This is a genomic window from Neobacillus sp. S1115 (genome assembly GCF_055385565.1).
This window is the reverse complement of the sequence record NZ_AP038275.1, coordinates 4,274,661-4,331,243: the sequence shown is the minus strand read 5'-3', so window position 1 is coordinate 4,331,243 and position 56,583 is coordinate 4,274,661. Positions and strand designations below refer to the sequence as shown.

Sequence of the window (56,583 nt, the reverse complement as noted above, 5' to 3'; positions counted from 1 at the left end):
CCGGTGAAGAGACAACGGCCGAAGAAAGACAACTGACCTTTAATGATATGATAGAAGTCGCATTGGAAGCATCTATTAAGGAATAATGGACATAACCCCCTTCCGGAGTGAAGGGGGTTACTATTTTTAATTAATATTTAATAATTTTTTCATTAACTTTTCTTTGTTAAATTTATTAAAAAGATGTTATTCTAAACACTAAGGGTAAATTTTTTAGATTTAAAGGTGCTTCAAAAATTATAGCGAGTCTTGACTTTGCTAGTCACGAAAGCAAGTCCGCTTCTTATTTTGATGGTTAATGAAAGTGGTGAAGGCTTTGGAAGAAGAGAAAATGGATCAGGAAAAAGTTGAGCAGGAGCAAATGTCGGATCACAATAAGCCGGGATATATTCGTTTAAAAAGATTTCACTTTATTATGCTGCTTTTTTTGATTGTTTTTTTATCAGCAGGAATCACTACAGTTGCCCTTTCATTTGGTGATGAAAAAGTAGTGACAGTTAACAACGACCGAAAAGAATTTGCAAAACTGTATGAAGCATTTGACACCTTAAATAAGGATTATTACAAAAAGGTAAATGATCAAAAACTGATTAATGGAGCCATTAACGGAATGGTGGAATCCTTGGACGATCCTTATTCTGATTATATGAGCAAAGATGAGGCCAAGAATTTTAATAACAGCATTTCTTCATCGTTTGAAGGAATTGGCGCTGAGATTCAAGAAAAAGACGGTCATATTATGATTGTCTCGCCGATAAAAGGGTCCCCGGCGGAAAAAGCCGGTTTACAACCTAATGACATTATTCTTTCAGTTGATGGAAAAACCCTTCAGGGCATGACATCTACTCAGGCTGTAACCATTATCAGGGGTAAGAAGGGATCGAAGGTCGAATTGTCCATTAAGAGAACAGGACAAGATACCCCGATTTCTGTACCGATTATCCGCGATCAAATCCCAATTGAAACGGTATATGGGGAAATGGTTGATGACAAAATCGCAAAAGTGCAAATTACAAGCTTTTCAACTAATACCGCAAAAGAATTGACAAGCACATTAAATGACTTGCAGAAGAAAGGGATGAAAGGTCTTGTATTAGACCTTAGACAGAACCCAGGCGGTCTTTTGGACCAGGCTGTAAGTATATCGAGTATGTTTGTTCCGAAAGGAAAAGTAATTGTTAAGGAAGAGGACCGTAATGGCAAGATAAAAGAAATTGCATCACAAAATGCCGGTAGTCCAAATCTTCCTTTAGTTGTTCTGATTGATAAAGGCAGCGCCAGTGCATCTGAGATCCTAGCTTCTGCGGTTAAAGAATCAGCTGGTGTTACATTGGTTGGCGAAAAATCGTTCGGGAAAGGAACTGTGCAGACTGCTTCCAATTTCACAGACGGCTCCAACCTGAAATTTACGATTGCCAAGTGGCTGACACCTAATGGTAATTGGATTCATAAAAAAGGGATTAAGCCTGATGTGGAAGTAGCATTACCGGATTATGCATCCTTGTCAATCATTAATCCTGATAAAGAGCTGTCATTATCTTCATCTTCAGCTGAAGTGCAAACCGCTCAGAAAATGTTAAAAGCCATTGGTTTTGACCCGGGCCGTGAAGATGGATTTTTTGATGAAAAGACAAAAGAGGCTGTAACTGCATTACAGACAGCCAATAACCTGCCGGCTGATGGAATCCTAAAAGGTGACTCTACCATGAAACTGATGGAACTATTAAGGGAAAAAATCAAATCTGACGATACCCAAGTTCAAAAAGCGGTCGAAGTCTTAAGAGAAAAAATGCAATAAACGAAGGGCCTGCCCCCGCTGCTTAAGTTAAGCAGCGGGGGCAGGCTTATTAAATTTAATGAATGAACATGACTTCTTCAGGTAACTCTTTAAATAGTATATTTTTTGTATTTAAAGGGGGATTTAATGAAGAAGATATCCGTCATTTGGCTATTGATCGGCATCCTCCTCGTTGGGCAAAGGGTTCAGGCCGATAGCGATATCAGTTATAGAATCGAAATGCTTGATTGGAAACAGGTCGATGAAATATTGCCGCGGTATTCTAAATTTACCGTCATCGATCTGGAAACGGGGAAACGATTTAAGGTGCAGCGGCGTGCTGGCAGCAATCATGCTGATGTCCAACCATTAACCGTAAAAGATACGAAAATCATGAAAAAAATTTATGGCGGAAAATGGAGCTGGAAACGCAGGGCGATAATTGTCATGGATCAAAAAGACAATTGGATTGCTGCTTCCATGCATGGAATGCCCCACGGTGCCGGTGCTTTAAAAAATAATTTTCCGGGCCATTTTTGCATTCATTTTTATGGGAGTACAACGCATCGGACAAATTCCATGGATTTATCCCATAAGCTGATGATTCTCAAATCAGCCGGAAAATTGGACAATTATCTAGGTGAAGCCAATCCTTACGAGGTAATCAATGCTTACATAACTGGCTTTAAACAACAGGATGCAAGCATTATTTCAGAGGCTTCGGTGCAAAATATCCGTTTGAAGCCAATTCTAAAGAATATTGAAAATGTTAGAATTTCACGCATGGAGTTATTGCCACCAGAGGATTTATTAGAAGAAATTAGCTTGGAGGTTCCCGTTGAACTTGATTGGGTGATAAAAAATCGCGGCCGACAAATCTATAAAGGGGCTATTCATTTGGTGCGATTTTCTCCTGCAGATGCTTGGAAGATTGATTCGAAGCAATTTATTAAAGCAAATAACCTATAAACAAAAAACACCTTAATGAGAGGAGATTTCCTCCATAAGGTGTTTTTTTGTGAAATACTAGATTGGCTGTTCGCCATGTTTGATGAATGTTCGTTCATCTTCAATTAATCCGCAGGCCCCGCATTGAACTCGATAATCAGGTCCGTTGTACGGAAGATGAAACGGTTCTAACTCATTACTGGCGTATTCTCGAATGACAGAGCCCGACTGGGGATCCATTTTTACGGAATGAGATACTTGTTGAATAATATTAAAACGGCTTCGATTGGTTTTACAATTTGGACATCTGTATGGTGTTGTCATAGGTTTCTCCTTTCATTGACTTGTTAAAATCTATTTTTTGCAATAATATTGGTAAGTATGTACAATTCAAGTGAAGAGACAGGAGGGGAAAATAAATGAAAAAATATCTTTGGTGTGTGCTGTCTATTCTTTTTTTAATTTTAGCAGCCTCTTGCGGTAAACAGGAAAATCATAACGCAACCAATGAGCCTCCGCAAATAATAGAGGTAGCTCTCACTATTAAACCGGAAAAAGCAGAATTAAATAAGCCGGTTATATTTGAGGCAAAGGTAACTCAAGGAAAAGAAGCAGTTGAGGACGCAGATGAAGTGACGTTTGAGATTTGGCGGTCAAAGGACGAAAAACATGAAAAAATCAATGTTAAACATGCGGAAAATGGAATTTACCGATTAGAAAAGTCCTTTCCAACAGAAGGTACCTACTATGTAATTTCCCATGTGACTGCAAGAGACATGCACAGCATGCCCAAAAAGGATTTTGTTGTCGGTACACCAAGTGAACCCGAAGACCCAAATGCAAGCCACTCAAATATGGATATGAAAGGTCACGACAATTCTACTAATGGACATTAAAAAAGACAGCCTTTGGCTGTCTTTTTTAGGCTAATAGGAAAGAATAAATTCAACTGCGCCTCTGTCTTCGTCCTAGCGGACTCGCCAATCGGCAAGTTTTCATTTAACCTTAGCATCTTTTATACCTTTCTTTTCAAGCTTTTCTTTTATCTTAGCTCTTATTTCTTCAGAAAAATCCCCTTCATAAGACGTTCCTACTGTTAAATGTCCTGATAGTTCATTAATATCTAACTGACCAAAATTAATGGTGCTATCCTGCTTTCCCACTGTCAATTTTTCAATCAAAGATTTATTTAGATTATGCCAATTTAAATTGACATTTTTTACATTCGGTTTTGTCGACTCTGTTTCTTGTTTAAATTCCTGTATGGCCGCCTTAAGAACAGCAATTCTTTTCTCTAACTCGGAAATTTTTTTATGCCCTTGCTGCTTGGTGAATTTTCCTGAGAAAATTTGCATCATTGTACTTTATTCAGGCTCGGTAGAATTAAAGGTAATAGGAATGTCTTCAACTTCTTCTAGATTAATGGGCATAAAAATCATTAAAATCCCGTTTTTAATATCTGTCTTTATTTGTTGGCTGACCGTTGGATACGGAAGTATTAATTCCTTCTTAAACTTCCGATTAGCCCGTTCTTTAATATGATACTTGCGATTAGTCTGCAGTGATTTAAATTCCCCTTTGATGGTAAGCACCTGCTGCTGGATGGATATATTGAGATGATCCCGTTCCAATCCGGGGACCTCGGCTTCAAGGATCAGCATATTATCCTCCTCGAATAAATCACATTTTGGAAAAAAATCGCTGATGGTTTGTGGATTGAAAGAGGCTGCAGAAGTTTGCTTGGAATCGAAAATATTGTTCCAAAAATCCTCAGATTGGAAGCTATGCGCTGCATCCATCCATTTTTTTAATTTATCAATCTCCATCATATCACCCCTTGAAAATGGCCAGTTATTTCATCTTATTAATTTGATAAAAAAACATGCAAGAAATGTAGTATTACAAAATTTCCGTTACATCAATCTGTGAAAACTGCATATCGATATTTTTCGGGATTTTCACTTCAAGGGTGCCATCTTTATAGTTTGCTGCTGCACCTTTCTTTTTGACAATGGCTGGGAGGGTGATGGTGTGTTTATCTCCGGGTTCGGGGATGTGTTCGAGAATAAGCTGATTTGACGTATGATACAGGCGAAGTTTTTTGATCCATTCTTCATCTTTAATGGGGATCCTTACAAATACGTAATCGTGTGTCTCAAAGGCTGAGGAGTTTAATGCCCCGGTTCCAGGCTGAGAAGTGGAGGATTGCTGCCCAAAGCCACTGAACATTTCCTGCGGGTTCATCATTCCTTTCATATTTCCTGGTAAAACCTTGCCAATGATATCCTGAACGTATTTGTCAATCTCATCTGGTTTCATTTTTTGAAGAGATTCCCTCACGTCTTTGTTAAAAGGGAACATATTCCATGGGAACATAACATTACATCCTTTCGATTGCTAAAAATTATATTTGATTCAAAATCGGGGCTGAAGGGTTAGCAATTTGGTCCTGATCGGTAATATCAATATCGGTATAAACATTGACATGACCGGAGGATGAAGGAGATAAATCACCAAAAGCCATATTGGTACCGATTAATTTTTGGTTGGAGGTATGGCTGTTTTGGACAATCGGGCCAAAATCAATGTTGGCATTATTATTCATGGCATTTGTTTTAATGTTAAATATATTAATTTGAAAAGGCATGATAATTTTTCAGTCCTTTATATGGGATTTGAAAAGACGTTAGATGGATTCGCGATATCTCCCATATCATTGATGTCCGGATCAATAAAGACATTCTCCATAGCAGCAGTCGGCGGTGCGAAATCTCCATAGGATGCATTTTGTCCCTGGGATTTAGTATTGGCCGTGTGAGCATTATGAAGTGCGTCACCGATGTTGACAGACCCATTGTTTGAGACACTGTTGATTTTAAAACTGAAAATGTTGATAACAGTCTGCATGCTGTCACATCCTTTACACATTGTTACGGTATAGTATGCAGATGAATGCCCATAGGTTATTAAATCTTGGGATTACCATCCAAGGATATTGTCCAGTGCAAAGTAAATATTTGCATAAATAGAGGATTCTTTTTAACATATAGTATAAGGTGAAAATATATTTAGAGAGGTAATTGTTTGTGGGAAAACGAACAGCTTTGATTACAGGAGGGGTATCTGGAATAGGAAAGGCAACAGCCTTCCACCTTGCAGATAAAGGGTATCAGCTTGTAATCAACTATCGTAATAGTGAAGCGGAAGCAAATTCTTTAGCAAAGCAATTAGACAGGCGATTTGGAACAAAAAACCTTGCCATTCAAGGTGATGTCGCCAATGAAGGGGATTGTCACCGCATTGTAAAGGAAGCCGTATCAGCATATGGGACCATCGACGTGTTTATACATAATGCAGGGCCTTATGTACATGAGCGAAAAAAGCTTGCGGAATACACCTTTGACGAATGGAATTATATCCTTCAAGGAAATTTAAGTTCTTTTTTTTATTTATCAAAAGAGATTATCCCTTTAATGCGAAAACAAAAATGGGGAAGAATTATTACATTAGGCTTTGACAGGGCAGAAACTGCTCCTGGCTGGATTTACCGTTCTGCCTTTGCATCTGCAAAAACTGGCCTAGCCTCCTTAACCCGGACCATTGCGTTAGAGGAAAGAGAATTCGGCATTACAGCAAATATGGTCTGTCCAGGGGATATCACAAATGAATGGAAAGAAAAGAATATTATCGAAGCCACAGAAGCAAAAATCAGTGCAGCAGCATTCGAAAGACAGGGAACTGGCGAAGATATCGCTCGTGTGATCGGTTTTATCGTAGAGGAAAATTCTGATTTTATTACGGGTAGCATTATTCCTGTTACCGGGGGTTGTGATGTTTTAGGAAAGGTTTTTAAAAGTTAATATAGACACTGAAAAATGATTTATAATTTTTTGAACTATTTGATAGTCAAGTATGATAGCAGCTCCTTTTGTTAATAATAGTAAGTAATCATCGATGAAAGGAGCAAAGAGTATGAGTTTTAACCTCAATCGAATTAATCCTAATCAAACCCAAGTGTTTTTTCATGATGGCCGCTTTGAAACGCTGACAAATGAGGAACTAGAAGAATTTTTGCTCCATATGGGTCTTAGTGATATAAATGAATCAATGGAACAAAACGTAACGGAATAATTTGTTATCTTACTAAAAAAGGCAATCGGGGTTTTATTAACCACGACTGCCTTTTCTTTTGCAATCAGCTTTATGCTTCGAGACGCTGAGATTCTCCTGAATTTGAGCCGTTTCGCAGCAAATTTAAGGTATAAAGGTCTTTAGGAATTTCATATAAATCAAAAATGTCACCATTTGCATTTAATTGTTCATACAACGATTTTCTAGATTCATTTGCTTTCATAACATAGGGGAGTTTTTCCGCAGCTTTTATGGAGCGAATATTAACTTTACGGATTCTCATAAAAACTGTTTCGATGCCTAATTCATAAAATAACTCTTGAAAAAATGCGTCTTTAGCTAAACTATTGTAGCCTTTACCATGATATGGTTTTCCGAGCCATGTTCCCAGAAATCCGGCGTTGCCCTCAACATCAAATAAGCTGATGGTCCCGATTGGTGATCCCCATTCATCAAGGATCGTCCGGGATATGATCTCCCCGCGCTCTTCTGCTTCAATGGTTTGTTTTGTCATAAATAAAAATTCCTCATAGGAAGCGGCTTTTTGGCGCACAAAAGGGAAGACATCTGGATGCGTAATTAGATTGTATAATTCGTGGCTGTCATGTACATCGCGTTTTTTTAACATGATTATCCCTCCATTTAGGGCATACCGATCCCATGTCAAAAGAAGCGGCCCACCCTCGAAATTTTTTTAAGTTGAAAAAAAATTTCGGGGTGGGAATCGAACCCACTAGAACCAGTCATGACTGGTGGCGCACCATTTGCCTTCCCTATTTTGTTTGTGTAAAGCAGATTATGATTGTAAACCCCCAATGGAATTACGCTAATAAAATTAGTTTCACCTAGAAAATCATACAAGAAAAGTTTTAAAAAATAAATAGTTATTTGTAGGATTTTTGGTGAAATTTTTTGCCATTTTTCAACAATATTCTATGAATCCCGATAGATGAACTCGCCGCCAATCATTGTCCATAATGGTTTCGCCAAATAATGAAATGGGTGCTGGCTCCAAAGGACCAAATCCGCTTCTTTTCCTGCTTCAATACTTCCTACTTTGTGATCGATTTTCAGATTTTTGGCCGGCAGGATTGTGATGCCTTCAAGCGCCTTCTGTTCCGGCAAGCCTTCCCTGATGGCAAGACTTGCGCAAATATTTAAATATTGAATGGGTACATATGGATGGTCAGTCGTAATCGATACATCAATACCATGCTTGGTAAGCTCCTGATAGGTTTTCCATGTTTTGTTTTTTAGTTCGATTTTCGATCTTCGCGTTAAAGTCGGGCCAACCGATACCTGTAAACCAAGACCAGAAAGCTCATTCGCTATTAAATGCCCTTCCGTACAGTGTTCAATTCGCAAATCAAGATTAAACTCTTCAGCGAGCCGTAATGCAGTAATAATATCATCTGCACGATGGGCATGGATTCTTATAGGTATTTCTCTTTTCAGTGCCATAACGAGGGGTTTAATCCGAAAATCATCAGGATTCTCCGTGTTAATGGCTTGATAGAAAGCTTCTCTAAGCATCCCCATAATTCCCATTCTTGTTATGGAATTACTGTTTCCATGACTGTGAATTCGCTTCGGGTTTTCCCCTAGGGCAATCTTTAGCCCTGCCGTCTCCTCGACAATCATTTTTTTGATATTTTTTCCGGTAGTTTTGATGATGGCGGTGGTACCGCCAATTACATTGGCACTTCCCGGCATAATATGGACTGTGGTGATGCCACTTTTTACCGCATCTGTAAAAGCAGGATCTAGTGGATGAACCCCATCAATGGCCCTGATGTGCGGCGTCATCGGCTCATGCGTTTCGTTGGCATCGTTGCCGGCCCAGCCTGTACCTTCGTCATACAAACCCAAATGGGTGTGAACGTCGATAAATCCAGGAAAGAGGCAGTGCCCTTCGCAATCGATTATTTGGATGTCTGCGTCATAGGTGATGTTTTCTTCTACTTTTATTATTTTTCCATTTTCAATTAATACATCACCGCAGCGAATCGGTGCAGATGTAACCGGGTAAATGGCCGCGTTTTTTAAAAGTAATTTTTTCATAAATAAAAACCTTTCTGAATGGGTTTATAGTATTTTATCCATTTTAACAAGGGAAAAGTGGTTATTAAAGGCTTTTTCATTATTTTTCCGGTGTTTTTTGGTACTAATGACACATTTAAATATGTTTTGCGTAATAGTATATAGGAGTATTTATTAGGGGGGAGCGCGTTTGGTTAGTAATGAGGAAAGAACAATGGCTGCTGTCATGTATGTGCTAAACTTCTTTGTGCCTGTAATTGGACCGCTGATTATTTGGCTGTTAAAAAAGGATGAGTCAGCATTTATTGATTATCATGGGAAGGAATATTTTAATTTCACAATTTCTTATATTGTTTACTTTGTCATTAGCAGTATCCTTATTGTTCTACTTGTCGGGCTGTTCCTAATTTGGGTGGTCGGTATCGCGGCCGCAGTATTTAATATTATTGCCGCGGTGAAAGCTTATGAAGGAAAGGAATACCGTTTCCCGTGGATTTTCCGGTTAATAAAATAAGTGAGGGATGACAGGCTGTCTTTGACAGTCTTTTTTTATAGCTAAAAAAGTCTTTTCATTTTGCAAATGGGCAGAGATAATCTATAATTTCTATTGTTTAATTGGCAAAGAAGGGACGGATCTGCATGAATCATCGAGTCGGTTTGGTTTTGGAAGGCGGAGGGATGCGCGGTGTTTATACTGCGGGTGTCCTCGAATACTTTTTAGAGCAGGAAATGTTCTTCCCCTATGTTATTGGCGTATCTGCAGGGGCATGCAATGCAGCCTCCTATTTATCGAAACAAAAAGGCAGAAATAAAACCGTCACGATTGAATATGCTTCTGACCCACGCTATATTTCGTGGAAAAACTATTTTAAGAATCGGCAAATTTTTGGAATGGATTTTATTTTTGATGAAATTCCTAACAAACATATTCCTTACGACTTTGACAGGTTTTATCAAAATCCTTCAGAATTTGTCATCGGGACGACTGATTGCATGACTGGGGAACCCGTTTATTATAGTAAAAAGGATTATGGGAAAGATCTTCTGACTGTTTTAAGGGCCTCCAGTTCATTGCCGTTTATTGCACCTGAAATCCGTTTTAAGGAAAAAATTCTGCTCGATGGTGGAATCAGCGACCCCATTCCAATCAAAAAGGCAAAACAGGATGGCTATGAAAAAAATATTGTCATCTTAACCCGTAATGCCGGTTATCAAAAAAAACCATCTAAATTTCATTTTCTGGCTGACAGAAGGTACCCTGAATATAGTGGTTTGTTAACAGCACTTCGGAATCGCTATCAACAATATAATGATACGCTCAATTACTTGGATGAAGAAGAGAAAAATGGGAGCAGCTTTGTCATCCGCCCTACAGTTAAGCTTCAAGTAGGAAGAATTGAACGTAATCCGCGTAAACTAGAAATACTTTATAATCAAGGCTATGAGGATGCAAAAGCATTAAAAGACTCTATCATAAAATATATAAACGAGTAAAAGAAGAGGTCAACAGCAACTCTTCTTAGATTGTTGAGAAAGGTACTTTCTCGGCAATTTTTTTGTCTAAACTAGCGATTTTTTTAAATGTTTTTTCTGCTAATGGGCCTGTTGATTTCCACTCCGGGCACTCGCTTTCCGCGGGGAGGTCCTGGAGCCTCCTCGGCGCAATGGCGCCTGTGGGGTCTCCAGTGACCTCTCAATCCCGCAGGAGTCGAGTGCCCTCCGCTCCAATCAACAGGGGGCAAATCAACTTAAAGAATTGCAACACAATACATTCGGTCGCATATGGAGGTTATATCTTCCCAACCAAGCAATCCTTTGAAGTGTTCGGTCGCATATAGAAGTAATAACCTCCGAGGCTGGTAAATTTTTCGAGCATAACCAGGCTATATGGGAGGGGAAATTCAATTCTGTTTGGCATAAATATTAAAATTCCCACTTATTTTTATTATTTATTGAGAGTTTAAGTTCTTTATTGAATACACCTGTTGATTGGAGCGGAAGGCGCGAAGACTCCTGCGGGAGTACGGGGCAGGGGAGACCCCGCAGGAGCTTTAGCGACGAGGAGGCTCCCCGTACCGCCCGCGGAAAGCGAAGCGCCTGGAGCGCAAATCAACAGACCTGTTGCAAAGCTAATAGTTTCAACAACTTAACACTGTGAATAATAAAGTGTAATGAAGTGAAATAAAAGAGACTATTTAAAGCTCCTCGACAGCCTGAGAAGATTGACTCTTCTTTTTCTATTTTTTGATTGATAGAAAAACTTCTATCATTTTTTAGCGGAAGCAAAAATAGATTAATATAGAAAGGAAATGATAAGGAGTTTTCTTAATGAGAATAGACCAACATTATCGGGCTTCCGCCAATCTTAGTTTAAACGGCAGCATTGCTGCCATACTGCCGGCCATGCTGATTGTTTCAGGGAATTTTTCCTTTTTTAAAACAAATGAAATTATGTTTTTAACCATTCCGTTTATCCTCTATAGTTTCTTTGCGTTTCAACTCTATCTTTTTAGAATGAAGCAATCGCAGTCGATTCAGCGAAATTTGATCTTGATTAAAGAAGAAAAACCTGCCCGGTCTTTTTTTGAGGCCCGCCACTTGTTACTTCTTCATGTCCAAACCTTTTCTCCCAGATTACAGCTTTTTTTTCCAAACGGACATTTAGCGGCCTCGATAGTGAAAAAGTCTGGCAGAGGTTATTTCAACTATAACCGCAACAAAACCTTTACTCTCTGCAACTCAAATGATGAGATGATTGGTTTTTATAAGGTAAACGAAAGCAAAATTCTTAAAATTGAAGTGTTTGATAGGAATTGGAATTACTTGGGGTGCATGGAGAAAAGGAAAATTTCCTGGAACAAATACAAGAAAGAATTGATGGATGAAAATGGTAAATATATTGGCGCCGTGGAGGGCTCCGCGTTGTATATGGATGAGCAGGTTTTAAACAAAGGAGAAAGAATGGTGGGGAGGCTTAGAAGAGGCTGGATGCCGATGGAATGGAGCGGCCTGTTTCCGAATCCCAATACCCCGGTACTCACCTTCACAGATAGCTTATCAGAGGAGGACAAGCTGTTAAGGCTGTCATTTTTAATAAATGAATACTTTATTGAAAGATAAAATCAACTTGTTTCCCCTCTTTCTTATTGTTTGGTATGATATATAATAAATTTACCAAACAGCTAGACGGGGGTTTTTTTGTGGACATAACATTAATTAAAGGACATGGCTCTGGTAACGATTTTCTAATCATTGATGAAATAACGAATGGCTATTCTTTTTCCGAAAGTGAAAGGGCTGAACTTGCTAAGCTGCTTTGCAGCCGGGAAGGCGAGCTAGGTGCCGATGGAATTTTGTATGTGATAAATAGTGAAAACTCGGATGGCAGAATGCGGGTTTTCAATGCAGACGGCTCTGAGGCTTCGATGTGCGGAAACGGGCTTCGCTTGGTTGCCCGCTATGTCTGCGAGCTAAAAGGGCTGGATGAAGCCGTAATCGAAACCATGAAAGCGAATCTAAAAGTAAGCCGGAAACCGGAAATTTATGACGGTGTCCCCACCTATCAGGTAGAAATTTCACCAGTATTATTTGAATTAAGTGCTTTGCCGCTGAATTTAGATCAGCCAACGCTTCTGAATGAAAAAATTGAAGAGCTGTCGGATGATTTAATGTTTACAGCCCTGGCGGTTCCAAATCCTCATTTAGTGGCGATTGTTACTGCTGGACAGCTTGAAGGTAACCTTCAAAAAGAATTAAGTGAAAAAGTCAACGAACCAAATGAATTATTCCCTGATGGGGTGAATGTGAGTTTTGTAAAGCCGCTTGAATCTGGCGCCATTTATGTGCGGACATTTGAGCGCGGAGTTGGCTTTACAAATGCCTGCGGAACGGCGATGTCTGCTTCTTCCTTAGTAACCTGCCTGCAGGGGTTAAATGAACTTGAAACAAGTATTCAGGTTTATAACAATGGCGGAAAAGTTCACTGCATTGTTCACCACCAGGATGGCAAGTACCGGATTGATCTAATCGGCAATGCCACATATCTATATAATGCCGCTATAAGTGTTGACCTAAGCGGCGCAACCTTCACAGTTTCACGCAAAGAGGAGCTCTCGGAGCAGCAAACCTACGAAAAGCTGCAAGGAGAGGTGCAGGAGTATTTAAGTACAACGCTAAAAGGATAAGGAATCCCCTTATCCTCAAATTGTCGAGAAAGGTTAATTTTCTTGGCAATTTTTTATTTTGTCTAAGTCTATATTGATTGTCTATGCAACTGGGCCAGTTGATTTCCGCTCCGGGCACTCGCTTTCCGCGGGGAGGTCCTGAAGCCTCCTCGGCGCTATGGCGCCTGCGGGGTCTCCAGTGACCTCTCTATCCCGCAGGAGTCGAGTGCCCTCCGCTCCAATCAGCTGGGAGGCAAATCAACCTGAAGTATTGCACACACATTTTCCAGCCTTGCTAAGTGTATTGAAATCTTTTCTATTCTGACGGGCTGAAGTAAGAATAGCCTGTTCTCTTACATTATTTAATCCACTTCACCGACAGTAGTGAGTTCATGCGGCTTTTCTTTTGAATCTGCGAAGCTTCGCTCAAATTTTTTCCTTTCTAAATTTATAAAGCATTCTTCTCGATTTAGATAAGCGATTTAAGCTTATTCTTTTCCTTGCTCCTCCCATAATAGAAACAAATCCATAATCAAATTGGTTACACTGTTTTGGCTTACCACTTATTTTTATTTGAGTTGAAGTTCTTTATTTAACACCTGTTGATTGGCGCGGAAGGCACGAAGACTCCTGCGGGAGTACGGGGCAGGGGAGACCCCGCAGGAGCTTTAGCGACGAGGAGGCTCCCCGGCACGCCCGCGGAAAGCGAAGTGCCTGGAGCGCCAATCAACAGACCTGTTGAAAAGCCTTTAGATTAATATCATTTTCCTCGTGAATTTTGTTTTAATACTTCCAGTACAGGCGCGAAGGGCTGAATTGATTTCGTTTGGAAATAGTTTTTAAATGGGTCCCCAAACTGCTTAATTCGTTCTAAAGCATAGTCCAATGTAAACATCCTAGGGTTAAGCTTTTCGTCTACTTCCTCCCAAAAAAGCGGTGTAGCAACCCCGCCATGCTCGTTCCCTCGCATCGAATATGGCGCAACAATCGTTTTTCCTTCCCCATGCTGGACATAATCCACATATAACCTGTTTCCTCGTTTCTTTTTCATTCTTTCGATCGTAAAGGAATCGGGATCTTTTGATATCAAATATTCGGCGATGAAGCTCGTAAACAATCTTGTGTCATCATAGCTGAATTCATCTTCTGGCAATGGAAGATAAATTTGCAGTCCCTTATTACCAGAGGTTTTGATAAATCCGATCAAGTTTAACTGATCAAGAACCTCTTTTATTAATAAAGCGGCCTTTATTGCCAAATGGAATTCATCCTGTGATGGAGGATCTAAGTCAAACACAATTTCACTTGGCCCCTTGCTTATGGTAGTTTGAAATGGCACATGAAACTCAATGGCAAGCTGGTTTCCAAGCCATATCAAGGTTTTTAAGTTATTGCAGAGAATATAATCAATGTCATCAGCTGTATGGGTATGGACAAAATCCGGAGCATAATCTGGACAATTCTTTTGATAAAATGCTTCCCCAAACATCCCGTGCGGAAAGCGAATGACGGTAAGTAAGCGATTTTTTAAAAATGGCAGCATATATGGGGAAATTTCCCTTAAATACAAAATATAATCAGCTTTCCTGATATTGAACTTGTCCCACAGCGGCTTATCAGGATGAGTGATTTCAAGGTCTTCAGGTAGATTTTTTTGCTGAAAAATAAATTTATCATAGGTGCAGTCCTCTGGTACCAAATCAAATCTGAAATGGTCAAAATGAGGCTCGCGAAGCTGGTTTTCATAAAGCTCCAAATATTTCACTTCCAGGCAGATGGCCGGCTCTACAAAAATAAATTGGGTATCCTCTTTGACCATATTTTGTTTTAAGATTTGCCCAAGGGCCTGTTTTTCATCCGGTTTAAAGCCGAACAAAACTTGTCCTACCCCGAAAATGGAGTCATCCTTATATACCCCCACATAAAAATAGCCATTTGTTTTATCATAGGAGGTGACAAAGCAGCTGACATATTTCCAATTCTTATACTTTAGCCATTGTAAAGACCGCTTTCCTTCCTCCCAAATACTTGAGGCGTGTTTAGCTACAATCCCTTCACCGTCGTATAGCACCACTTTTTCCCATATTTCATAAAAATCCTCATAGGCCAAAACAGGCTGCAGAAGCTGCTTATTATATGGGTCAGCATTTAATTCCAGTCCTGTTTTTTTAAATAATCTGTTCAGTTCTTCTTTTCTTTTTAAAAATTCAAGGCCATACATCGGCTTCCCATTTTGGACTAATAAATCAAAAATCATCAAGCGGCAGGGGGAATTTTTGGCTTGCTCACCTATTTTTTTCGCTGCTTTTAAGCGGCCGCGTATTTGAATGGCTGAAAAATTAGCTTTATAGGGATTTTCAAGGAAAACAAGTTCACTATCGAGTCGAAGCGGCAGAAATGGTTTAAATTCATTTTCATGCTGTAATAAAAAATCCTCTATTTCCGGAAATTGTGGTAATAGGGATTTCCCATTTCGGCTTGTCAATTGGATCCCGTTTGAATCCCAATCCAGTATGGCTCGAAATCCATCATATTTTACTTCGAAGAGCCAGTCTTTCTGAACAGGCTGATCAAAAGTCAGCGTGGGGAGCATCGGTTTCATGGAAAATGCCCTTTCTTTTTTCATTATATTGGCTGAAAAACAAGCCTTTCATCCATTTCCATTTGTTTTTAGGAATGTTAGCTCAAAGAGATCAAAAACTAATAACAAAAAGATTGGAGAAACGTTTATGCATACAATGTGGAAAGGCAGTATCAGCTTCGGGCTTGTTAACATTCCCATCAAGCTTCATACGGCAACTGAAGATAAGGATATCAAGCTGCGTACACTGCATAAGAAATGTCACGCCCCGATTAAATATGAAAAAGTTTGTACTGTTTGTGAAGAAGAGGTTAAACCAGAAGAGATTGTAAGGGCTTATGAATATACGAAAGGAAAATTTGTTGTTCTTGATGAGGAAGATCTAGAAAAACTGCGGAAGGAAAATGAAGAAAAGGCTGTTGAAATTATTGACTTTGTCAAAATTGAAGAAATTGACCCAATTTACTTTGAGAGAAGTTATTATATGTCACCAAATGAGGGAGGAGGTAAGGCCTATTCACTTTTGCGAAAGGCATTAGAGGAATCCCAAAAGGTAGGGATAGCTAAAATTGTGATAAGATCGAAGGAACAGCTTGCGGTTATTCGCGTCTATGAGAACACCTTAGTCATGGAAACCATTCATTTTCCAGATGAAGTTCGTAAGGCTGCGGATGTTCCGAATGTGCCTTCAGAAGATAAGGTAACGAAAAAGGAATTGGATACAGCTATTTTGCTTATTGACCAATTAACATCCGTATTTGAGCCGGAAAAATACACAGATGAATATCGAACTGCCTTGCTGGAATTAATTGAATCAAAACGACAAGGAAAAGACACAGTAACCGCCGCAACGAAGGAAGTTGCGACGAATGTAACTGATTTAATGGCGGCCCTTCAGGCCTCAATTGATCGCACCAAGCCGAAAAAGACTGCTGCAGCTCCTCCAAGAAAGAAGACAGCGACAAAAATCAAAAAAGAAGCGTAGCAAGAACAAAAGCGCAAGCGCCCTGGTCAGCGGCGTATGGCCTGGAGCTGGACATGTCTATTCTGATAAAAAGTTATCGCAAAGACTTAATTTATAATTTCCTAGAACAAAAGGAAAAGCAGGGGAAGTCCCCTGCTTTTAATCTTCTCTAATTATGCTCTGGCAGTAGTCAAAAACTAATTGCTCTTCATCCTCTTCAAGAGCAAAATCAAATACTTTATCGCTCCCTTTTTCAAAAAAGTGATAATTGGAGATTTTTGATCCGTTCTCGTCCACTACAAAAAGGACCCTTAACCCAACACCGTTATCAGAAAAAAGTTCATCCTCTTCATCTATATCAAGGTCAAGAAAAATCTCGTAACGGTCCCCCGATAATAAACCAAATGGATCTTCCAATTTTTCTAATGTATGACCCGTAATATTCAACTATATCATCCTTTGCATAAATTATTGACTTTATTATTATGACATATTTTGTTTCAATAAGAAAACGCCAGAAATCTCTGGCGTTTTTAGTCCTATGTATGGCGGAGAAGGTGAGATTCGAACTCACGCAACGGTTGCCCGTCCTAACGCATTTCGAGTGCGCCCCCTTATAACCACTTGGGTACTCCTCCAACTCATTTGGAGCGGGTGAGGGGAATCGAACCCCCGCCGTCAGCTTGGGAAGCTGAAATTCTACCATTAAACCACACCCGCATAATTAAAGACAAGATCATTATAGCATAATACTAATAAGAGTGGTAGAAAAAAATTTAATGAATGCAAAAATATGAACGGTTTTGGAAGGGTTTTTTATTTTTTACTAAAAATCAGTCAAAAACTTGGATGTTTTTGACTGAAAACGATTGATTTTTGCAATCGGTTACAGTATTATATAAACATAACAATAAAAAATAGGTGGTGATGACTTGTTAACTCCTGAACGTCATCGGCTTATTCTACAATTATTAAAGGAAAAGGGTATTATTAAAATCCAGGAAATTATGGAGCTAACGTGTTCCTCCGAATCAACGATCCGCAGGGACTTGTCTCAACTTGAGGAACAAAAGTTTTTAAAAAGAATCCATGGTGGTGCATCAAGGCTGCAGGGAAAACTCCAGGAGCCTAGCATGATAGAGAAATCCTCCAAAAACCTTCATGAAAAACAGTTGATTGCAAAATATGCGGCTGGTTTAGTGGAAGAAGGGGATTGCATTTATTTAGATGCAGGGTCAACTATTTTTGAAATGATTGATAGCCTGCCAAACGATATTGTCGTGGTAACAAATGGTTTTATGCATTTACCGGGGTTATTAAATAAAGGTATTTCTACTTTCTTAATTGGCGGATTTGCAAAACAAAAAACAAATGCATTAATTGGCCGGGGGGCCCTGGAAAGCCTTGAGTTTTACCGTTTTGACAAATGCTTTATGGGTGTAAATGGCATTCATCCTCAATTCGGCTTTACCACCCCAGACCAAGAAGAAGCAATGGTAAAGCAAAAAGCGGTTTTCTTATCAAGGGAGGCTTTTGTACTGGCAGACAGTACTAAGTTTTCGGAAATATCATTTGCCAAAATTGCCGATATTCATGAAGCCTCGATTATTACAAATGAACTAGAAGAAGAAATTGGACATCAATATTTAAATAGAACCACAATAAAGGTCGTGACAGCATGATTTACACATTAACGTTAAACCCTTCGGTTGACTATATTGTGAAACTTGATAGCTTTCAGTTGGGAGAATTACATCGAACTGAGAGCGAAGCAAAATTTCCCGGAGGAAAGGGAATTAATGTTTCCAGAGTTTTAAAGCAAATGGAAACGAACAGTAAAGCGCTTGGTTTTATCGGAGGCTTTACTGGAGCATATATTGAGCAATTTCTTGAAAAAGAAAATATAGAAACAGATTTTGTGAAGGTCGTAGAGGACTCTAGGATTAATATAAAGCTTAAAACAGGCCAGGAAACAGAAATTAATGCAAAAGGACCGGATATATCAGAGACTGCTTTCGGCTTGCTGAAGGATAAAATTTGCCAACTAAATGCGAACGATTTATTAGTCTTGGCGGGAAGTATACCAGGCTCATTGCCAAAAACTACTTATGAAGAGCTAGTTAAAATTAGTAAAGAAACTGGAGCGCAATTTGTTGTTGATGCGGAAAGGGACTTATTGAAAAATGTCCTAAAATTTAAGCCGTTTTTAATTAAACCAAACCATCATGAGCTAGGAGAACTGTTTGATACCGTAATATCAAGCCCTGAGGAAGTCATCCCGTTTGGGAAAAAGCTTGTCTCGATGGGAGCTGAAAATGTCATTGTTTCACTGGCTGATCAAGGAGCGGTATTCATTAATAAGGATAGTACGCTGCTCGCTAATGTTCCAAAAGGTAAGGTTAAAAACTCGGTTGGGGCCGGGGATTCTATGGTGGCAGGGTTTTTGGCCGCTTACGAAAGAACAGGAGATTTAATCGAAGCATTCCGATATAGTGTTGCCTCAGGAAGTGCCACCGCTTTCTCGTTAGGACTTTGTACTAAGGATCAAGTGGCTGAGCTTATTCCACAAGTTCAGATTAAGGAAATCAGGTAGAGGAGACAACCAAAATGAAAATTACTGAATTGCTTACAATAGATACAATCCTTTTAAATATTGATGGTAAACAAAAAGAAGAAGCAATTGATCAACTTGTAGATGTACTGCTGAAGGCGGGAAAAATAACAAACCAAAATGATTTTAAATCCGCCATTTTAAGAAGAGAAGGCCAAAGTACGACAGGAATCGGCGACGGAATTGCGATTCCACACGCAAAAACGGCGGCAGTTAAAGAAGCGGCTATTGCCTTTGGTAAATCCGTTACCGGTGTTAACTATGAATCGTTGGACGGAAAGCCTGCCCATTTATTTTTCATGATTGCTGCACCAGAAGGGGCTAATAACACTCATTTGGAAGCCTTGGCACGTCTGTCCGGATTGTTAATGAAAGCTGAAGTACGGTATGAGTTATTAAAGGCCGCATCTGCGGATGAAATAATAGGTATCATCAACCGTTTTGATAAAGAGGAGAAAGCGGAGGCAGTATCTGAGACGAAAAAGAATTCAATTGTAGCAGTGACTGGATGCCCAACCGGTATCGCCCATACTTATATGGCGGCAGATTCCTTAAAGGCCAAGGCTGCTGAATTGGGTGTCAATATCAAGGTTGAAACAAACGGTTCTGGCGGAGCCAAAAATGTTTTGACAAAAGAGGAAATTGAAAATGCAACAGCAGTTATTGTAGCTGCCGATATCAATGTCGAAATGGAACGGTTTAAAGGAAAACATGTCATACAGACGGCGGTCGCTGATGGCATCCGGCGCCCAGAGCAATTAATCGAACGGGCTATAAAAAAGGACGCTCCAGTCTACAATGGCAGCGGCACTGAAGGTACTCAAAAATCAGAGCAAAAAGGTTCAAAAACGGGATTTTACAAGCACTTAATGAACGGTGTGTCAAACATGCTTCCATTTGTTGTTGGGGGCGGAATCCTAATTGCAATCTGCTTTATGTTTGGCTATAACTCCTTTAAGCCGGACGATCCATCCTATAATCCGATTGCTGCAGCATTAATGACCATTGGCGGCGACAACGCATTTAAACTGATTGTACCCGTTCTAGCTGGATTTATTGCCCTCAGTATTGCAGACCGCCCTGGTTTTGCAGCCGGTATGGTTGGCGGTATGATGGCGGCAAACGGCGGCGCAGGTTTCCTAGGCGGGTTAATTGCCGGATTCTTGGCTGGTTATATTGTTCTGCTTTTAAAGAAAGTATTTGCCGGACTTCCAAAGTCGCTGGAAGGAATCAAAGCAATCTTAATTTATCCACTTTTAGGGATCGCCATTACTGGATTTATTATGCATTATGTTGTTAACAAACCGGTAGCATGGTTAAATACAGAGATTACTCATTGGCTTACCGGTCTCGGGACTGGAAACGCTGTTCTTTTAGGAATTGTATTAGGTTTAATGATGTCGTTTGATATGGGCGGCCCTATTAATAAAGCGGCCTATGTATTCGGTACAGGCTTGCTGGCGAGTGGCGTTTACGAACCAATGGCAGCGGTTATGGCGGCAGGCATGGTGCCGCCATTAGGAATTGCTATTGCTACGAGCGTTTTTAAGAATAAGTTTACGACTGAGGAACGAGATGCGGGTAAGGCTTGCTATGTAATGGGATTATCGTTTATTACAGAAGGTGCGATTCCATTTGCGGCAGCAGACCCTTTCCGGGTGATACCATCCGTTATGGCAGGTTCTGCGGTAGCCGGTGCTCTATCCATGGCATTTCATATTGGCTTAAGGGCACCTCATGGCGGAATTTTCGTCGTACCATTAGTAGAAAACGGAGCTCTTATGTACGCCCTGGCAATTCTTGCTGGCGCGGTTGTTTCAGCGTTATTAATCGGATTCTTGAAAAAACCAGTAAAATAATAGAAAAAGCCGGCATCTTTGGCCGGCTTTTAACTTTTTTCCGGAGGCGGTTTAATGGCGAAAAGAGCCACAATGGCTGCCAAGACGCTTAAACTGCTCATTAAAATAAAAATCCAGTGGTTCGGAAACTTCATCAATAAAGCGATAATCGGAGGTCCGGCAGCAACGCCAATAAACCTCATCGAACTGTAAAGTGAGGTAATGGTACCCCGCTCTTTCTTTTCGACTCCCTCTGTAATAAGCGCATCAAGAGAGGGGAGTCCTAGACCAATGCCAATCCCCGCAATCAGAAACATGCAAATCATAAACCAAAGCTTAATGGAAATCCATAAGGCCGCAATAGAAAGCCCTGCAGCCAGAATTCCGCCAAATGTTAACCACTTCATTAACACTTTATTTTTTTTAATCACCTTTCCGCCGATAAAGGAGGATAAGCAAAGTGCTCCAAGAGGTAATGCCAAAAAGAACCCTTTCTTAAGATCTTTAATGCCATATTCTTTTTCAAACACTTCTGATAGGTAAAATAAGATGCCAAACAGAACAAGCATAAGAATACCGCCAATAAAAAAGATGGCATATAGCCAACGACCGCTTTCAGCAAAAGTCTTTTTAACATTCATAAAGAAATCCCTAAATGGGATTGTTTTTTGCTTTTTTTGTGGTGATTTAACAAGAAATACCATCATAAGTACTGAAATAAGACAAAATACAGGGATCGAGAAAAACGGCAAAAACCAGATAAACCCAGCTAAAATTGCTCCGAAAATCGGACTTAGAACCTTGCCAAATGTATTGGAGGTTTCGATGATTCCTAAGCAGGTGCTCACATCATCCTCATTTTTAAACATATCACCGACTAGCGGCAGGACAATCGGAAATGCCCCAGCTGCACCAACCCCCTGAAGCGCACGGCCGACTAAAACCAGCCAATAAGCGTCCAATTTCCAAGAAGCCCATCCTGAAAGCAATCCCCCGAGCGCGGCGATAATTAAACTTGGGATAATTACTTTTTTCCTGCCGATGTGATCAGATAAGTAGCCGGCAACTGGTATTAAGATAATGGCTACGATTGAATAAACAGTTATAATTAAACTCGACTGAAAGGAAGAAATGGATAATTCCTTCTCCAATGCCGGTAATACCGGAATTAACATGGAATTTCCTAAAGTCATGACCAATGGAATGGAAGATATAGATAGAATTGCCCACTTCTTGTTAGATATCTCACTTGATCGATTTTGGCCAGCCTTTGATTGCTTTTTTTTAGCGGTCCGTGGATTATTCCACAATTGTTCAATGTGTTCCATTTATCCTCTATCCCGCCTTTTTTCTTTGTACTGTTAATATTCACTATTTCGATTTAAAAAAACTTAAGGAAGTAATCCTTTTAATGGTAAGGGAAATTAGATTGCTTTTGTGAAAAATTCGATAATTCTAAAATTAATCCCTTGACAATATACTGGTTATTGTAATAATATAAAAAACAACAAAATGAACTTGCGGCAGTGATGAAGAGTAGTAGCTTTTACGGATTCAAAAGAGAGCTGATGGTTGGTGAAAATCAGTGATGACGTTTAAGTGAATGGACTTCGGAGCCTCCAAACCGAACCTTCCATATAATGGACTAGTAGGCTTTGGCGAAATCTCATCGTTACATGAGACAGATATTAAAGCATTTTTCTTTGATATCGGTAAAGTGAGCTAATTAGTTAGCTAATGAAGGTGGCACCACGGGTCTCCCGTCCTTTTTATGGACGGGAGGCCCTTTTTTATTGTCAAAAAAATAATGAAATCGATGAGCAAGAGGAGTAAGCATATTTGTTTCTTTCCAGAGAGTCGGGGAATGGTGTGAGCCCGATAAGAAAGGATTTGCCGAATGGACTTGCGAGAGACATCTTGAACTAGAGTAGGGATGTACGGAGTTCCACCGTTAAAAGGATAGGATATCGAGTTATTTGCTCTGTATCTGAAACGAGGAAGCAAACTAATTGCTTCAAAATGAGGTGGCACCACGATCCGAGATTCGTCCTCTATATTCATAACCATGTTATGGATATAGGGGACTTTTTTATTTTCTGAAGGGAGTCTGAACGATGAACATTAAAATGGCTATTTTTATGAAAGAAATAAGCGGTGATACTCTAACGCCCATTTCCATTTTGCAAAAGATCAGCGGAAAGAAGAAATTTTTACTGGAAAGTTCCCATAAATACAATGATTCCGGCCGCTATTCCTTTATTGGCGCAGACCCAGCCATTGAGCTTGTTTCCATAGGAAAGGAAAATCGCTTGATTAAAAGAAATGGGCAAACGCAGGAAATAAGCGGAAATCCATTAGATGTTATCGATAATCTTCTGCCTTCGATAAAACTTGATGAGCTGCCATTTCCGTTTATCGGCGGGGCGATTGGCTATGTCGGCTACGATATCATCAGACAGTATGAAGTAATTGGTAAGGAGTATCCGAACAGTTTGAATATGCCGGATGTCCACCTAATGGTGTATGAGGAAGTGATTGTCTTTGATCATCTTGAGGAGAGGGTATTTATCGTCGGTATTCCACTTCAGGATGATTCAGACGGTGCAAGTATTGAAATGAGAATCGACAAAAGGCTTCAGGAATTAAAAACACCTAATGTTAATGATGAGGAGAATAGTTTTAGCTTATCAGGATTTGAATCGGAAATTTCCAAGGAAGCCTTTATCAAAAATGTTGAAATTGCTAAAGAGCATATTTTAGAAGGTGATATTTTCCAGGTTGTCCTATCGAGGAGGATGAAAGCAGCCTTTGATGGCTCTCCATTATCGCTTTATCGTAAACACCGGGCTAACAACCCGACGCCCTATATGTTCTACATCGACTTTGATGGCTATACCGTGATTGGTTCATCGCCTGAGAGCTTAATTAAAACGAGAGGTAAATCAGTCATAGCCAATCCGATAGCGGGAACAAAAAGGCGAGGAAAAACCGCAGCCGAAGATGAAGCTATTCAAAAGGAATTATTGGCTGATGAAAAAGAATTGGCTGAACATAAGATGCTCGTCGACCTTGGCAGAAATGACTTGGGGAAGGTTTGCGAATTTGGTTCCGTTCAGGTTGACCGGTACATGGCCATTGAAAAGTTCCGCCATGTTATGCACATCGTTTCTGAAATCAGCGGAACCCTCATGTCCGATAAAACCGCGCTTGACGCGCTTGCTGCCTGCCTCCCGGCCGGGACGGTATCAGGAGCACCAAAGGTTAGGGCGATGGAAATCATTAACACACTTGAAAAATCAAAACGAGGTCTCTATTCGGGAGCGATTGGTTACTTTTCAGTGAATGGAAACATGGATTTTGCCCTTGCGATTCGGACGATGATATTAAAAGACGGAAAGGCATTTATTCAAGCTGGGGCCGGCATTGTCCATGATTCCGATCCTAAATCAGAATATGAAGAAACCTTAAATAAATTAAAAGCATTTTTGGAGGGAACCCCGGGATGATATTACTCATTGATAACTTTGACTCATTTACCTTCAACCTTTATCAGTATTTGGGAGAATTAGGGGAAGAAGCCGCAGTTTATCGAAATAACCAGATTAGTCTAGAGGAAATCAAGGTTTTGAATCCAAAAGCAATTATCCTCTCACCAGGGCCTGGTAAACCGGAGGACGCTGGTATCTGTATCAGTATCATTAACAACTTCTATAATAAAATTCCTATTTTAGGAATTTGTCTTGGGCACCAGGCAATAGGAGCAGCATTCGGAAGTGAAATTAATAGAGCAAAACAAATTAAACATGGCAAAACTTCGTTCATCAATCATAATGGCAGCGGCATTTTCAATTATTTATCATCACCATTGGAAGTGATGCGTTACCATTCATTAAAAATTGAAAAAGATACGATGCCGCCAGAACTTGAGTGTATTGCTCATTCCATGGATGATAACGAGGTTATGGCGATAAAACACGAGGATTACCCAGTTTACGGGCTCCAGTTTCATCCAGAATCTATTGGGACTCCATTAGGAAAACAAATGCTTAAAAATTTCTTACTTGAAATAGGAAGGATGGATACAAATGAAGGAATATTTACTACAGTTAGCTGAACAACGGTCATTCTCTGAAAACGAGATGAAGGAAGCAGTTGATTTTATATTAGGTGAAGAGGTATCGGAATCGGAAATTGCCGCTTTTTTAATGGGACTTAAATCCAAGGGTGAAACAGTTGATGAAATCGTTGGCATTGTAAAAGCATTAAAAGGAAAGACATTGTCATTTAAAAAGAAGTTTCCGAATGCTTTGGATAATTGCGGAACTGGCGGTGACGGTTCTTCAAGCTTTAATGTAAGTACTACTTCTGCTTTTGTCCTCGCTGCGGCTGGAATACCAGTTGCTAAACATGGAAATCGAAGTGTTTCCAGTAAGACAGGAAGCGCTGACGTTCTGGAATACTTAGGCGTCAATCTTAATTTACCAGCAGAAAGTACGGAAGAGATCCTAAGCGAAATCGGTATTGCCTTTTTATTTGCCCCACATGTGCATCCAAAATTGAAAAAGGTGACGACCGTTAGGAGACAGTTGAAAATCCCGACAATTTTTAACTTTATCGGGCCTTTGACAAATCCAATCGAATTGGACTATCAACTTCTAGGTGTGTATCGCCGTGATCTTTTGCCAGTTTTTGCAGAGGTGTTAAATCAGCTTGGACGCAAGCGGGCGATCGTTCTAAATGGCGCCGGCTTTATGGATGAGGCATCCCTGCAGGGAGAAAACCATTTGACTATTTTAGAAGATGGAGTCATCACAAGCCAATCCTTCTATCCTGAAGATGTTGGTTTGCCAACCTATGATAATAGCTTCATAAAAGGCGGCGATGCGATGGAAAACGGAGAAATCTTACTGAATGTGCTAAGAGGTACAAAGGGTCCTTATCGAGATACCGTACTCCTAAATGCTGGCCTTGGTATTTTAACAGCCGGAAAGGCAGACTCCATTAAAGAGGGTATAAAACTAGCCGCAGAAGTCATTGATTCTGGAGCGGCCCATCACAAATTAGAAGTATTAATTGAAAAATCACGAGCAATGCAAAGAGAGGCGATATAGGTGACAACGATATTAGACCGAATTATTGAACAAAAGAAACAGGAACTGGCTCTCCTGCAGAATCAGAGTGATTTTTATCCGGCAATAGATCGTGAAAAAAGATCGTTGCTTGATAAGCTTCAAAAGTCACAGCAAATATCCATTATTGCTGAATTCAAGCGGGCCTCACCTTCGAAAGGAATGATTAATAATGGTGTGGAACCGGCTGTACAGGCTTCCATTTACGAACAATCCGGTGCCAGCGCCATCTCCGTTTTAACTGACCAAACTTTCTTTAAAGGGTCTTTTGAAGATTTAATAGCGGTAAGGGAAACAGTGCAGCTGCCGATCCTTTGCAAAGACTTTATTATCGATCCGCTGCAAATCAATAACGCCTGCGCACATGGGGCTGATATCATCCTATTGATTGTCGCTGCGCTTGATGAAAAAAAATTAACCGAATTATATCAATATGCTACAAATTTAGGTCTAGAGGTTTTGGTGGAGGTTCACAATCAGGCTGAATTGGAAACGGCCCTAAAGACCGGGGCAAAGCTGATTGGCGTGAATAACCGTGACTTAAAAACCTTCCAAGTATCACTTGAAGTTACTGAAAAATTAGCATCGGCGGTGAAACAATCAGGTGCTTTCTTAATAAGTGAAAGTGGACTTCATAGCCAGGAGGATGTTAACCGGGTTAGGAATTCTGGAGCAAATGGCATTCTTGTCGGGGAAGCCTTTATGAAAAGCGCAAACCTCAAGCGAACCTTTTCAGATTTTCAAATGCCGCTAATAGAAGGTGCACGGCCATGAAAGTAAAAATCTGCGGGATTATGGATTTGGACACTGGACTTGCGGCAGTGGAGTATGGTGCTGATGCACTTGGCTTCGTGTTTGCAAAAAGCAAGCGGAGAATAACCGCTGAGAAGGCACAAGAAATCATTTCCGAATTGCCTAAGGAAGTATATAAGGTCGGTGTTTTTGTCAATGAATCACAAGCTGAAATTGAACGGATTGCTGCAATTGCCGGCCTGACTCATATTCAACTGCACGGAGAGGAATCGGAAAACTTTAGTGAATCCCTTTCGCTCCCGGTGATCAAGGCTGCCAGTTTTGAAGGAAATGAGAAATTAGCGGAACTTAGGGATTTTCCTGCTGAGTATATTCTTCTTGATGGCCCCAAAGGGAAATTCCACGGGGGAAATGGGACAGCATTCACATGGAGTGAGGTGAATACCGGACTCCTTGAGGGGAAAAAGGTCATCCTGGCCGGAGGGCTGCATCAGGAAAATGTAGAGGCTGCCATCAACACCATTCAACCATATATGGTCGATGTGAGTTCCGGGGTAGAAACCGATGGGGTAAAGGATCTGGCGAAAATAAAAGCATTTTTAGAAAAAGCAAAAAGCGAACTCAAGGAGGATATTATATGAGTACTTATACCTTACCGAATGAAAAAGGCCATTTTGGCATATATGGCGGGAAATTTGTTCCTGAAACACTAATGAAGGCTGTAACAGAACTGAATGAAGCCTACAACGAGGCAAAAAATGACCCGGAATTTCAAACTGAGATTGATAGATTACTAAACGAATATGTTGGCAGGGAAACCCCGCTTTATTTTGCGGAAAACCTGACAAAGCATGCCGGGGGGGCCAATATTTATTTAAAAAGAGAAGATTTAAACCATACCGGTGCCCATAAAATCAATAACGCGATCGGTCAGGCGCTGCTTGCTGTCCGTATGGGAAAAAGAAAAATTGTAGCGGAAACTGGCGCCGGCCAGCATGGAGTTGCCACAGCTACCGTTTGTGCACTGTTAAACCTTGATTGCATCATTTTTATGGGGGAGGAAGACATCAGGCGGCAGGCCTTGAACGTGTATCGGATGGAGCTTTTAGGTGCGAAGGTAGTCAGTGTAACATCAGGCAGCGCGACCTTAAAGGATGCCGTAAATGAGGCCCTCAGGTATTGGGTCGCCAATGTCGATGATACCCACTATTTATTGGGGTCCGTGTCCGGCCCACACCCATTTCCGGTCATTGTCAGGGATTTTCAAAGTGTCATCGGCATGGAAACAAAACAACAATTCTTAGCAAGGAACGGGAGCCTTCCTAATGCGGTCGTAGCCTGTATTGGGGGCGGAAGTAATGCGATGGGAATGTTCTATCCTTTTATCGAAGATGAAGAGGTAAAACTCTTTGGTGTGGAAGCCGCCGGTCATGGTGTTGATACACCATTTCATGCTGCGTCGCTGACAAAAGGGAGACCGGGAGTCTTGCATGGAGCCTTAATGTACGTTTTGCAAAACGAAGATGGCCAAATTCAAGAAGCACATTCCATTTCTGCCGGGCTCGATTATCCGGGCGTGGGGCCAGAGCACAGCTATCTAAAGGACAGCGGACGGGCTAGCTATCACTCGATAACTGATAAAGAAGCCCTTGATGCCTTTCAGCTATTATCGAAGCTTGAAGGAATTATACCGGCACTTGAAAGCTCCCATGCGGTTGCGTTCGCTGTAAAATTAGCTGGTCAGCTTGGAGCCGGCCAAAATATTGTGGTCTGCTTATCAGGGCGTGGAGATAAAGATGTGGATGCAGTCAAATCAAGACTTAAAGGGGGCAGCGGAAAATGAACCGAATTGAACAAGCTTTTCAACAATTGAATAAGGAAAATAAAAAAGCTTTTGTGCCATATATAATGGCCGGAGATGGAGGTTTGGAGAACCTGCCTGAAAGGCTGGCACTGTTAGAAAAATTCGGGGCAACGGCGATTGAAGTGGGTGTTCCTTTCTCTGACCCGGTTGCTGATGGTCCAACCATTCAGCGCGCGGGTATTAGAGCATTACAAAATGGAACCACATTAAAAGGGATTTTAAAAGAAATCACCAAATCACGTGAATCAGTCACTACTCCTATTATTCTCATGACCTATTTAAATCCAGTTTATTCATACGGAATCGAGACATTTGTCCGTGACGTTCAAACTGCAGGTGTCGCAGGCTGCATTATTCCGGACCTGCCTGTGGAGGAAGAGGAAATCATTGCCCCGCTGCTAGAACAAGCGGAAGTGGAATTGATTCGACTTGTAACACTGACAACACCAATCGAACGGATCAGAGAGATTTCTAATAAAGGTAATGGATTCTTATATACCGTTACTGTCAAAGGGATTACAGGAACAAGAAACGAATTTGGTAATGAACTGCATTCATTTTTACAAGCTGTTAAGGAAGCTAGTCCGATTCCTGTATTAGCGGGATTTGGCATCTCAAATCATGAGCAGATAAAGGAAATAACGAAGTATTGCGATGGAGTAGTAGTTGGCAGTAAAATTGTCGAGTACTTTGCCAATAACCAGCTGGAAGAAATGGAAGAATTCATGTCCATTTATAAACAAACACTCGCATAAAATGAAGGAGGCGTCTCGAGATGCCTCCTCTTTTTAAGTAAAAATGTGTCAATTGTTACATCCGTTTTTTTTTATATTGATTATAATTTGCTCAAATGGGTATAAGAAATTAATATTCTTGAGGATGAGAAAAGTATGAGAGTGTCTGAAACAACCAAACAATTATATTCTTTAAGCGTTTCTTTGGAGTGTTTTGAAGGGATTTCTCATCATGTCAGCATAAATTTTCTTAAAGAAAGGTTTGTTTATACCGAATGGAGAAATCAACCGGAGCAGCATTCGGTTTCACCCCTTCCCGTGTTTAAGCCAGGAAGCCTAGAGCAATTTAAAAGAAAAATTTACTCAATGAGAATTTGGGAATGGGAACCAACCTATCAAAAGGAAAATGGAATTGTACTTGACGGAAACTTTTGGACAGTAACCCTGAAAACACAGGAAAAAACCTACGAATTTGGCGGAATGGAGAGCTTTCCGGCTAATTGGGGAAGGTTTCTAAAGGCATTGGAGATGTTGGTTGGAGTACCGTTTGGTAAATTGGTATAATGTAAAATGTTGGATGGAAATCTTAATTTCTTGATAGGCATGCTTAACTCCTATATAATTTGTATATAATTACTTTAATGAACTTGACTTCAAAAAACTTCCCGGATTGAGGAAGTTTTGTTTGTTTTTCATCAAAATTTAGTAAAACAGTAGCTAGGAGTTTAATGTAAACATGAAGGAAATTACAGTAGAAGATTTATTGAATTTATCTAACCCAATCATTATTGACGTACGTTCACCAATTGAATTTAACGATGGCGCGATTGCAGGAGCGATTAATGTGCCTTTGTTTTCGAATGAGGAGCGTCAGGAAATAGGTACGATTTATAAGCACGAGGGCCAGGCAGCCGCAAAATGGCGGGCAATGGAATTGGTTTCGCCAAAGCTTCCCCGGATGTTGAATGAAATTAAATCCTATTCCGAAAAAGGAGAACTTGTTGTTTACTGTTGGCGCGGCGGTATGCGCAGTAAAGCCGTCGCAACCTTTTTGGAATTTGCGGGAATATATGCATGGCGTTTAATTGGCGGTTATAAAGCCCATCGTCATTTTATCCTTGAGAAAATTCCAGCGATGGTTCCGAATCAGGCTGTCGTCATTCACGGAATGACCGGAGTTGGTAAAACTGAGGTTTTAAAGCAATTGAAAAAACGAGGCTATCCCATTTTGGATTTGGAAGAAATGGCTGCACACAGGGGGTCAATTTTTGGAACAATCGGTCTTAATGAGGGCAATAACCAAAAGACCTTTGATTCTCTATTATTTGATGGGCTTCGGGAAATTCAGGGTGCTGATTACTTCCTGGTTGAAGCTGAAAGTAAGCGGATTGGAAAGGCTGTACAGCCTGAAGAATTGATGGATATTAAATTTAAAGGCTTAAACATTTATATCCATTCCCCTCTCGAGCAGCGAGTAAAACATCTGGTATCCGAGTATGTTTTACCATACAAGCAGGAGCCTTGGTTCCATGAAAAAATCTCACTTGGAATTGAAAGAGTCATCAAGCGTGTTAAGGATATTGAAATTAAAAACACCCTTTTGGAATATTTAGAAGAACGGAATTATCAGGATATGATTTCCATTTTGCTCGAGCATTATTATGATCCCCGTTACACTCATGCCAGACAGGACTATATAGGGGATTTTTATGATATTTTTGCAGAAGATCCTTCGGATGCTGCTGAAAAAATTGCGCTAAAGCTGGAAGAGTTATCTTTTTCCCCTGTTATTTCCGTTAATTCATAAGTATATTGTCATAACTTTGCACACGTTTTCGAACGTGTGCTTTTTTCTTTAATTAAGAAATTTTTTGTTCGTGAATGACACACACTAAAATGTAAACATTACATAAAGATATAGTGATTTTGGTTCATGCTGTATTTTGTCAAAGTGAAATTTACATATGTTTTAAGGGGGATTGATGGATGAAGGGGCCTAATGAAAATAGAAAGGCTATTTTGGATGAATTCCTTGGTCCAAATTTAGGTTATGTCATTGACCAATTTGAAAGGTATAAAGAGGACCCAACGGCAATTGAACCGGAAATGAGAATGTTTTTTGAAGAAATGAATGATGAGGAATTTTCCTCCTTCGTATCTATTAAGCCTGATATTCATGAGGGTAAACCGTTACAAACAGAAAAAATATATGCTGCCATAAAACTTGCTGAAAATATCCGAACATTTGGCCATTTGGCTGCCAATATTTATCCATTGGGAAATTATACACCTGATATTTCTCATCTGGACCTCAATAGCTATGGCTTGACAGAAGAAGATTTAAGGAGTCTTCCCGGGCAGATTATTTCAGAAAATGGACCGGTATCGGGCCAAACTGCATTTCATGCATATATGAAACTAAAAGAAGTGTATACAAAATCGATTGCATATGAATTCGATCATGTCCATGATGTTGCGGAAAGAAACTGGCTAATCGAAAGGATTGAAAATGGAAGGCTCCAGTCCCCGCTTCCAAAAGAAAAACGAATAGAAATATTAAAAAGGCTAACTGAAGTGGAAGAATTCGAGAAATTCCTTCATAAAACTTTCGTAGGACAGAAGCGATTTTCCATTGAAGGACTGGACGTAATGGTTCCCTTAATCGATGAAATAATCGCCGAGACCGTTCGGGATGGAGCTGAATTTATTAATATTGGAATGGCCCACCGCGGCAGATTAAATGTACTTGCCCATGTTCTAGGCAAACCATATGAGATGATTTTCGCGGAATTTCAACATGCACCAAATAAGGAACTTGTTCCTTCTGAAGGGTCAGTTGGGATTAACTTCGGCTGGACCGGTGATGTTAAATACCACCTCGGGTTAAACCGGCAGCTTGCAGGTGAAAATGCAGTAAGGGCAAAAATTACATTGGCTAATAATCCTAGTCACTTGGAATATGTTGGTGCTGTGGTAGAAGGGTTCACGAGAGCAGCACAGGATGATAGAAGCGCATCGGGATATCCAACTGAAGATTATAAGGCTGCTCTGGCCATTCTAATTCATGGCGATGCTGCATTTCCTGGTGAAGGGATTGTGGCTGAAACCTTAAACTTAAGCAGTTTAAGAGGTTATCGTACCGGCGGAACGATTCATATTATCTCCAACAATATGATCGGATTCACAACTGAATCCCATGACTCACGTTCAACAAGGTATGCAAGTGATTTGGCAAAGGGGTTTGAGATTCCAATCATTCATGTTAATGCCGATGACCCGGATGCCTGCATCGCCGCCGCTGTTTTAGCTGCCGAATACAGGTCGGAGTTTAAAAAGGATTTCTTGATTGATTTAATTGGTTATCGTCGTTTTGGTCATAACGAGATGGATGAGCCGATGACAACCAGCCCGCAAATGTATACCATTGTTCAAAAGCATCCTACCGTGAAGGAACTTTACGGGAAGAAACTTGGCAATGAAGGGCTTGTAACGGATGAGGACATAGCAAAAATTCAAAAGGATATTCATGAACGGCTTGTTAAGGCAAATGATAAGGTGTCTAGAATTAAGCATGATGAAGAAATTACGATACCGGAACCGCCATTATTTAATATAGAGAGAGCAACATATGAAACAAAGGTGCCGCTTGAAACTTTGAAAAAAATGAACGAAGAGCTGCTGCAGTGGCCGCAGGATTTTAAAGTGTTTAATAAACTTGAAAAGATTTTAAAAAGAAGAATAGAAGCATTTGATGAAACAGGGAAAGTCGATTGGGCTTTAGCAGAGTCACTTGCTTTTGCCTCTATTTTGGCAGATGGGGTCCCAATCCGCATATCAGGACAAGACACTGAACGCGGAACCTTTGCTCAAAGAAATCTAGTCCTGCATGATTATCAATCAGGTAGGATGTTTCTTCCTCTTCATCAATTATCAATGGCAAAGGCTTCCTTCGCCGTATATAACAGTCCATTAACTGAGGCAGCGGTGGTTGGCTTTGAGTATGGCTATAATGTCTTTTCACCGGAGACTTTAGTGATTTGGGAGGCCCAATATGGGGATTTTGCTAATGCGGCACAGGTTATGTTTGATCAGTTTATCGCGGCCGGGAGGGCAAAATGGGGACAGAAATCTGGATTGGTTCTCCTTCTTCCACATGGATATGAAGGCCAAGGACCGGAGCATTCTAGTGCGAGGCTGGAGCGATATTTACAGTCTGCTTCCGAAAAAAACTGGGCAGTTGTCAATCTAACCACAGCAGCACAGTATTTCCATCTTTTACGCCGTCAAGCTGCTATGCTCGGTAAGGAAGAAGTAAGGCCCCTTGTGGTCATGTCTCCAAAAAGCTTATTAAGGAATCCGGTAGTATCGTCGTCCGGCTATGATTTAAGTGAAGGGGAATTTAGACCGGTCATCGAGCACTTTACACACTCCAGGGATCATCAAAAGGTCGAGCGGATTGTTATGTGTTCGGGAAAAATAGCCATTGACATCGCCGAGCAGACCAAGGATCCAAGCGGATTTGACTGGCTTCAGGTGATTAGGCTGGAGGAAATCTATCCGTTTCCGACAATGGACTTGAAAAATATTTTTGCAAAATACCCGAATATAAATGAAGTGCTTTGGGTTCAGGAAGAGCCTAAAAATATGGGTGCCTGGACGTTCGTAGAACCACGGATTAATGAACTAATCCCTGCTGGAGTCAGGGTTGAATTTATTGGCCGCAGGCGCCGGTCAAGCCCTGCTGAAGGCGAACCAAACGTTCATAAATTAATCCAATCAAAAATTCTTGGTGCTGCACTTTCAAGGGCTGAAGAAGGAGGATCTAGCCATGGCTGAAATTAAAGTCCCAGAGTTAGCCGAATCAATCACAGAAGGATCAATTGCTAAGTGGCTAAAAAACACAGGGGAACATGTTGAGAAGGGTGAATATTTAGTTGAGTTGGAAACGGATAAAGTCAATATCGAAATCATATCCGATTTTTCCGGCACACTGACAGAACAGAAATTTTCTGAAGGAGACACCGTACGCGTCGGAGAAACGATCGCTGTGGTTGAAGAGGGCGTGGGGCAAGCCGCTCCTGCTGCTGTCTCAGAACAGGCTCCACAGCTACCAGCTGCAGTCCCAACAGAGGTTCCGCCTGCACCGCCGAATAATACAGGTTCGGTTGAGACGGCTGGAATACAGCAGGATAGAAAAGAGGAATCAGGAAAGCGCCCAATCGCTTCGCCTGCTGCCCGTAAACTAGCAAGGGAGAAAGGTATCAATTTACAAGAAATTCCGTCATCCGACCCATTAGGAAGATTAAGAAAACAAGATGTCTCATCATTTCAGCCTGGTATGAACCCGGCTGGGCCGTCAGTTCCTAAAAGGGAAGCATCAGTGGAACCGATGAAAGTTGAAAATCCGGCAAAACCAGTTATCAATGAGAGAATGTCCAGACGCCGCCAGACTATTGCAAAGCGGTTGCTCGAGGTAAAGCAATCAACCGCCATGTTAACAACTTTTAATGAAATTGACATGACAGCGGTAATGGACCTACGAAAACGCCGGAAGGATAAATTTTTCGAAGAGCATGATGTTCGGCTGGGCTTTATGTCCTTCTTCACAAAAGCTGTAGTTGCTGCATTGAAAAAATACCCTTATTTAAATGCCGAAATTCAAGGCGACCAAATTTTAGTTAAAAAGTTTTATGATATTGGCATTGCTGTAGCGGCGGAAGAAGGTCTAGTCGTACCGGTTGTTAGAGATGCCGACCGAAAATCATTCGCTGAAATTGAAAGTGATATTATGCAGCTTGCTGAAAAAGCAAGAGCAAATAAATTATCATTAAAGGACTTACAAGGAGGCACCTTTACGATCACGAACGGCGGGGTTTTCGGGTCATTACTTTCAACGCCAATTTTAAACGGGCCTCAGGTAGGGATTCTTGGCATGCACACAATCCAGCTTCGCCCTGTGGCGGTTGACAAGGACAAAATGGAGAATCGCCCGATGATGTATGTTGCCCTTTCTTATGATCACCGAATTGTCGATGGCAAAGAGGCTGTAAGCTTTTTAAGTACAATTAAGAAACTCCTTGAGGACCCTGAAACGTTACTGCTTGAAGGATAAATGTCAAAATAAATTAGGAAAACCGCTGATAATCGGATCAGCGGTTTTTAATGTCTAGCGATTTTTTAATGGCCTTAATCCACGTCGTTCAATTTCATCTTTAAGAATTTTTATCCATTCCTTTTCCTTACCAGACTTCAATGCATCCCGATACGAAAGAATTAGCTGTTCATTACTCATAATCTTCAATTAAGAATGCCCTCCTCGGAAAGTGGATTGAATATTCAGTTTTTACTATTGTAATGGTTTACAATTGATTTGAGAACCCTAACTGATAAAATTTTCACAAATTTGTCATTCTTAATTACGGGCTATGTTTACTATAATTGGAAATATTATATTTGAAAAATATTGAATATTCGCAAAAATATGTTAACATACATTTTGTAAGCGTTTTACTTAATTGGATTGTAAAGTGTTTTAGGGGGTTGTAAGGATGTCGGAATTATTAACTGTAACAGTTGGAGAGCTGTTAGAAGAAAAAGCAAAATTACACCCAGAGCATGAAGCAGTCGTGTATTCAGACCGGAATCTGAGATGGACCTACAGCAGGTTCAACCAAGTTTGCCGGACCGCTGCAAAAGGCTTAATGAAGCTTGGAATCGAAAAGGGAGAGCATCTTGCAGCATGGTCGACAAACACTCCTGAGTGGCTGATTACCCAATTTGCTACAGGAAAGATGGGGGCAGTACTGGTTACGGTAAACACAAACTATCGAACAGCAGAATTGGAATATCTTTTAAAACAATCAGACTCCACTACGATTATTTTAATGGATAAAATGAAGGATTCTTCCTATGTCGATATGCTTTACGAAATTGCACCTGAATTAAAAACTTCAGAACCGGGTAGGTTGAAAAGCAGCAAGCTGCCATTCCTTAAGAATGTCATCGTATTAGGGGAGAAGAGATACCCAGGTACCTTTTCATGGGAAGATATTATTCGCTTAGGTGAATTGGTTTCAGATCAAGAACTGAATAACAGGATGAACTCACTTGAACCCGATGATGTCATTAACATGCAGTATACTTCCGGGACAACAGGTTTCCCCAAGGGTGTTATGCTGACCCATAATAATATTGTCAATAATGCCTTAAATATTGCAAATTGCATGAAGCTGACCGTTCAAGACCGCCTTTGCATACCAGTTCCATTTTTTCACTGCTTCGGATGTGTTCTTGGTACAATGGCTTGCATGACTGTAGGAGCTACCATGGTACCGGTACAGGAATTCAGCCCGAAAAAGGTACTTCAGACGGTTCAAGATGAAAAATGCACGGGACTTCACGGTGTTCCGACCATGTTTATCGCGGAAATGAATGATCCTGAGTTTGAAAAGTATAACCTGTCGTCCTTAAGAACCGGGATCATGGCTGGATCAAATTGTCCAATTGAAGTCATGAAAGCCGTTATCGAAAGGATGGGGGCCACGGAAATTACGATTGCCTATGGACAAACAGAGTCCTCACCGGTCATTACCCAGACGCGGACAGATGACCCTATTGAATTACGGGTGGAAACAGTCGGAAAAGCTCTGCCAAATGTCGAAGTGAAAATTGTTGAACCGGGAACGAGTAGGGAAGTGCCGCGTAGTATTCAGGGGGAGCTTTGCACCAGAGGTTACCATGTCATGAGAGGCTACTACAAAAATATTGAGGCAACGACAGAAGCGATTGACCAAGAGGGCTGGCTGCATACAGGAGACTTGGCGGTCATGGATGAAAACGGCTACTGCAAAATTACCGGCCGATTGAAGGATATGATAATAAGAGGCGGAGAAAATATCTATCCCCGTGAAATTGAAGAATTTTTATATACAAATCCCAAAATTTTAGATGTCCAGGTGGTAGGAATCCCTGATGAAGTGTATGGGGAAGAGGTAATGGCCTGGATCATATTAAAAGAAGGGGAGTCGGCGGATGCTGAGGAGTTCAGGGAATTCTGCAAAGGAAAAATCTCGAAACATAAAATCCCGCGGTATATAGAATTTACAGACGCTTATCCAATGACAGCCTCCGGAAAAATACAAAAATACAGGTTAAGGGAGAAGGCAAAAAAAGTAGTGAAAAGATAATATTTTCAATGTTGTTGCACGATACCGGCCCTTTTGATTATACTTAAACTTGGACAATTGAGGAAAAAGGGCGGTGAAAGCATGATTCATCTGACATGGCGTGAACGCGAAACAGTTAAGAAAGTTAAATGTGTGCATACAAACGCTGAAAAATATATGGTAAAAAACATGTTGACTGTTGGAAAAGTGTACGATGTAAAAAATGAAACGGAAGAATTCTATTACATTATTGACAACTCCGGCAAGGTTGGCGGATTTTATAAGGATTATTTTCAAGACGCATAAAAAATGCCTGGCACTTTAAGCCAGGCATTTTTCTATTTTGCATCCGGGAATACACGTCGGATGGTATCTGTAAATTCGTCAAAAAAACCGGAAACTGGCCGACCTTTCCGGACGTCTCTTTCAAAACGATTCATTCGTTCATAAAAATCTGGATTAACGGAAACATAGACGTTATCAATATCTGGATCCACTAATTTAACTGTTCTAGAAATTGTATCTTTGACATTGGCTGTAAGTCCATTTCGTGCCGTACGGTTCAGTTTTGCGGCAACATAAGCATTATGATTCAAGGCGATAATATTGGCGTGATTTACCTCAGGCAGGTCCGATACCTTGCGGGCTGCTTCCTCGGCAAAACGCATCTTGGAACCCGTAGTACTTTGCACATTTGCCCCACGGATATCTTGTTTGTTAATATTTCTATCCAATTCTTGATCGCTGACATCAACACCTGAAATGGCCGGCCCGCCGTGATTTGGAATATTATATTTTACTTTGGCAGGGTTTATCTCATTGCGAACAGCTGTATCGTCATTCGCATCATTACGCGCGCAGCCAATTAAGCAGAGAGTAAACATGATGGCAGCAGTAAAGAAAAGTCTCAATTTCATTTTTTGCACTCCTTTTTTAAGTTGTACAAAAATAGGTTTCCAAACATGAAAATAAACTATCCACTGAAATAATAAAAGGCTTTTCAACAAGTCTGTTGATTGGCGCTCCAGTCACTTCGCTTTCCGCGGGCGTGACGGGGAGCCTCCTCGTCGCGTCGCTCCTGCGGGGTCTCCCCTGCCCCGTACTCCCGCAGGAGTCTTCGTGCCTTCCGCGCCAATCAACAGGTGTATTCAATAAAGTCCTTCAACTTAAATAAAATAAGTGGTGAAATAGTCGGGAAAAATGCTTTATAAATATTGAAAGGAAAAAATTGAGCGAAGTTCGAAGACTCAAAAGAACTGCATGGGCTTCGCAACTGCCGGTTACGGGGATTGAATAATGGAAGAGAACAGGCTCTCTTTACTAATGGTTGTAAAATATAGGAAAGATTGTAACGCATTATCAAGTCTTGAAAATGTGTGTTGCAATACTTAGGTTGGTTTGTCTCCCTGTTGATTGGAGCGGAGGGCATTCGACTCCTGCGGGATATAGAGGTCACTGGAGACCCCGCAGGCGCCCAAAGCGCCGAGGAGGCTCCAGGACCTCCCCGCGGAAAGCGAATGCCCGGAGCGGAAATCAACAGGCCAATTAGCAGGGACAAACAATAAAAGTTTGTTATTTAGGTTTAGACACAATAAAAAATTGCCGAGAAAGTACCTTTCTCGACAATCTAGGAAGTATCTGCAACGTTGCTTCTTTTAATTAATGAATAGGTTATTTTGCCTGCGCTTCTACAGGTTTTTTGGCGTAGAGCTTTTGACTAATCAATGTTTGAACAGTCAGGAACGTTCCCCCAACAACCCAGTAAAGCGGCAGAGCGGCAGGTGCACTGAAAGAGAACATGACAATCATAAGTGGGGACATTAACCCCATAAATTTCATTTGTTGACGCTGCTGTTCTGGCATGGTTGATTGAGAAACTCTAAATTGGAAATAATAAATAACCCCTGCAATGATAGTGATAACGATATCAGGATGCCCCAAACTAAACCATAAAAATTTATGAGAAGCAATTTCTTGGGAGCCGCGAATTGCATAGTAAAAGCCTGTTAAAATCGGCATCTGAATAAGAATTGGAAGGCAGCCCATATTTAATGGGTTAACACCATGCTTTTGATATAGACCCATCATTTCAGCTTGCAGTTCTTGTTTTTTCTTTGCATCCTTTTCGGCCTTCATCTTCTTTTGAATTGCATCCATCTCAGGCTTTAAGGCATCCATTTTTTCTTTCATATGCATTTGATTTTTATATTGTCTTAGCATTAATGGCATTAACACAAGCCTGATGATCAAAGTTACGAAAATAATTGCTAGTCCATAGTTTCCGCCAAAAACTTCTGCGAAAAAGTGAATAATTTTTGCAAATGGTTCAACAAAGTACGTATGGAAGAAACCATCATTTTTCCCGCTTTGCTGGGAAGAGCATGCAGATAATAGTAATACAGAAAAAGATAGAATAATTAATAGTAACGATGATTTATGTTTTTTCATATTTCCTCCTAAAGGTATGATTTAGTATAAAGTAGAGAATAAGAAGGAAATTGGCTTTTCAGAATCATCGTCCCGGAAACACGCTTTTCTTCGGATAAATTTAACGATTCTTATTAAAATAATACTAATCGTTAAACTGCTTTTTTTCTTATAAAAAAACAGCGGGTGAATAATTTTTGAGCCATATGGGTTCGAAAGCGAACCAATTGATGAGGAGTCTACACCCAAAGCCCACAAATTTTTTAAAACCAGTCCTAAATAAAGACTCATATAAAGGGCTGTTAAGGTATTAATATCCGAATGATCGATTAATAATTGAAACAAACATTTCACCTCGCATCAGGTAACCAATGATATGAGTATATAAGAGAATAGCCAAATAATCAATTATTGTTGTGATGTTAATGTTTGGATCTAAATGTTCATAAAAAGTAAAGAACACTTACTCCCGGAAGGAGTTAGTGTTCTTTAGGTTTTGCCAATGTGCAGTTAACATCGAATAGGCAAAATCAACCTTCTCTTCGCTTGGCGGTTCCACATCCTTTAAAGGGTATTCGTGGCCGAGCGCTTCCCATTTATATACGCCCAGTTTGTGGTAAGGAAGAATTTCAATTTTTCGAACGTTTTCAAGTGTACCTATGAATTCGCCAAGATTCTTCAAGTCTTCCGGTTCATCAGTTACAGATGGAACTAAAACGTGCCGAACCCAAATCGGGACATTTCGGTCTGACAAAAACTTGGCAAACTCGAGAATATGGTCATTGGCCATACCGGTCAACTGGATATGTTTTTTCCTGTTTATATGTTTCAAATCAAGCAATATTAGATCGGTGTAAAGTAACAGTTCTTCAAGTTGTTCGATGAACAGCTTGGAATGGGAAAAGCAGCCCCCGGAGGAATCGATGGTTGTATGGATTCCTTTCTTTTTACATTCCTTAAATAATTCAATGAGAAAGGGAACTTGCAGGAGGGGTTCACCTCCGCTGACGGTAATGCCGCCTCCTGAGGCTTGGATAAATGGGAGGTACGATTCCAAGTCATCTATGATTTCGGAAACTGTCATTTCCTTTCCGGTGCCGATTTCCCAAGTATCTGCATTATGACAAAATTGGCAGCGCAGCAGACAGCCTTGTGTAAAAATGACATAGCGGATTCCTGGCCCATCTACAGTTCCTAATGTTTCAATAGAATGAATGTTTCCGTTCATGATGATTCTCCTCTCATTAAAAGCAGAGGCTGAAGGGGACAGCCTCTATTTTTTTACAACGATTCATGGAAGGTGCGATTGATTACATCAAGCTGCTGTTCTTTTGTTAGCTTAATAAAGTTAACTGCATATCCGGATACGCGGATTGTTAGTTGCGGATAAAGCTCCGGATGCTCCATGGCATCTAAAAGTGTTTCCCTGTTAAAGACGTTTATATTTAAATGATGACCTGCTTTAATGGCATAACCATCTAAAATGGAAACTAGGTTGCAAATTTGACTTTCTTCTTCCTTACCTAATGCTTTCGGAACGATGGAGAACGTATTGGAAATACCATCCATTGCATAGCTGTATGGAAGCTTGGCAACAGAGGAAAGTGATGCTAATGTCCCTTTTGTATCCCGTCCGTGCATTGGGTTTGCTCCTGGTGCAAATGGTTCGCCTGCGCGGCGGCCATCTGGTGTATTACCTGTTTTCTTACCATAAACCACGTTAGAAGTGATGGTTAATATTGATAAAGTATGAACAGAGTTGCGATAGGTTTGATGCTTACGCAGCTTTTTCATAAAGCTTTCTACAATTCCAACGGCAATGCTATCTACACGGTCATCATTGTTTCCGTATTTAGGGAAATCGCCGCTTATTTCAAAATCAACAGCAAGGCCGTTTTCATCGCGAATCACTTTCACCTTGCCGTATTTTATCGCGCTGAGCGAGTCGGCAACTACACTTAAACCAGCTATACCAGTTGCCATCGTCCGAATAATCTGCGTATCATGCAGAGCCATCTCGATTCTCTCATAGCTATATTTGTCATGCATATAGTGAATGACATTCAACGTATTAATGTATAGGCCGGCGAGCCATTCCATCATTTGATCGAACTTCTGCATGACCTCATCGAAATCCAAAATATCTGAAGAAATCGGCCGATACTCTGGTCCTACCTGTTTTTTTAATTTTTCATCGACACCGCCGTTGATCGCATATAGAAGTGCTTTTGCCAAGTTGGCACGGGCACCGAAGAACTGCATTTGCTTGCCGATTTCCATGGCGGATACACAGCAGGCAATCCCGTAATCATCACCATATTCAAGGCGCATGATATCATCATTTTCATATTGAATAGAGCTAGTTTTAATGGACATTTTCGCACAATACTTCTTGAAATTTTCAGGAAGCAGTATGGACCATAGTACTGTTAAGTTTGGCTCTGGAGCAGGACCAAGATTATCAAGGGTATGCAGGAACCGGAAAGAGTTTTTTGTAACAAGCGGGCGGCCGTCGATAGCCATACCGCCAATAGACTCTGTTACCCAAGTAGGGTCACCGCTGAATAATTCATTGTAATCCGGTGTACGCGCAAATTTGACGAGACGGAGCTTCATCACGAAATGGTCAACTAGTTCTTGAGCTTCTTCCTCTGATAAGGTGCCCTTTTGTAAGTCTCTTTCGATATAAATATCAAGGAAGGTGGAGACACGGCCAAGGCTCATCGCTGCGCCGTTTTGTTCTTTAATGGCTGCTAAATAGGCAAAGTATAACCATTGGAAGGCCTCGGCGGCATTCTTTGCTGGTCCGGAAATATCGAACCCATAGCTTGCGGCCAGTTCTTTAAGTTCCTTCAAGGCCCGGTATTGCTCAGAAAGCTCTTCGCGCAGCCGGATATTATCTTCAGTCATTACTTTGCTAGTGCTATTGAAATCTTTTTGTTTTTCTTTCATTAAGAAATCGACACCATATAAAGCAACACGGCGGTAATCCCCGATAATTCGGCCGCGCCCGTACGCATCCGGCAGACCGGTAATAATCCCTGCTTTTCTGGCTAAAATCATTTCACTCGTATAAGCATCGAAAACACCTTGGTTATGTGTCTTTCGGAATTCGGTAAAAATTCTTTCAATCTCTGGATTTAATTTGTAGCCATATGCTTCACAAGCCTGTTTAGCCATACGAATTCCGCCGAAGGGCTGAAGAGAGCGGTTAAATGGCTTATCTGTCTGCACGCCGACCACTTTTTCAAGATCTTCATCCAAGTAGCCTGGGCCATGGGAAGTGATGGTTGATACGGTCTCCGTATCCATTTCTAGGACTCCGCCATTTTCTCTTTCCTGTTTCGTCAATTCCATTACTTGCTGCCATAGATTATTTGTCGAATCTGTAGCACCGGCTAAAAAGCGGTCATCACCTTCATATGGAGAGTAGTTTTTTAGAATAAAGTCACGTACGTTAACTTCTTTTGTCCAAGTCCCTTTTGTAAAAGCCTTCCATGCTTCCATGTTTTTTCACCTCTAAATGAAATAAAAATTTATATAACAGATTGACTATTATCTCTACGCTTAAAGTATAACAGGTTAACAATCTGGAATAAGGGATAAATGTTAAGATATTGTGAAATGAAGAATTTGTTGGGGATTTTCATGGAGAATTTGAACGAATTATGAACAAGTTGATAAACTGTTTCATTTTATTTATATAACAAACACCGCCTGTTATATAAGAAGGATTCAACAATAACAGCACCTAAATAGTGATTACTAGTGAACAGCATAAAAAAACAGGAGAAAAATGCTCCTGTTTTAATCTACGATAATATCAGCAATCATTGGACCATTATGGGCACGATTGGAATGAACTTCGCAAATTAAGCGGTAGGTACCTTCCTTGGAAAATTGAAGTGGAACGATTGTTTCTTCCCCTTTTTTTACAGTCCCCTTGATATTTGTACCTTCAATATAGAACGGATGTTCTTCTCCGTTAATGCCGGTTATATACAATTTAACCTTTTCTCCTTTTTCTATAATGATTTGACTCGGGTCCCAACGATAGGCCTCAATATCTTTCCCGTTTTTCATTTTGGATTTGTATTCAACTGTCACCATATGGATTTCTCGTATTTTCCCATCTGCCTTCTGATTAAAGACCGCGGCATCCCCAGCTTTTAATAGAAACCAAGATGAAATTGCAGCAAGCATAATACCTACAGCTAAAACGAATAGAAGTGTTTCTTTTTTTAATATTAAAAATTTCACAAGCATAACCCCCTCTAATATTTGTCCTAGTTTATTCATATGCCGGTTAGGTGGGAAAACTTGTCTACTTTTTTTCCTGAATTTTCGAATTGCCTCTGACCAAATGGTTGAATGTTCGATAAAATGTCTACACTTGTAATAAGTCACCTCAAGAAAGTAAGAAATTGCTTTGTATTTCTTTCATAAACGTTTATAGTAAAATCAGGGATGATATGAATACTAGGTGATTATTTTGAAGGGTTATCAGAAGGATAAAATTTTTAAGATTGTAAAATTTTTATTCCCATTGCTTTTATTGATTTTTGCAATATTTGAAATAAAAAAGTTTGTGGGAAATTTAGATGTTCATTTGCTAGAAAACGAATTAAATCAACTCAATTTTTTGACGCTGCTGCTTATCATTGGCATTACCTTTTCGGCTGTATTACCGATGCTTTTGTATGATGTGATTTTAGTTCGGATTTTAGGGGCAAAGGTCCCAAAAAAAGAATTGTTAGAGCAATCGTTTATTGCCAATTCCTTTTCTAATTTAATTGGATTCGGCGGGTTAATCGGGGCAGCGTTAAGAACGTACTTTTTTCACAAACTTGAACAGGATAAGCGGAGATTACTTAGTGTTATAGCAACAGTTTCCCTATTTTATTTGGCAGGCATCTCATTGTTATCGTGGGCAGCGGCACTATGGTTCCGGAAGTTTCCTCTATTTGTCGATACCAAATGGCTTTATTTTGCCGTGTTGGGTGTCGCCCTTTATCTACCGGTCTTTTTAATGATACATAGAATGAACGCTAAAAAGGGCAAGCAATCTTTGATTACGGTAAAAGAGGGAACTAAGCTCATAGGAGTCTCCTTTGTTGAATGGATCGCTGTCTTTTTTGCTATTTATCTATTGACCAGAATTCTGGGCATCTCAATCCGAATCGAAGATCTTTTTCCTGTCTATATTGCCGCTGTTTGTGCCGGAATCATCAGTATGATACCGGGCGGTCTTGGCTCATTTGATTTAGTTTTTATTTGGGGGATGCAGGAATTTCATATGGCCGAGGAAAAAGTCCTCGTTCTCCTTCTTTTGTATAGGGTAGGCTATTACTTACTGCCGTTTATCGTGAGCCTCATTTTTTTTGTGAAGCTTTATTGGGAAAGATGGAACCAGTCGTGGAATAATTTACCTAACGCGATATTAGAGGTATTTAGCCACGTCATTTTGACTATGCTAGTGTTTTTATCAGGGCTTATCCTGCTTTTATCTGCAAGTGTGCCGGGGATTATGTCGAGGCTTAAAATTGCCCAGGAACTGTTATCGTTTCCGATTATTAATGTTTCCCATCAACTCTCTGTTGCTGCTGGATTTTTGCTGTTAGGATTATCGCGAGGCATTGAATATAGAGTGAAACGGACATATGAATTAACAATGGCAGCCTTAATTCTTGCAGCACTGTTTTCCATTTTTAAAGGGATTGATTATGAAGAAGCCATCTTCTTAATTATTGTCGCCATCCTACTTAGAGTTTCGAAAGGGCAGTTCTATCGGGAAAGCTATGTATTAACCTGGGGAAGAACAATCTTTGATATTGCTTTAATTGTAATCATTACATCGATGTATATCATCATTGGCTATTTAAATTTACCGGATGCCAAATTGGCACTGCCTGCAAAATTATTGCCATATGTCATTATCGATTATCACGATTTATTTATGAGTGCGGGAATTGGGTTGTTTATTGCTGTTTCAATCCTTGCCATTGGCTATCTGAACAGCTTATCGAAAAAATGGAAATTTGAATCATCGTTGACACAAGAACAGGAAATCGTTCAGCATTTACATAAATATCAGGGGAAAGTCTTGTCCCATCTGATTTTCTTGCACGATAAATATATTTTCTGGAACAAAAAAAGAAATGTCATGATTTCATTTCAAAGATATGCGGATAAACTGGTGATCCTTGGTGATCCAATTGGTGAACTAAATGATCTATCCTCCGCCATTGAAGAATTTCAGGAAATTGCCGACCTGTATGGATTTTCGCTTGTATTCTATCAGGTTAGTGAAGAAATGCTTCCATACCTTTATAACCATGGATTTGCCTTTTTTAAATTGGGGGAAGAGGCCTTTGTGAAATTGCGGGAATTTTCATTGGCTGGAAGCAAAATGAAAGGATTACGGGCCATTAAAAACAAATTTACCAGTGAAAATTTTCGTTACGAGTTGGTAAATCCGCCTCATTCCAGTGAACTTTTAAAGGAACTGCGTGAAGTGTCAAATGATTGGCTACAGGGAAGCAAAGAAAAGGGATATTCGCTGGGATTCTTTGATGAAGCTTACCTAAATAAGGCTCCTATTGCACTTGTAAAGGATCGTAATAGTAGAATTATTGGCTTCATGAGCATGATGTATGTTTATGATGATAACCAGACTATTTCAGTGGATTTAATGAGATTCCGTCCGGATGTAGAATCAGGTAGCGTGGATTTTCTGTTTCTCTCCTTAATGGATTGGGCGAAGGAACAGGGGTACCGGCGATTTAATATGGGTATGGCCCCATTGGCGAATGTTGGCCTTTCCAGGTTTTCTTTTTTAAGTGAGAAAATTGCGGCGCAGATTTTCCTGCACGGTCATTTTTTCTATCATTTTCAAGGCTTAAGAAAATTCAAAGAAAAATATACAAATATTTGGGAACCGAAATATTTAGCCTATCGGAAAAAATCTTCTCTTCCGTTTATTATGGCACAAATTACCCTGTTGATTTCGAAGAAAAGGGCATAGATAATGAAAAGTGGTTGGGACAATGAGTCTGCCGCTTTTTTTTTATATAAATTTCCAAAAAGGACTCTTCATATCTATAAATATTTGGTAAAATCAATTAGGTAATTAGTCATGGATAGGGTGTTGTCATTGAGTAAATGGATTTTAATTCTTATAACAGTCTTGTTCTTATTTTTAAACCAAATTCCCGTCTTTGCAGAAGGGACTGGCGACCTGCCATTAAAAAGTGAATCAGCGGTGCTTTTGGATACTGAAACGAATGCTGTTCTCTACGGGAAAAATGCGGACGAAGAAATGTATCCTGCCAGCGTTACGAAAATCGCTACAGCTATTTATGCCATTGAAAAAGGGAACTTAGACAGTATTGCGACAGTCAGTGCCAATGCTGTCAGACAAGATGGTACAAGGGTCTACTTAGTGGAAGGGGAACAAGTACCGCTAAAAAAACTAATTCAAGGGATGCTGATCAATTCAGGGAATGACGCCGCAGTGGCGATTGCGGAACATATTGACGGCAGTGTTGACCTTTTTACGGAACATATAAATGAATATTTAAAAACAGTTATTGGGGTTAAAAATACGCACTTTACAAATCCAAGCGGCCTTCACGATGACAATCATTATACAACTGCAATGGATTTGGCTTTGATTACGAACTATGCCATGAAGAATCCTCAATTTGCCGAGATTTTTGGAACAAAAAGATTACATTGGGAGGGCCAGTCCTGGAATACTGACCTAATCACTCATCATCTTATGCTAAAAGGCGAACTTCCATACGCGGGAATAACCGGGGGGAAAACAGGATATACCACAGTATCGAAACAAACTTTGGCCACCACTGCGGATAATGGGAATTTAAAATTAACGGCGATTGTCCTAAAATCAGACCAAAAAAGAGACAAATATGATGATACAGCCATCCTGTTTGATTATGGATTTAATGAATATGTCCATTCTACCCTAAAACATGGGGAAGTTTATAAGAGCGGCGAACAGGAATTTCTTTTGGATAGGGATCTCCTTGTAACGGAGGATAAAAGTGGAATTGTAAAAAAAGTCGACAGTACCGGCCGGTTATCTATTGAAAATCCAAATGGTCAGGTTCTTCAGGTGGCTCAGTTAAAACAAAAGGAAGAACCAAAACCTGTAAAAACTTCTTTAAAATCAAGTAAATCCACTAATAAGCAGGAATATACAGCATCATACTTTTGGATTTTTATAGTTGCGGCTGCTGCCGTTTTGATAGGTGCCGGGAAAAAAATAACAGGTAAAATGTAGACGAATAAAGAAAGCCATGAAATGCTTCAGTTTCATGGCTTTCTTTGTGTTAAATTGGTTGTCAATAGCATTAAAAAAGAGATGAAGATCATTGAAATGACTAACAGCCAAGCTAATTTCATATTGCCTGTTTCCATTGCAACATATACAGCAGTGGGAGCCGTCTGGGTTTTCCCAGGGATATTGCCGGCAAACATGAGCGTGGCGCCAAATTCCCCCAATGCTCTAGCAAAGCTAAGTATGAATCCGGAAACAATCGATTTTACTGATAGTGGGAGAGTTACTTGTAAAAAAACATTAAAATTACTTGCCCCGTCCATCTTCGCAGCCTCTTCGATATCCTTGTCCACGGCTTGAAATCCAGTTTTTACAGATTGGTACATTAACGGAAATGCAACAATAGTGGAGGCAATAATCGCTGCCAGTGGTGTAAAAATGATGGAGCGGTCGAAAAGGGTTTCGATAAAAGCACCTGCCGGACTATTTTTTCCAAAAAAGAAAATTAATAAAAAGCCAATAACGGTAGGCGGCAAAACAATAGGCAGCAGCATAAGGGTCTCTATGATCATTTTTCCTTTAAAATATTTATCAGCAAATAACCTGCCGAATAAAATACCAAAGATTAGTGCCAGTAGGGCAGAAATTGTGGCCACTTTCAGTGACAATAAAATTGGGGGCCAAAATTCATTAAGCATAGTAGATAAAATACTTCCTCTCGAACGGCTGATTATTCCCTCATTATAGCGAAAGCTTCCAATTCATAAAAGATATAAAACAAAAAAACTGCCAAATTGCAGTTTTTATAGATCATCTTTGTCTTTGGCCAATAGCTGCTGGGCGCCTGAATCGAAGGAGCTCGGGGAATCAATTTGATCTCTGTCATCGACAAAGCTCCTATTCCCAAAGAAATCACTCTTATCACCAAAATTTTGGCCGTAGCCTTGATTTTTCTTGTCGGAATTATGCCACTCAGCCAGCAGGTTTTGGCCAATATTTACGGCAGAAGCATTTTCAAAGGAATTAATTTTAATCATAAATATATTTATATTAATATATGGAACGGGAGTGGGCATGTCATCTCCTCCTTATAATTGCTTTTAAATATATGCAATTCCTTAATGTTTATGAGGAAATTAAGGATTAAAATAACTTTCACTTAAGTATGATGAAGTAAGGCTTTGTTTTTTGCTTCCCTAGATTAGGGGAGAGGGGGTGCGGATTGATGGATATGGAAAAGTTGAAACAATGGCTAGAGATGGCGAAAAATATGCAGGGTGGGGATTTCTGGAACAATATCTTTGACCAAGAGTTTGCCCAACAATTTATGAATGAAACGCCTTTTAAGACACCTAATGCACATTCAAACCGGCAGCAGCCCGGCACCGATCTGAAAAGCGAAAGAACGTTCCCTGCAATTGATTTAATGGAAGGGGAAGAGGAGGTAATAGTAGTTATCGAGCTCCCTGGTGTCTTAAAAGAAAACATAGAATTAGGGCTTAATGGCAATATTCTCACCGTCAAAGGAAGAGCGCTGCCCATTTATCCACATTTGAAATATACTTATTCGGAAAGGTTTTACGGTGAATTCAATCGGCAGATTACCTTACCTGATACCGTAAATCCGCAGGATATCAGCGCTAAATTCTGGAATGGCTTATTAATAGTCAGTTATCAAAGATTCGTACAAAAGGGCGAAATTATCCCAATTGAATAACAGGTTTTTATGAAAATAGGACTTGATAAGCAGTGTTTTCCATATAAATGAAGTAAGGTTAAAAATAAGGGAGCGTTTTAGGCCAATGTCAATAAAAAATTTATTCCTTATTTTCCGCAAAAATGATTATGATAAAGAACTCCGAAAAAAAATAACTTCCTTAGAGAGAAATATAGAAGAATTGGAACAAACGCTGCGGGACTTAAAGGCACAAAACAAGCCTGATGAAACCGTGAAAACAAAGGATCCCCCTATAATAATCGAAAAAATAAATATCGAAAAAATTATTTTGGATAAATATGAATTGAATAATAACTTCGGACAGCTTGGGATTAAAGAATTGAAAGGAAAATTAAACATAGGTGCCACATACGGCAGTGAATTTACACCAAATTTCACCGGAGATGAAGACGATAAAGTAACCGAAGCTAAAGAGGAAAGAAGCAAGAAGCAAGAAAAACCGAATGGACCCAAGGTAAATATTAAACCAAAAGACCATTAAAAAAAGACTAAAGAGGAGTCCTTTAGTCTTTGTGTTAACATTATTGAAGTCTGCTTTCAACCGCTTGGCATACTTCATCAGCAGACAAACCGTTTGCATCAATTACCGGTGCTTTCGTAACGGTATCAGCCATTCCCATAACGTTCGAATCAAGGCCGGTAACGACACAGCAATCACAATTTTGGGCGTCAGACTCCTGTTTGAGTTCGACAACATCATATCCTTTTGCACGTAGAGCATCTTGAACATTTGTAAGAGATTGTTCTACTCCAACCCTTGCCATACAAACACCTCCTCAATCATTATGTTGCCTAAGTTTGACAGAAATATTCCGAATAACAGGGGATAATCTTTCAAAAGCTAAAATGGGAGGTGTACTATGGGCAAACGCAGTAAAAAGAAAGCCGACCCTTCAACTATAGGGTTGGCTTCACCAGAAGTAGAAGGACAGGGAACGACCACAACAGAAACTGGCTCTAGAATGCAGCCATCTTCAAGGAAAAAGCAGAAACAAATGTAATAATGAAATAAGAGGCTGCCATTTGACAGCCTCTTATTTGTCTAGCTCCAGCGCCCAGCGGCTATTGCTAAACGGGCGCTTCCACTTTTCTAATTATTTATACATCTCTGCTACTTGTTTTTGTATATCAGTATTCTCTAGGTATTCATCATAAGACATTTGCTTATCGACCAATCCAGCAGGTGTTAGTTCAAAAATGCGGTTAGCAATCGTTTGGATAAACTGATGGTCATGGGAAGCAAACAGCATGGAGCCCTTAAAATTAATTAAGCCATTGTTTAGAGCGGTAATAGACTCCAAATCCAAGTGGTTGGTTGGCTCATCCAAGAGCAGGACATTTGCTCCGCTAAGCATCATTTTGGACAGCATACAGCGGACTTTTTCTCCTCCAGAAAGGACGCTTGATTTCTTTAAAACTTCTTCACCGGAAAATAGCATTCTTCCTAAAAATCCACGTAGGAAGCTTTCACTGTCATCTTTTGGTGAAAACTGACGAAGCCAATCAACAAGATTTAAGTCGTTATTCTCAAAGTATTCCGAGTTATCCTTCGGAAAGTAGGCTTGAGATGTGGTGATTCCCCATTTAAAGGTACCGCTGTCAGCTTCCATTTCACCCATTAATATTTTAAAAAGTGTTGTTTTGGCTGTTTCATTTGTTCCGACGAGGGCGATTTTGTCTCCCTTGTTCATGATAAAGCTAATGTTATCAAGTACCTTCACGCCATCGATTGTTTTCGTCAGCCCTTCTACTCTTAACAAATCATTACCAATTTCCCTATCTGGGGTAAAGCCCACATATGGATATCGTCTTGAAGATGGTCTAATATCATCAAGGGTAATTTTGTCCAATAGCTTTTTCCGTGAAGTTGCCTGCTTGGATTTTGAAGCATTCGCACTAAAACGGGCAATAAAGCTTTGCAACTCTTTAATTTTTTCTTCTTTCTTCTTATTGGCGTCCTGCGCCATTTTTGAAGCTAATTGACTGGATTCATACCAGAAGTCGTAGTTGCCGACATAGATTTGGATTTTGCCAAAGTCTAAATCCGCAATATGGGTACAAACCTTATTTAAGAAGTGACGGTCATGGGATACAACAATCACTGTATTTTCAAAATTGATCAGGAATTCTTCAAGCCATTGGATGGCCTTAATATCCAGATGGTTGGTTGGCTCGTCTAAAAGTAATACATCAGGCTGGCCAAATAGGGCCTGTGCAAGAAGGACTTTTACCTTTTCAGCACCAGTTAATTCGGCCAACTTTTTATAATGAAGCTCTTCGCCAATTCCCAGACCTTTTAACAGGATGGCCGCTTCAGATTCAGCTTCCCAGCCGTTTAATTCGGCAAATTCACCCTCGAGTTCAGCAGCTTTCATGCCGTCCTCATCCGTAAAGTTTTCTTTCATATAAATGGCGTCTTTTTCCTGCATTACCTGATAAAGTCTGGTGTGACCCATGATAACCGTTTTTAAAACTTCATGTTCCTCATATTCAAAGTGGTTCTGCTTTAAAACAGCCATCCGCTCGTTCGGTCCTAGTTGGACTGTACCCGTCTGCGCTTCTATTTCTCCAGCGAGTATTTTTATAAAGGTAGATTTTCCGGCACCGTTCGCCCCGATGAGACCGTAGCAATTGCCGGGAGTAAATTTAATATTCACATCTTCAAAAAGCTTTCGGTCTCCGTATCTCAAACTTACATTACTTACAGTAATCATTCTTGCATCCTCCAAAAAAACATATTGCTTTGTATTATACCATTAATAAGGGAAAAGAGCGAATTTCACAAAAAAATCTTCGGTGGAAATTGCATCATTTTTTTGAGTTTTGTGGGGGAGTCATGTAGTAAAAAGAAAAATTTTCTAAAAAAAATTTTTTGTTTTCACACTTTATTCATATTTTTGTTGTAAAATTATCGTAAGAAGCAGTTAAAAGAAGGTGAATTGTGTGGCCAAAAAACAGCTCGCAGAACTCGTAAATAAGCTTAAAAAAGCTGGTATCAAAGCGAGTTTAACGAAACCAAAGTCCAATTATCATTTATCTTTGCAGCAATTAAAAAAATATCCTTCATCTGTTGTTAAATAATATATGTAGTGAAAAGCGATTAATCCTAAGGACTAACCGCTTTTTTTATACTAATTAATTTTATTCATTATTTTATTTTTAACTTCTTCGCGATTAAAACCATCGCCCATCGGAAATTTCGCAACAAATTTATTGTTTTCGTCAATTAAGTAAGTAAATGTGGTGTGGACAAATTGTCCGTTTCCAGGGTCTTTATATTGGAATTGCAATGCCTCACCAATCTCCCTGATCTTTTTCTGATCATTTTTAATATTTTGTTTATCCCCGGTTAGGAATACCCAGTCTTTGCTATTTTCAATTCCAAACCCCTTCATATAATTGGACAATACTTCTGGAGTATCACGATAGGGGTCAATCGTAATCGTAATGAATTCGATATCCTTGCCGAATACCCCGCTTTTTTCTAAATCCTTTTTCAAAGCGGCCATCTTTTGTGTCGTGGTCGGGCAGACATCAGGACAGTGTGTGTAAATGAATTCAATGAGCTTTAATTTTGTTTGATCCTTGCCGAATGTATATTGATCACCATTTTGATTGATTAATGTAACATTGCCTGGAATTTTGGTGTTTGCATCCCGAATAAGAAAATAGGAAATGCCGGCAGCAATACCGATAAAAATGGCTAAACTGCAAATAAGGTAGATTTTTTTCATCACGATTCCCTCCTAACATTAAGATAAAGAAGTTTTCACAAAAATGATATGGATATTTTGTGAACAAAAAATAGGCTGTGATAATATTGACAATTCATGCCAAATGTAATAATCTGATGTTGAAATTAAGTTTTCTTAATAAAAGGAGTATGTTTTATGTTAGGTGTCGTTCTTAACTAATCCAACTAATTGGATATTTTCATTCCGGCCGCCTTCTTGTTTTTTTTGATAACAAGAAAGGGTTATTTGAGTATGGGCAAGGAATGAGGTTAAGAACAATGGGCAGCCATAAGCATACATTTTATAACCAATGTAGCTGTGTACACTCGTGTAGACAGTTTTTATTTTGGTTTATTTTGTTGTAATTTTCATTTGCCGCAATGACATTGTTCATTGCGGCTATTTTTATTTTGGGAGGAATATAAGTTGAATCAGCATACCTTTAATGTATTGGAATTTAAACAAATAAAAGAAACTATTGCAGGCTTTGCCATGACAAAGGAAGGAAAAGCGAAAATTGCGGGCCTGACACCTTCTTCTATTAAGAAGCAAATTGAGGCTTGGCTTGATGAGGTTACGGAAGCCGTCGAGATTCTGAAAAAAAGTGCCAGTGTTCCTGTCCATGGACTTGATGGGATGGAACAGATGCTTTCCAACTTAAATAAAGGAGTGGTCTTCCGTCCGGACCAGTTAATGAAGCTGTACGATTTCTTGGATAGCTGTGGAAAGATGAGAAGATATATGAAGGATAAGGAATATTTTGCACCAAGAGTAGCGTCTTATGTCCATGTAATTGAAGAACTGCCGGAGCTTGCCAATGAAATTAACCGTTGTATCCATAATGGCAGAGTGGACGATTATGCCAGCAAGGAGTTATTAAAAATTAGGAAGCAAATGGCCATTCAGGAGGAGCGCCTGAAGGAAAAAACCATGCAGCTGGTAAGGTCAAATAAATATAAGCCATATTTACAGGAACAGGTTGTCAGTCAGCGAAATGGAAGATTTGTGATACCGATAAAAAAGGAGTATCGGACCAAAATTATAGGGACAGTCTTGGATACATCGGCATCAGGAGCAACATTGTTTATTGAACCTGAGGATATCGCTATATTCCAAGATCAACTTAGCTGGCTTATGGCCGATGAAGAGACCGAGGTACAAAAAGTTCTCAGTTGTCTAACTGGATTGGTGGAGCAATATGAAACGCAAATTCGGCTGGCAGTCGAAACAATGGTTCACTATGATTTTTTGTTTGCAAAAGCAAAGTATTCCCGTTCCATTCATGGCTCCAAGGTGAGAATGAATGACACTGGTGATATGGAACTAATTGAGGCAAAGCATCCGTTGTTAGGTGAAAAAGCTGTACCATTGACTTTTAGTATGGGGGATAATAAACGAGCCTTAATTATTACGGGTCCGAATACGGGCGGGAAAACGGTTACCATTAAGACGGTTGGGCTGCTCACATTAATGGCCCAATGCGGACTTCATATACCTGCAGATGAAAAGAGTAATATTAGTATTTTTCAAGCCATTTTAGTTGATATTGGGGACGGTCAGAGTATTGCCGAAAATTTAAGTACGTTCAGTTCCAGAATCGTTAATATCATTGAAATCTTAAAGAATGCAAAAAATCGCACATTAACTTTAATAGATGAACTTGGTTCCGGCACTGATCCGGGTGAGGGAATGGGTCTGGCAACAGCCATTCTTGAAACTCTTTACGAAAAGGGGGCCGTGATTTTGGCCACCACCCATTATAGTGAAATAAAAGATCTTGCCGAACAGCATCCAGGATTTATAAATGGGTCAATGGAGTTTGATCTTAAGAGCTTAAGTCCAACCTACCGTTTAATGATAGGGATAGGGGGCGAAAGCCAGGCCTTTGAGATTGCTTTGCAGTTGGGAATCCACCCGAAAATTATTGAAAAAGCGCATAGCGTAACGTATAAAGAAGAAAAAACCTATGTTTCTCCTGTTTCGGACGATTGGAAGCTTAAGGATATGGAAAAACAGGTTATCATCAACAAACACCAAGACAAAAAGCCGGCTGTAAAACCTGTCCAACAAGTGCCTTTATACCAGCAGGGGGACAATGTAAAAATCACACCGGGAAATGAATTTGGGATTGTTTATAAAGGACCAGATCAGCAAGGAAATTATATTGTCCAGATAAAGGGTGAAAAAGTATCGGTTAACCATAAAAGGATGAAGCTATATATTGCCGCAAATGAATTGTATCCCGACGACTATGATTTCGATATTATCTTTCAAACGAAAGAAAATCGCAAAAAAAGCAAGATTCTTTCAAAAAGACATGATGACGAAATTATAATTGAACATTCAGAATAACGATAATCCTTAAAACCTCGAAGAGGCTGTCTAAAAGGTACCCCTATTAGACAGCCTCTATTATTATTTTTTATTCTGTAAATATTGTTTAGCCAGCATCAGCTTTACTTCGTTATAGCTTAGACCTGACTGGCTGTTTAGACGTTTTACCTCTTCAATATCTGTTCCAACAATCGAATAACGCTTCTGATTTGAGTTCATCTTAAGTCCTCCAAATGAAAAAGAAAAATGAAGAAATGAAAAGGCTAATTTTGGACATACTAAAGGAAAAGGAGGCGGTTCCGATTTTTTTTGGTAAACGTGCAAAAGAAGAAGAAATGGAAACAATTCTT

At 40.0% G+C, this 56,583-nt stretch carries 59 protein-coding genes, 2 tRNA genes and 2 other annotated features (2 of these 63 running past the window's edge); of the genes, 35 read left to right on the top strand and 26 right to left on the bottom strand.

Annotation, left to right across the window (positions count from 1 at the left end; translation table 11 throughout):
- The 3 genes from deoD to ACZ5B7_RS20985 all read left to right on the top strand — a co-directional run.
- Window positions 1-86, top strand: the 3' end of a protein-coding gene (gene deoD / locus ACZ5B7_RS20995) for a purine-nucleoside phosphorylase (protein WP_464490879.1). It extends 619 nt beyond the left edge of the window; only the last 86 of its 705 coding nucleotides appear in the window; its start codon lies beyond the left edge, outside the window; it ends in the stop codon at window positions 84-86.
- Between the two features lie 245 nt (window positions 87-331).
- Window positions 332-1,798: a lmo1851 family serine protease gene (locus tag ACZ5B7_RS20990; RefSeq protein WP_464490878.1), complete on the top strand. Its 1,467-nt coding sequence runs from the start codon at window positions 332-334 to the stop codon at window positions 1,796-1,798.
- A gap of 126 nt (window positions 1,799-1,924) precedes the next feature.
- Window positions 1,925-2,746, top strand: a complete 822-nt coding sequence (locus ACZ5B7_RS20985) for a hypothetical protein (RefSeq protein WP_464490877.1) — start codon at window positions 1,925-1,927, stop codon at window positions 2,744-2,746.
- A 57-nt stretch (window positions 2,747-2,803) separates the two neighbouring features.
- Here ACZ5B7_RS20985 and ACZ5B7_RS20980 read toward each other — a convergent pair whose 3' ends face one another.
- On the bottom strand, window positions 2,804-3,049 hold the full coding sequence (locus tag ACZ5B7_RS20980) for a DNA alkylation repair protein (RefSeq protein ID WP_241114009.1): 246 nt from the start codon (window positions 3,047-3,049) through the stop codon (window positions 2,804-2,806).
- A 95-nt stretch (window positions 3,050-3,144) separates the two neighbouring features.
- Between ACZ5B7_RS20980 and ACZ5B7_RS20975 the strand changes: the two genes are divergently transcribed.
- Window positions 3,145-3,621, top strand: coding sequence for a FixH family protein (locus ACZ5B7_RS20975; RefSeq protein ID WP_213145143.1), 477 nt, complete (start codon window positions 3,145-3,147; stop codon window positions 3,619-3,621).
- A gap of 99 nt (window positions 3,622-3,720) precedes the next feature.
- Here ACZ5B7_RS20975 and ACZ5B7_RS20970 read toward each other — a convergent pair whose 3' ends face one another.
- The 5 genes from ACZ5B7_RS20970 to ACZ5B7_RS20950 form a co-directional block, all read right to left on the bottom strand.
- On the bottom strand, window positions 3,721-4,083 hold the full coding sequence (locus tag ACZ5B7_RS20970) for a hypothetical protein (RefSeq protein WP_464490876.1): 363 nt from the start codon (window positions 4,081-4,083) through the stop codon (window positions 3,721-3,723).
- Between the two features lie 6 nt (window positions 4,084-4,089).
- Window positions 4,090-4,554, bottom strand: a complete 465-nt coding sequence (locus ACZ5B7_RS20965; RefSeq protein WP_464490875.1) for an Hsp20/alpha crystallin family protein — start codon at window positions 4,552-4,554, stop codon at window positions 4,090-4,092.
- A gap of 70 nt (window positions 4,555-4,624) precedes the next feature.
- Window positions 4,625-5,101 (bottom strand): Hsp20/alpha crystallin family protein, encoded by a 477-nt coding sequence (locus tag ACZ5B7_RS20960; protein ID WP_464490874.1) that lies wholly within the window; start codon window positions 5,099-5,101, stop codon window positions 4,625-4,627.
- Window positions 5,102-5,129: 28 nt separating this feature from the next.
- Window positions 5,130-5,372 (bottom strand): spore germination protein, encoded by a 243-nt coding sequence (locus ACZ5B7_RS20955; protein ID WP_213120504.1) that lies wholly within the window; start codon window positions 5,370-5,372, stop codon window positions 5,130-5,132.
- A 17-nt stretch (window positions 5,373-5,389) separates the two neighbouring features.
- Entirely contained in the window at window positions 5,390-5,632 is a 243-nt protein-coding gene (locus tag ACZ5B7_RS20950) for a spore germination protein (protein ID WP_213120505.1), read from the bottom strand.
- Between the two features lie 179 nt (window positions 5,633-5,811).
- Between ACZ5B7_RS20950 and ACZ5B7_RS20945 the strand changes: the two genes are divergently transcribed.
- Window positions 5,812-6,585: an SDR family oxidoreductase gene (locus ACZ5B7_RS20945; protein WP_464490873.1), complete on the top strand. Its 774-nt coding sequence runs from the start codon at window positions 5,812-5,814 to the stop codon at window positions 6,583-6,585.
- Between the two features lie 112 nt (window positions 6,586-6,697).
- Complete coding sequence (locus ACZ5B7_RS20940) at window positions 6,698-6,856, top strand: hypothetical protein (protein WP_213120507.1); 159 nt, start codon at window positions 6,698-6,700, stop codon at window positions 6,854-6,856.
- A 70-nt stretch (window positions 6,857-6,926) separates the two neighbouring features.
- Here ACZ5B7_RS20940 and ACZ5B7_RS20935 read toward each other — a convergent pair whose 3' ends face one another.
- Together ACZ5B7_RS20935 and ACZ5B7_RS20930 are read right to left on the bottom strand one after the other, a co-directional pair.
- Window positions 6,927-7,484, bottom strand: a complete 558-nt coding sequence (locus ACZ5B7_RS20935; RefSeq protein ID WP_464490872.1) for a GNAT family N-acetyltransferase — start codon at window positions 7,482-7,484, stop codon at window positions 6,927-6,929.
- Window positions 7,485-7,789: 305 nt separating this feature from the next.
- Entirely contained in the window at window positions 7,790-8,917 is a 1,128-nt protein-coding gene (locus ACZ5B7_RS20930) for an amidohydrolase (protein ID WP_464490871.1), read from the bottom strand.
- Between the two features lie 169 nt (window positions 8,918-9,086).
- Between ACZ5B7_RS20930 and ACZ5B7_RS20925 the strand changes: the two genes are divergently transcribed.
- The 4 genes from ACZ5B7_RS20925 (at window position 9,087) to dapF (ending at window position 13,080) form a co-directional block, all read left to right on the top strand.
- The gene (locus ACZ5B7_RS20925) at window positions 9,087-9,410 is read left to right on the top strand and encodes a DUF4870 domain-containing protein (RefSeq protein WP_241114010.1); all 324 of its coding nucleotides are present in this window, start codon (window positions 9,087-9,089) and stop codon (window positions 9,408-9,410) included.
- A gap of 125 nt (window positions 9,411-9,535) precedes the next feature.
- A complete protein-coding gene (locus tag ACZ5B7_RS20920) occupies window positions 9,536-10,390 on the top strand; it encodes a patatin-like phospholipase family protein (RefSeq protein WP_464490870.1) in 855 nt (284 codons plus the stop codon).
- 834 nt (window positions 10,391-11,224) lie between these two features.
- Window positions 11,225-12,016, top strand: a complete 792-nt coding sequence (locus ACZ5B7_RS20915; protein ID WP_464490869.1) for a hypothetical protein — start codon at window positions 11,225-11,227, stop codon at window positions 12,014-12,016.
- 80 nt (window positions 12,017-12,096) lie between these two features.
- Entirely contained in the window at window positions 12,097-13,080 is a 984-nt protein-coding gene (gene dapF, locus ACZ5B7_RS20910; protein WP_464490868.1) for a diaminopimelate epimerase, read from the top strand.
- 739 nt (window positions 13,081-13,819) lie between these two features.
- On the opposite strand, the gene ACZ5B7_RS20905 is transcribed toward dapF, so the two are convergent.
- On the bottom strand, window positions 13,820-15,661 hold the full coding sequence (locus tag ACZ5B7_RS20905; RefSeq protein ID WP_464490867.1) for a DNA ligase D: 1,842 nt from the start codon (window positions 15,659-15,661) through the stop codon (window positions 13,820-13,822).
- 127 nt (window positions 15,662-15,788) lie between these two features.
- Here ACZ5B7_RS20905 and ku point away from each other — a divergent pair, with 127 nt between their 5' ends.
- Window positions 15,789-16,625 (top strand): non-homologous end joining protein Ku, encoded by an 837-nt coding sequence (ku, locus tag ACZ5B7_RS20900; RefSeq protein ID WP_464490866.1) that lies wholly within the window; start codon window positions 15,789-15,791, stop codon window positions 16,623-16,625.
- A 138-nt stretch (window positions 16,626-16,763) separates the two neighbouring features.
- Here ku and ACZ5B7_RS20895 read toward each other — a convergent pair whose 3' ends face one another.
- The 3 genes from ACZ5B7_RS20895 to ACZ5B7_RS20885 form a co-directional block, all read right to left on the bottom strand.
- Window positions 16,764-17,051, bottom strand: a complete 288-nt coding sequence (locus ACZ5B7_RS20895; protein ID WP_464490865.1) for a DUF6509 family protein — start codon at window positions 17,049-17,051, stop codon at window positions 16,764-16,766.
- A gap of 99 nt (window positions 17,052-17,150) precedes the next feature.
- A tRNA-Ser gene (locus ACZ5B7_RS20890) sits at window positions 17,151-17,242 on the bottom strand.
- 8 nt (window positions 17,243-17,250) lie between these two features.
- Window positions 17,251-17,324: transfer RNA gene (locus ACZ5B7_RS20885), tRNA-Gly, on the bottom strand.
- A gap of 212 nt (window positions 17,325-17,536) precedes the next feature.
- Here ACZ5B7_RS20885 and ACZ5B7_RS20880 point away from each other — a divergent pair.
- Genes ACZ5B7_RS20880 through ACZ5B7_RS20870 form a run of 3 tightly spaced genes read left to right on the top strand, consistent with a single transcriptional unit; the run spans window position 17,537 to window position 21,074 of the window.
- The gene (locus ACZ5B7_RS20880) at window positions 17,537-18,286 is read left to right on the top strand and encodes a DeoR/GlpR family DNA-binding transcription regulator (protein ID WP_213145154.1); all 750 of its coding nucleotides are present in this window, start codon (window positions 17,537-17,539) and stop codon (window positions 18,284-18,286) included.
- Window positions 18,283-19,197, top strand: a complete 915-nt coding sequence (pfkB, locus tag ACZ5B7_RS20875) for a 1-phosphofructokinase (protein WP_423798829.1) — start codon at window positions 18,283-18,285, stop codon at window positions 19,195-19,197. Before ACZ5B7_RS20880 ends, pfkB begins: the two co-directional genes overlap by 4 nt.
- 14 nt (window positions 19,198-19,211) lie before the next feature.
- Entirely contained in the window at window positions 19,212-21,074 is a 1,863-nt protein-coding gene (locus tag ACZ5B7_RS20870; RefSeq protein ID WP_464490864.1) for a PTS fructose transporter subunit IIABC, read from the top strand.
- Between the two features lie 29 nt (window positions 21,075-21,103).
- Here the strand turns inward: ACZ5B7_RS20870 and ACZ5B7_RS20865 are convergent, their stop codons facing one another.
- Entirely contained in the window at window positions 21,104-22,381 is a 1,278-nt protein-coding gene (locus tag ACZ5B7_RS20865; RefSeq protein WP_213145157.1) for an MFS transporter, read from the bottom strand.
- A gap of 189 nt (window positions 22,382-22,570) precedes the next feature.
- Window positions 22,571-22,824, top strand: a binding site (T-box leader).
- 36 nt (window positions 22,825-22,860) lie between these two features.
- Window positions 22,861-23,108, top strand: a binding site (T-box leader).
- A 59-nt stretch (window positions 23,109-23,167) separates the two neighbouring features.
- On the opposite strand from ACZ5B7_RS20865, the gene trpE reads away from it, so the two are divergent.
- From trpE to odhB, 11 genes are all read left to right on the top strand, one after another.
- Entirely contained in the window at window positions 23,168-24,559 is a 1,392-nt protein-coding gene (gene trpE / locus ACZ5B7_RS20860) for an anthranilate synthase component I (RefSeq protein WP_464490863.1), read from the top strand.
- On the top strand, window positions 24,556-25,167 hold the full coding sequence (locus tag ACZ5B7_RS20855) for an anthranilate synthase component II (RefSeq protein ID WP_464490862.1): 612 nt from the start codon (window positions 24,556-24,558) through the stop codon (window positions 25,165-25,167). The genes trpE and ACZ5B7_RS20855 overlap by 4 nt, the downstream gene beginning before the upstream one ends.
- Complete coding sequence (gene trpD, locus ACZ5B7_RS20850) at window positions 25,139-26,164, top strand: anthranilate phosphoribosyltransferase (protein WP_464490861.1); 1,026 nt, start codon at window positions 25,139-25,141, stop codon at window positions 26,162-26,164. The genes ACZ5B7_RS20855 and trpD overlap by 29 nt, the downstream gene beginning before the upstream one ends.
- Window positions 26,165-26,956 carry an indole-3-glycerol phosphate synthase TrpC gene (gene trpC, locus ACZ5B7_RS20845; RefSeq protein ID WP_464490860.1) on the top strand — a complete coding sequence of 264 codons (792 nt, stop codon included), beginning with the start codon at window positions 26,165-26,167 and terminating at the stop codon, window positions 26,954-26,956. It begins immediately after the preceding gene.
- Window positions 26,953-27,576, top strand: a complete 624-nt coding sequence (locus ACZ5B7_RS20840) for a phosphoribosylanthranilate isomerase (protein ID WP_464490859.1) — start codon at window positions 26,953-26,955, stop codon at window positions 27,574-27,576. The genes trpC and ACZ5B7_RS20840 overlap by 4 nt, the downstream gene beginning before the upstream one ends.
- On the top strand, window positions 27,573-28,778 hold the full coding sequence (trpB, locus tag ACZ5B7_RS20835; RefSeq protein WP_464490858.1) for a tryptophan synthase subunit beta: 1,206 nt from the start codon (window positions 27,573-27,575) through the stop codon (window positions 28,776-28,778). Before ACZ5B7_RS20840 ends, trpB begins: the two co-directional genes overlap by 4 nt.
- Window positions 28,775-29,554: a tryptophan synthase subunit alpha gene (gene trpA, locus ACZ5B7_RS20830; protein WP_464490857.1), complete on the top strand. Its 780-nt coding sequence runs from the start codon at window positions 28,775-28,777 to the stop codon at window positions 29,552-29,554. The genes trpB and trpA overlap by 4 nt, the downstream gene beginning before the upstream one ends.
- A 135-nt stretch (window positions 29,555-29,689) precedes the next feature.
- Window positions 29,690-30,097 (top strand): hypothetical protein, encoded by a 408-nt coding sequence (locus ACZ5B7_RS20825; protein WP_213145165.1) that lies wholly within the window; start codon window positions 29,690-29,692, stop codon window positions 30,095-30,097.
- 172 nt (window positions 30,098-30,269) lie between these two features.
- The gene (gene mnmH / locus ACZ5B7_RS20820; RefSeq protein WP_423798819.1) at window positions 30,270-31,340 is read left to right on the top strand and encodes a tRNA 2-selenouridine(34) synthase MnmH; all 1,071 of its coding nucleotides are present in this window, start codon (window positions 30,270-30,272) and stop codon (window positions 31,338-31,340) included.
- Between the two features lie 179 nt (window positions 31,341-31,519).
- On the top strand, window positions 31,520-34,369 hold the full coding sequence (locus tag ACZ5B7_RS20815; RefSeq protein ID WP_464490856.1) for a 2-oxoglutarate dehydrogenase E1 component: 2,850 nt from the start codon (window positions 31,520-31,522) through the stop codon (window positions 34,367-34,369).
- Complete coding sequence (gene odhB, locus ACZ5B7_RS20810) at window positions 34,362-35,645, top strand: 2-oxoglutarate dehydrogenase complex dihydrolipoyllysine-residue succinyltransferase (RefSeq protein WP_464490855.1); 1,284 nt, start codon at window positions 34,362-34,364, stop codon at window positions 35,643-35,645. The genes ACZ5B7_RS20815 and odhB overlap by 8 nt, the downstream gene beginning before the upstream one ends.
- Window positions 35,646-35,699: 54 nt before the next feature.
- Here odhB and sda read toward each other — a convergent pair whose 3' ends face one another.
- On the bottom strand, window positions 35,700-35,825 hold the full coding sequence (sda, locus tag ACZ5B7_RS20805; protein ID WP_378583628.1) for a sporulation histidine kinase inhibitor Sda: 126 nt from the start codon (window positions 35,823-35,825) through the stop codon (window positions 35,700-35,702).
- Between the two features lie 256 nt (window positions 35,826-36,081).
- Between sda and ACZ5B7_RS20800 the strand changes: the two genes are divergently transcribed.
- Window positions 36,082-37,719: an AMP-binding protein gene (locus tag ACZ5B7_RS20800; RefSeq protein WP_464490854.1), complete on the top strand. Its 1,638-nt coding sequence runs from the start codon at window positions 36,082-36,084 to the stop codon at window positions 37,717-37,719.
- An 81-nt stretch (window positions 37,720-37,800) separates the two neighbouring features.
- Complete coding sequence (locus ACZ5B7_RS20795; RefSeq protein ID WP_213145171.1) at window positions 37,801-38,004, top strand: DUF6501 family protein; 204 nt, start codon at window positions 37,801-37,803, stop codon at window positions 38,002-38,004.
- Window positions 38,005-38,036: 32 nt separating this feature from the next.
- On the opposite strand, the gene ACZ5B7_RS20790 is transcribed toward ACZ5B7_RS20795, so the two are convergent.
- The 6 genes from ACZ5B7_RS20790 to ACZ5B7_RS20765 all read right to left on the bottom strand — a co-directional run bounded on the left by ACZ5B7_RS20790 (window position 38,037) and on the right by ACZ5B7_RS20765 (window position 44,385).
- Window positions 38,037-38,615, bottom strand: a complete 579-nt coding sequence (locus ACZ5B7_RS20790; protein WP_464490853.1) for a YhcN/YlaJ family sporulation lipoprotein — start codon at window positions 38,613-38,615, stop codon at window positions 38,037-38,039.
- A gap of 754 nt (window positions 38,616-39,369) precedes the next feature.
- The gene (gene yidC, locus ACZ5B7_RS20785) at window positions 39,370-40,146 is read right to left on the bottom strand and encodes a membrane protein insertase YidC (protein WP_464490852.1); all 777 of its coding nucleotides are present in this window, start codon (window positions 40,144-40,146) and stop codon (window positions 39,370-39,372) included.
- Between the two features lie 21 nt (window positions 40,147-40,167).
- On the bottom strand, window positions 40,168-40,470 hold the full coding sequence (locus ACZ5B7_RS20780; RefSeq protein WP_241113951.1) for a hypothetical protein: 303 nt from the start codon (window positions 40,468-40,470) through the stop codon (window positions 40,168-40,170).
- A 118-nt stretch (window positions 40,471-40,588) separates the two neighbouring features.
- The gene (gene pflA / locus ACZ5B7_RS20775; RefSeq protein ID WP_464490851.1) at window positions 40,589-41,353 is read right to left on the bottom strand and encodes a pyruvate formate-lyase-activating protein; all 765 of its coding nucleotides are present in this window, start codon (window positions 41,351-41,353) and stop codon (window positions 40,589-40,591) included.
- Between the two features lie 53 nt (window positions 41,354-41,406).
- Window positions 41,407-43,632, bottom strand: a complete 2,226-nt coding sequence (pflB, locus tag ACZ5B7_RS20770) for a formate C-acetyltransferase (protein WP_464490850.1) — start codon at window positions 43,630-43,632, stop codon at window positions 41,407-41,409.
- 300 nt (window positions 43,633-43,932) lie between these two features.
- A complete protein-coding gene (locus ACZ5B7_RS20765) occupies window positions 43,933-44,385 on the bottom strand; it encodes a cupredoxin domain-containing protein (RefSeq protein WP_213145176.1) in 453 nt (150 codons plus the stop codon).
- Window positions 44,386-44,608: 223 nt separating this feature from the next.
- Here ACZ5B7_RS20765 and mprF point away from each other — a divergent pair, with 223 nt between their 5' ends.
- Together mprF and ACZ5B7_RS20755 are read left to right on the top strand one after the other, a co-directional pair.
- On the top strand, window positions 44,609-47,149 hold the full coding sequence (gene mprF, locus ACZ5B7_RS20760; RefSeq protein WP_464490849.1) for a bifunctional lysylphosphatidylglycerol flippase/synthetase MprF: 2,541 nt from the start codon (window positions 44,609-44,611) through the stop codon (window positions 47,147-47,149).
- 120 nt (window positions 47,150-47,269) lie between these two features.
- Window positions 47,270-48,430, top strand: coding sequence for a D-alanyl-D-alanine carboxypeptidase family protein (locus ACZ5B7_RS20755; protein WP_464494538.1), 1,161 nt, complete (start codon window positions 47,270-47,272; stop codon window positions 48,428-48,430).
- Window positions 48,431-48,462: 32 nt separating this feature from the next.
- On the opposite strand, the gene modB is transcribed toward ACZ5B7_RS20755, so the two are convergent.
- On the bottom strand, window positions 48,463-49,125 hold the full coding sequence (modB, locus tag ACZ5B7_RS20750) for a molybdate ABC transporter permease subunit (protein ID WP_464490848.1): 663 nt from the start codon (window positions 49,123-49,125) through the stop codon (window positions 48,463-48,465).
- 105 nt (window positions 49,126-49,230) lie between these two features.
- Window positions 49,231-49,503: a hypothetical protein gene (locus tag ACZ5B7_RS20745; RefSeq protein WP_213145180.1), complete on the bottom strand. Its 273-nt coding sequence runs from the start codon at window positions 49,501-49,503 to the stop codon at window positions 49,231-49,233.
- A 149-nt stretch (window positions 49,504-49,652) separates the two neighbouring features.
- Here ACZ5B7_RS20745 and ACZ5B7_RS20740 point away from each other — a divergent pair, with 149 nt between their 5' ends.
- On the top strand, window positions 49,653-50,144 hold the full coding sequence (locus ACZ5B7_RS20740; RefSeq protein WP_464490847.1) for an Hsp20/alpha crystallin family protein: 492 nt from the start codon (window positions 49,653-49,655) through the stop codon (window positions 50,142-50,144).
- 85 nt (window positions 50,145-50,229) lie between these two features.
- Window positions 50,230-50,646, top strand: coding sequence for a hypothetical protein (locus tag ACZ5B7_RS20735; RefSeq protein ID WP_464490846.1), 417 nt, complete (start codon window positions 50,230-50,232; stop codon window positions 50,644-50,646).
- Between the two features lie 40 nt (window positions 50,647-50,686).
- Here ACZ5B7_RS20735 and ACZ5B7_RS20730 read toward each other — a convergent pair whose 3' ends face one another.
- Entirely contained in the window at window positions 50,687-50,929 is a 243-nt protein-coding gene (locus tag ACZ5B7_RS20730; protein WP_213145182.1) for a YkuS family protein, read from the bottom strand.
- 96 nt (window positions 50,930-51,025) lie between these two features.
- On the opposite strand from ACZ5B7_RS20730, the gene ACZ5B7_RS20725 reads away from it, so the two are divergent.
- Complete coding sequence (locus tag ACZ5B7_RS20725; protein ID WP_213120545.1) at window positions 51,026-51,166, top strand: YuzL family protein; 141 nt, start codon at window positions 51,026-51,028, stop codon at window positions 51,164-51,166.
- 93 nt (window positions 51,167-51,259) lie between these two features.
- Here the strand turns inward: ACZ5B7_RS20725 and ACZ5B7_RS20720 are convergent, their stop codons facing one another.
- On the bottom strand, window positions 51,260-52,879 hold the full coding sequence (locus ACZ5B7_RS20720; RefSeq protein WP_423798806.1) for an ABC-F family ATP-binding cassette domain-containing protein: 1,620 nt from the start codon (window positions 52,877-52,879) through the stop codon (window positions 51,260-51,262).
- A 229-nt stretch (window positions 52,880-53,108) separates the two neighbouring features.
- Here ACZ5B7_RS20720 and ACZ5B7_RS20715 point away from each other — a divergent pair, with 229 nt between their 5' ends.
- Window positions 53,109-53,246: a hypothetical protein gene (locus ACZ5B7_RS20715; protein WP_213145184.1), complete on the top strand. Its 138-nt coding sequence runs from the start codon at window positions 53,109-53,111 to the stop codon at window positions 53,244-53,246.
- Window positions 53,247-53,296: 50 nt separating this feature from the next.
- Here the strand turns inward: ACZ5B7_RS20715 and ACZ5B7_RS20710 are convergent, their stop codons facing one another.
- The gene (locus ACZ5B7_RS20710; protein WP_464490845.1) at window positions 53,297-53,899 is read right to left on the bottom strand and encodes an SCO family protein; all 603 of its coding nucleotides are present in this window, start codon (window positions 53,897-53,899) and stop codon (window positions 53,297-53,299) included.
- 426 nt (window positions 53,900-54,325) lie between these two features.
- Here ACZ5B7_RS20710 and ACZ5B7_RS20705 point away from each other — a divergent pair, with 426 nt between their 5' ends.
- Window positions 54,326-56,251: an endonuclease MutS2 gene (locus ACZ5B7_RS20705; RefSeq protein ID WP_464490844.1), complete on the top strand. Its 1,926-nt coding sequence runs from the start codon at window positions 54,326-54,328 to the stop codon at window positions 56,249-56,251.
- A gap of 63 nt (window positions 56,252-56,314) precedes the next feature.
- Here ACZ5B7_RS20705 and ACZ5B7_RS20700 read toward each other — a convergent pair whose 3' ends face one another.
- Window positions 56,315-56,452 (bottom strand): hypothetical protein, encoded by a 138-nt coding sequence (locus ACZ5B7_RS20700; RefSeq protein ID WP_423798803.1) that lies wholly within the window; start codon window positions 56,450-56,452, stop codon window positions 56,315-56,317.
- Between the two features lie 14 nt (window positions 56,453-56,466).
- On the opposite strand from ACZ5B7_RS20700, the gene ACZ5B7_RS20695 reads away from it, so the two are divergent.
- Window positions 56,467-56,583, top strand: partial view of a cold-inducible protein YdjO-related protein gene (locus ACZ5B7_RS20695; RefSeq protein ID WP_241113955.1) — the 5' end (the start) only. The gene runs 138 nt beyond the window's last position; 117 of the gene's 255 nt are visible here — the first part of the coding sequence; it begins with the start codon at window positions 56,467-56,469; its stop codon lies beyond the right edge, outside the window.

Coding starts and splice junctions, on each gene's coding strand:
- ACZ5B7_RS20990 (WP_464490878.1), top strand. CDS start 332: ATGGATCAGGAAAAAGTTGAGCAGGAGCAAATGTCGGATCACAATAAG.
- ACZ5B7_RS20985 (WP_464490877.1), top strand. CDS start 1,925: ATGAAGAAGATATCCGTCATTTGGCTATTGATCGGCATCCTCCTCGTT.
- ACZ5B7_RS20980 (WP_241114009.1), bottom strand. CDS start 3,049: ATGACAACACCATACAGATGTCCAAATTGTAAAACCAATCGAAGCCGT.
- ACZ5B7_RS20975 (WP_213145143.1), top strand. CDS start 3,145: ATGAAAAAATATCTTTGGTGTGTGCTGTCTATTCTTTTTTTAATTTTA.
- ACZ5B7_RS20970 (WP_464490876.1), bottom strand. CDS start 4,083: ATGATGCAAATTTTCTCAGGAAAATTCACCAAGCAGCAAGGGCATAAA.
- ACZ5B7_RS20965 (WP_464490875.1), bottom strand. CDS start 4,554: ATGATGGAGATTGATAAATTAAAAAAATGGATGGATGCAGCGCATAGC.
- ACZ5B7_RS20960 (WP_464490874.1), bottom strand. CDS start 5,101: ATGTTCCCATGGAATATGTTCCCTTTTAACAAAGACGTGAGGGAATCT.
- ACZ5B7_RS20955 (WP_213120504.1), bottom strand. CDS start 5,372: ATGCCTTTTCAAATTAATATATTTAACATTAAAACAAATGCCATGAAT.
- ACZ5B7_RS20950 (WP_213120505.1), bottom strand. CDS start 5,632: ATGCAGACTGTTATCAACATTTTCAGTTTTAAAATCAACAGTGTCTCA.
- ACZ5B7_RS20940 (WP_213120507.1), top strand. CDS start 6,698: ATGAGTTTTAACCTCAATCGAATTAATCCTAATCAAACCCAAGTGTTT.
- ACZ5B7_RS20935 (WP_464490872.1), bottom strand. CDS start 7,484: ATGTTAAAAAAACGCGATGTACATGACAGCCACGAATTATACAATCTA.
- ACZ5B7_RS20930 (WP_464490871.1), bottom strand. CDS start 8,917: ATGAAAAAATTACTTTTAAAAAACGCGGCCATTTACCCGGTTACATCT.
- ACZ5B7_RS20920 (WP_464490870.1), top strand. CDS start 9,536: ATGAATCATCGAGTCGGTTTGGTTTTGGAAGGCGGAGGGATGCGCGGT.
- ACZ5B7_RS20915 (WP_464490869.1), top strand. CDS start 11,225: ATGAGAATAGACCAACATTATCGGGCTTCCGCCAATCTTAGTTTAAAC.
- ACZ5B7_RS20905 (WP_464490867.1), bottom strand. CDS start 15,661: ATGAAACCGATGCTCCCCACGCTGACTTTTGATCAGCCTGTTCAGAAA.
- ku (WP_464490866.1), top strand. CDS start 15,789: ATGCATACAATGTGGAAAGGCAGTATCAGCTTCGGGCTTGTTAACATT.
- pfkB (WP_423798829.1), top strand. CDS start 18,283: ATGATTTACACATTAACGTTAAACCCTTCGGTTGACTATATTGTGAAA.
- ACZ5B7_RS20870 (WP_464490864.1), top strand. CDS start 19,212: ATGAAAATTACTGAATTGCTTACAATAGATACAATCCTTTTAAATATT.
- ACZ5B7_RS20865 (WP_213145157.1), bottom strand. CDS start 22,381: ATGGAACACATTGAACAATTGTGGAATAATCCACGGACCGCTAAAAAA.
- trpE (WP_464490863.1), top strand. CDS start 23,168: ATGAACATTAAAATGGCTATTTTTATGAAAGAAATAAGCGGTGATACT.
- ACZ5B7_RS20855 (WP_464490862.1), top strand. CDS start 24,556: ATGATATTACTCATTGATAACTTTGACTCATTTACCTTCAACCTTTAT.
- trpD (WP_464490861.1), top strand. CDS start 25,139: ATGAAGGAATATTTACTACAGTTAGCTGAACAACGGTCATTCTCTGAA.
- ACZ5B7_RS20840 (WP_464490859.1), top strand. CDS start 26,953: ATGAAAGTAAAAATCTGCGGGATTATGGATTTGGACACTGGACTTGCG.
- trpB (WP_464490858.1), top strand. CDS start 27,573: ATGAGTACTTATACCTTACCGAATGAAAAAGGCCATTTTGGCATATAT.
- trpA (WP_464490857.1), top strand. CDS start 28,775: ATGAACCGAATTGAACAAGCTTTTCAACAATTGAATAAGGAAAATAAA.
- ACZ5B7_RS20825 (WP_213145165.1), top strand. CDS start 29,690: ATGAGAGTGTCTGAAACAACCAAACAATTATATTCTTTAAGCGTTTCT.
- mnmH (WP_423798819.1), top strand. CDS start 30,270: ATGAAGGAAATTACAGTAGAAGATTTATTGAATTTATCTAACCCAATC.
- ACZ5B7_RS20815 (WP_464490856.1), top strand. CDS start 31,520: ATGAAGGGGCCTAATGAAAATAGAAAGGCTATTTTGGATGAATTCCTT.
- odhB (WP_464490855.1), top strand. CDS start 34,362: ATGGCTGAAATTAAAGTCCCAGAGTTAGCCGAATCAATCACAGAAGGA.
- sda (WP_378583628.1), bottom strand. CDS start 35,825: ATGAGTAATGAACAGCTAATTCTTTCGTATCGGGATGCATTGAAGTCT.
- ACZ5B7_RS20800 (WP_464490854.1), top strand. CDS start 36,082: ATGTCGGAATTATTAACTGTAACAGTTGGAGAGCTGTTAGAAGAAAAA.
- ACZ5B7_RS20795 (WP_213145171.1), top strand. CDS start 37,801: ATGATTCATCTGACATGGCGTGAACGCGAAACAGTTAAGAAAGTTAAA.
- ACZ5B7_RS20790 (WP_464490853.1), bottom strand. CDS start 38,615: ATGAAATTGAGACTTTTCTTTACTGCTGCCATCATGTTTACTCTCTGC.
- yidC (WP_464490852.1), bottom strand. CDS start 40,146: ATGAAAAAACATAAATCATCGTTACTATTAATTATTCTATCTTTTTCT.
- pflA (WP_464490851.1), bottom strand. CDS start 41,353: ATGAACGGAAACATTCATTCTATTGAAACATTAGGAACTGTAGATGGG.
- pflB (WP_464490850.1), bottom strand. CDS start 43,632: ATGGAAGCATGGAAGGCTTTTACAAAAGGGACTTGGACAAAAGAAGTT.
- modB (WP_464490848.1), bottom strand. CDS start 49,125: ATGCTTAATGAATTTTGGCCCCCAATTTTATTGTCACTGAAAGTGGCC.
- ACZ5B7_RS20745 (WP_213145180.1), bottom strand. CDS start 49,503: ATGCCCACTCCCGTTCCATATATTAATATAAATATATTTATGATTAAA.
- ACZ5B7_RS20740 (WP_464490847.1), top strand. CDS start 49,653: ATGGATATGGAAAAGTTGAAACAATGGCTAGAGATGGCGAAAAATATG.
- ACZ5B7_RS20735 (WP_464490846.1), top strand. CDS start 50,230: ATGTCAATAAAAAATTTATTCCTTATTTTCCGCAAAAATGATTATGAT.
- ACZ5B7_RS20730 (WP_213145182.1), bottom strand. CDS start 50,929: ATGGCAAGGGTTGGAGTAGAACAATCTCTTACAAATGTTCAAGATGCT.
- ACZ5B7_RS20725 (WP_213120545.1), top strand. CDS start 51,026: ATGGGCAAACGCAGTAAAAAGAAAGCCGACCCTTCAACTATAGGGTTG.
- ACZ5B7_RS20720 (WP_423798806.1), bottom strand. CDS start 52,879: ATGATTACTGTAAGTAATGTAAGTTTGAGATACGGAGACCGAAAGCTT.
- ACZ5B7_RS20710 (WP_464490845.1), bottom strand. CDS start 53,899: ATGAAAAAAATCTACCTTATTTGCAGTTTAGCCATTTTTATCGGTATT.
- ACZ5B7_RS20700 (WP_423798803.1), bottom strand. CDS start 56,452: ATGAACTCAAATCAGAAGCGTTATTCGATTGTTGGAACAGATATTGAA.